The following is a 56,621-nucleotide window of genomic DNA, read 5'->3' as shown; positions in this document are numbered from 1 at the left end:
TTCCAGTTCCAGCTGGGATCGCTGACGCAAATCAACCGTGAGAATAAAACCCTTGAGCTGGCCGAAATCCGCGATGCCGAAGGTGCGCTGTTAGTGCCGCAGCGTGCGCTGGCTTACGATCGCCTGGTCATTGCGCTCGGCAGCACCTCAAACGACTTCGGTACGCCGGGCGTAAAAGATCACTGCATCTTCCTCGATAACCCGCATCAGGCGCGCCGTTTCCACAACGAAATGCTTAACTTGTTCCTGCGTTTCTCGGCCAGCGAAGGCAGCCTGGAAAAAGTGAACATTGCCATCGTCGGCGGCGGCGCTACCGGCGTGGAACTCTCCGCTGAGCTGTATAACGCGGTGAAACAGCTCCACAGCTACGGCTACAAAGGTCTGGACAGCACTTCGCTCAACGTCACGCTGGTGGAAGCCGGTGAACGTATTTTGCCTGCGCTGCCACCGCGTATCTCTGCTGCGGCGCATCAGGAGCTGACCAAGCTTGGCGTGCGCGTGTTGACGCAAACCATGGTCACCAGCGCCACGGAAAACGGCTTGAATACCAAAGGCGGCGAATTTATTGATGCCGATCTGATGGTGTGGGCGGCGGGGATTAAAGCGCCAGATTTCCTGAAGGAGATTGGCGGGCTGGAAACCAACCGCATTAATCAGCTGGTGGTGAAAGAGACGCTGCAAACCACGCTGGATGATGATATCTACGCCATTGGCGACTGTGCATCCTGCGCGCTGCCGGGTGGCGGATTTGTACCGCCGCGCGCGCAGTCAGCGCATCAGATGGCTTCCCGCGCGCTGGAAAACATTCTCGCGCAGCGTAAAGACAAGCCGCTGAAAGCCTACGTTTATAAAGATCATGGTTCTCTGGTATCGCTGTCGCGCTTCAGCACCGTGGGAAGTTTGATGGGTAACCTGATGCGCGGTTCAATGATGGTAGAAGGGCGTATTGCACGTTTTGTCTACATCTCTCTATATCGTATGCACCAGATTGCGCTCCACGGATACTTCAAGACCGGGCTGATGATGTTGGTTGGCAGTCTTAACCGCGTACTGCGTCCGCGCCTCAAGCTGCACTAATGATTTTCGGGCGGTGCAATCCCGCTCCAAGCCACACCCGCTGCCGTAACCTGCTGAAAAACACCCGTTCAGCTTAAGGTTACGGCGCTATTACACCCGCTCTCAGAACTCTCCTAAAAGCTGGCCCTGGTGGGTTTCCGCTGCGTTTCCTCCATTAATCTGATGTTGCAATTACGGTCCATCTGTAAAACTTATTACCAACAAACACGGCGCGGCGCGCACGCCGGTTATGCCTCGGCTACCAGGATTTCGTAGCGGCAGGAATGCGCGGTAACAACCTTCAGGAGGACATTCCTGTGAATAAATCAATGTTAGCGGGTATCGGTATCGGCGTAGCAGCAGCGTTAGGTGTTGCCGCAGTCGCCAGCATGGATGTTTTCGATCGCGGCCCGCAGTTTGCACAAGTTCTGTCGGCGACGCCGATCAAAGAGAGCATCAAACAGCCGCGACAGGAGTGTCGCAACGTGACCTTAACCCATCGCCGAGCGGTACAGGATGAGAATCGTATCGCCGGTTCAGTATTGGGTGCGGTAGCGGGTGGCGTGTTGGGCCACCAGTTTGGCGGCGGACGCGGTCGCGATGTGGCGACGGTAGCTGGCGCGCTGGCCGGAGGTTACGGCGGTAATCAGGTGCAGGGTGCGCTGCAGGATCGTGATACTTACACCACCAACGAGCAACGTTGCAAAACGGTATACGATAAACAGGAAAAAATGCTGGGTTATGACGTGACCTATAAAATAGGCGACCAGCAGGGCAAGATCCGCATGGAGAATGACCCTGGCACCCGCATTCCGCTCGACCGCAACGGTCAGCTGATCCTGAATTCGAATCAGGCCTAATTGGGCAAAGCTACATCACAGCAGCAGTAACGAAAAAAGCGCCGTAAGGCGCTTTTTTTGTATATGAGAACCTCAACTCGCACGGATTCGTAGCGGCGCAATTTATTGCGCCTTATCAATGGCGCACGGAGTCAAAGGCGCGCGATGAATCGCGCCGCTACGATTCCGTGCGGATATCCACTAAACCCGGTTCTTCGCCAGCTCGCTAACAAAACTCTGCACCCACTCCATACGGATTTTCCGGTCCGCCATTTCACGGGTGAATTTCAGACGGGTTGGCCCATCCAGTTTCCACTGCTGCGGATCTTTCTGCAGCAGGCCAATCAGCCAGCCTGGATCGACGTGGTTCTGCGGCGCGAACTCGAAGAAGCCGCCTTTATCGCTGGCTTCAATCTTACGAATCCCCAACTCGCGCGCCACTAAACGCAGCCCGGCGATGTCCAGCAGATTACGCGCCGCATCCGGCAGTTTGCCAAAACGATCGATCATCTCCACCTTCAACTCAGCCAAATCCTGCTCATCCGCAGCGCTGGCTACGCGTTTGTACAGCGACAAACGGGTATTCACATCGGGGATAAAATCATCCGGCAGCAGGGCGGGCATGCGCAGTTCAATCTCAGTTTGATTGCTGGTGAGATCTTCCAGTGACGGCTCGCGACCCGCTTTCAACGCATCAACCGCGTTCTCCAGCAGCTCCATATATAGCGTGAAACCGATGGTTTCCATCTGTCCGCTCTGATCTTCGCCGAGCAGTTCACCGGCACCGCGAATCTCCAGATCGTGCGTTGCCAGCGCGAAACCAGCACCTAAATCTTCCAGTGAAGCGATGGCCTCGAGGCGTTTCTGTGCATCGGTGGTCATCGCTTTCGGATGCGGCGTCAGCAGCCACGCATACGCCTGATGATGCGAACGGCCCACGCGGCCGCGCAGCTGATGCAGCTGCGCCAAACCAAAGTGATCGGCGCGCTCAATGATGATGGTATTCGCGCTGGGCACATCGATACCGGTTTCGATGATGGTGGTACACACCAGCACGTTAAAGCGCTGATGGTGGAAATCGTTCATCACCCGCTCCAGATCGCGCTCGCGCATCTGGCCGTGACCAATGGCGATACGCGCTTCCGGCACCAGTTCTGCCAGCCGCTGCGCCGCTTTCTCGATGTTCTCCACGTCATTGTAGAGATAGTAAACCTGGCCACCGCGCAGCACTTCACGCAGGATCGCCTCGCGCACCACCAGGCTGTCGTACTCGCGCACAAAGGTTTTCACCGCCATACGTCGTGCCGGTGGCGTGGCAATAATCGACAGATCGCGCATGCCGCTCATCGCCATATTCAGCGTACGCGGAATTGGCGTAGCGGTGAGCGTCAGGATATCCACATCGGCGCGCATCGCCTTGATACGCTCTTTGTGACGCACGCCAAAGCGGTGCTCTTCATCGACGATCAGCAGGCCGAGATCGTGCCATTTCAGATCGTTCGACAGCAGCTTGTGCGTACCTATCAGAATATCGACTTTGCCTTCGCGTGCCTGTTCCAGCACCTGACTTTGCTCTTTCGCGGTACGGAAACGCGACAGCATCTCAATGCGCACCGGCCAGTTGGCGAAACGATCGCGGAAGTTGTCGTAATGTTGCTGCGCCAGCAACGTGGTCGGCACCAGCACCGCAACCTGTTTGGCATTTTCGACCGCGAGGAACGCGGCACGCATCGCCACTTCGGTTTTACCAAAGCCTACGTCGCCGCACACCAGGCGATCCATCGCCAGCGGCTGGCACATGTCGCTCAGTACGGCATTGATCGCCTGGCCCTGATCCGGCGTAGTTTCAAACGGGAAGCCTTCACAGAACAGCTGATACTGATCGCGATCGTGCTTAAAGGCGAAGCCGGTCTTGGCGGCGCGCTGGGCGTAGATATCCAGCAGCTCTGCCGCCACGTCGCGTACTTTCTCGGCGGCTTTCTGCCGCGCGCGTGACCAGGCATCACTGCCGAGTTTATGCAGCGGCGCATTCTCATCCGCGCCACCGGCATAGCGACTGATTAAATGCAGCGACGAAACCGGCACGTACAATTTGGCATCGCCGGCATAGGAGAGCATCAAGTATTCCGCCACGATGCCGCCGGCTTCCAGCGTGGTCAGGCCGATATAGCGCCCAACGCCGTGCTCCAGATGCACCACCGGCTGGCCGGGATGCAGCTCGGCGAGGTTGCGGATCAATACGTCTGGATTGATGGTGCGGCGATTATCCTGGCGGCGGCGACTGACGCGCTCGCCGAGCAGATCGCTTTCGCAGATCAACGCCAGCTGGCGCTGGGTATCGATAAAGCCACGCTCGCTGGCGCCGATCATCAGGCTGTACGGCTGTTCGACGGCTTGATCGAAGTGATCGATAGCGTGCGGACGCAGTTTGATGCGCGTCAGCAGCTCTTGCAGGCTTTCACGGCGGCCTTCGCTCTCAACCGAAAAAATCACCTGCCCGCTGAACTGCTCCAGGAACTGACGCAGCAGATCAAGCGGTGCTTTGGCCTGCGCCTGCACGGTTAATTCCGGCAGCGGTTGATAACCGAGGTTGGTGTTTGCGGCTTTCTCCGGCAGCGTCTCGCTGCTCAGCTGCATGCGCGGCCAGGCTTTCAGTTCGCTGAGCAGCGCATCGGGGCGCAGCCACAGCGTGACCGGCTCCAGCAGCGGGCGCATTGGGTCGATGCGGCGATTCTCGAAGCGCGCATTGGCGTCAAGCCAGAAGCGCTCGGCGCTCGCCAGCAAATCGCCGCTGTTGAGCAGCAGCGTGTTGCCCGGCAGATAGCTGAACAGCGTCGGCAGCTCCTGCTCGAAAAATAGCGGCTGCCAGTATTCGATACCGGCGGGCAGCGTGCCTTTGCTCACCTGCTGATAGACGTGTTCCGGCTCGCGGCGCACGTCAAAGGTTTCACGCCAGCGGCTGCGGAACAGCTCGATGGCGGCTTTATCGGTCGGGAACTCATGTGCGGGCAGCAGGTTGATGGCGTTGACCGCTTCCAGCGTGCGCTGGGTATCGACATCAAACAGGCGCAGGCTATCAATTTCGTCATCAAAGAAGTCGATGCGATAGGGCTGATCGCTGCCCATCGGGAAGAGATCGAGCAGCGCGCCGCGCGTGGCGTATTCGCCATGCTCCATCACCTGATCGACATGGCGATAGCCGGCCTGCTCCAGCTGATCGCGCAGCGCATCGCGCGACAGTTTTTGCCCCTGCTGCATCACCAGCGCATGACCGTGCAGGAAGCTGTGCGGACAGACGCGCTGCATCAGCGTGTTGACCGGCATAATCAGCATGCCGCGCGTTAAGTTCGGCAGTTGATACAGCGTGGAGAGACGAGCGGAGATAATGTCCTGATGCGGTGAGAAGCTGTCGTAGGGCAGCGTTTCCCAGTCAGCGAGATTGGTGACCGGCAGATCGGTGAACTGGCGAATCTCCTCCTGCAGACGCAGGGCAGATTGCATATCCGGGGTAATCATCAACACCGGACCGCTGTGGCGTTCGGTGATGCTGGCACACTCAAGCGCTTGTGCAGCGCCGACTAGCTGGCCGAGCTGGCGATGATCGCCGGCTTTGACTGGCAGGGTATAACGACTCTGTTCCGACATGGGATCTCGACATTCTCTCCTTGGATTACAGGGCGTCATCATTCCATAATCCGCCCTGAGGATCATCTGTCGTGGTGCTATTTCTCACACTCTGTCGGTTCTGCTACTTGGTGGATTGCTGTGTATAGTGCATACGGGGTCGATCGACATTGGCCCATGACAGCTCTTTTTCCAGATGATAGCTGTGGTTGCCGTCGTCCCACTTCACGTAATAACCGGTGGGCGAATCGCCCTGTTCGAAAACGTTCACAATCTCCCCTCTGATCTCGCCCGATTTATGTTTAACGATGCTGCCTTTAGGAAATTTCAACATAGTCTGTACTCCCGCGCCTGGCGCTTACTTCGGTACAATCGGTGCTTGATCTGGTGCTACATCATTGAGTTTACGCCAGCCTATGACCAATAAACGTACAAATAACATCATTATTTTGTCGCAATTTTATGCATAAGCCGCCGCTGGGACGGTTTTTGACACAACTTTGCCGCAGACTCAGAGGGTTAGAGGTTTCATAAAGCAGGCACCTCCTTTATCATCCCACTACTTATTTTTAGGCAACTGCCAAGACGGATCTCATGTATCAACCAGTCGCGTTATTCATCGGTTTGCGCTACATGCGTGGACGTGCTTCAGACCGCTTTGGTCGCTTCGTCTCCTGGCTCTCTACCATCGGTATCACGCTCGGCGTGCTGGCGCTGGTCACCGTGTTATCGGTGATGAACGGCTTTGAGCGCGAGCTGGAAGGCAATATCCTCGGCCTGATGCCGCAGGCGCTGGTTACCAGCGAGAAAGGCAGTATCAATCCGCAACATCTTCCGGCGCAGGATCTCAAGCTGCAAGGCGTCACCCGCATGGCGCCGCTCACCACCGCTGATGTGGTGCTGCAGAGCGCACGCAACGTCTCGGTTGGCGTGATGCTGGGCATCAATCCCGATGAACAGGATCCGCTGACACCGTTCCTCGTTAACACCCAACAAAGCGTGCTGCAAGCGGGGCAATATAACGTCATCCTCGGTGAACAGCTGGCTGCACAGCTGGGTGTCAAGCGTGGCGATCAGCTGCGTTTGATGGTGCCGTCGGTCAGCCAGTTCACGCCGGTCGGGCGCTTGCCCAGTCAGCGTATTTTCACCGTGGCAGGGACCTACGCGGCGAATAGCGAAGTTGACGGCTACCAGATTCTGGTCAATCAGCAGGATGCGTCACGCGTGATGCGCTATCCGCTCGGCAACGTTACCGGCTGGCGTCTGTGGTTGGATAAGCCGCTGAGCGTAGATGCGCTCAGCCAGCAAACGTTGCCGCAAGGCCTGACGTGGAAAGACTGGCGCGAGCGCAAAGGCGATCTGTTCCAGGCGGTGCGCATGGAGAAAAATATGATGGGGCTGCTGCTGAGCCTGATCATCGCGGTGGCGGCTTTCAATATCATTACGTCGCTGGGCCTGCTGATCATGGAGAAGCAGGGCGAAGTGGCGATTCTGCAAACGCTGGGCCTCACCCGGCGCCAGATCGTGGCGGTATTTATGGTGCAGGGCGCCAGCGCCGGGATCATTGGCGCGCTGCTTGGCACCGTGCTCGGCGTACTGCTGGCCAGCCAGCTGAATAATTTAATGCCGGTGATCGGTCTGTTCCTGGATGGCGCGGCGCTGCCGGTCGACATCAACGTGTTGCAGGTGATCACCATTGCGCTGGTTTCGATGGCCGTTGCGCTGCTTTCTACCCTTTATCCGTCGTGGCGCGCTGCCGCCGTCCAACCCGCTGAGGCTTTACGTTATGAGTAATACTCCTTTGTTGCAGTGTCGTGACCTGTGTAAACGCTATCAGGAAGGCAGCGTGCAGACCGATGTGCTGCGCAATGTGGCTTTCAGCCTGCAGCCGGGTGAACTGACGGCAATTGTCGGCAGCTCCGGTTCAGGCAAAAGTACCTTATTGCACCTGCTGGGCGGTTTGGATGCGCCGACCTCGGGCGATGTGATTTTTGATGGCAAATCGCTGAATGCGATGTCATCCGCCGCGAAGGCGGAACTGCGCAACCGCGAGCTGGGCTTTATCTATCAGTTCCACCATTTGCTGCCGGATTTTAGCGCGCTGGAGAACGTGGCGATGCCGCTGCTGATTGGCAAAATCGGCAAGGCAGAAGCGGAATCCCGCGCGCGTGAAATGCTGGCGGCGGTGGGGCTGGATAAACGTGCTGCGCACCGGCCTTCTGAGCTGTCGGGCGGTGAACGTCAGCGCGTGGCGATTGCCCGCGCGCTGGTGAATCGTCCGCGTTTGGTGATGGCCGACGAGCCCACCGGTAATCTTGATGCGCGCAACGCGGATGCGATTTTTGAACTGCTGGGCGAGTTGAACGTTAAGCAGGGCACCGCCTTCCTGGTGGTGACGCACGATCTGCAACTGGCGAAACGCCTGAGTCGCCAGATGGAGATGCGCGATGGCGAGCTGAGCGACCAACTGACGCTGGGAGTGATCTGATGGGTTCATCCTTATCCCTGCTGCTCGGGCTGCGTTTTAGCCGCGGTCGGCGGCGTGGTGGCATGGTCTCGCTGATCTCCATCATCTCCACCGTTGGCATTGCGCTGGGCGTGGCGGTGCTGATCATCGGACTGAGCGCCATGAACGGTTTCGAGCGTGAGCTCAACAACCGCATTCTGGCGGTGGTGCCGCACGGTGAAATCGAACCGGTTAATCAGCCGTTCCGCCACTGGCAGCCGATGATCGCGCCAATTGAACAGGTTTCGGGCATTGCCGCTGCGGCGCCCTATATTAACTTTACCGGGCTGATTGAGAGCGGCGCGAAGCTGCAGGCGCTGCAGGTGAAAGGCGTAGATCCGCAGCAGGAGTCACGGCTGAGCGCCTTGCCGAGCTTCGTCGCCGGTAATGCCTGGTCACAGTTCGCGGCCGGTAAGCAACAGATCATACTCGGTGGCGGTATCGCCAAATCGCTTAACGTCAAACAGGGCGATTGGATCACCATCATGATCCCCAATAACGATGGCGATAATAAGCTGCTGCAGCCGAAACGCATTCGTCTGCAGGTCAGCGGCGTGCTGCAGCTCAGCGGTATGCTGGATCACAGCCTGGCGCTGGTGCCGCTGGCCGATGCGCAGAAATATCTGGATATGGGCGACAGCGTCAGCGGCATTGCGCTCAAGATGAATGACCCGTTCCAGGCGCAAAAGCTGGTGCGCGACGCCGGTGAAGTGACGCATTCATACGTCTATATCAAGAGTTGGATTGGTACGTACGGCTACATGTACCGTGACATCCAGATGATTCGCGCCATTATGTATTTAGCCATGGTGCTGGTGATCGGCGTGGCCTGCTTTAACATCGTCTCAACGCTGGTGATGGCGGTGAAAGACAAGAGCAGCGATATCGCCGTGCTGCGCACGTTGGGCGCCAAAGATGGCCTGATTCGCGCCATCTTTATCTGGTATGGCTTGCTGGCGGGTCTGCTCGGCAGCGTCAGCGGCGTGGTGGTCGGCGTGCTGGTGGCGCTCAATCTCACGCCGGTGATGCGGGTGTTTGAGCATCTTACCGGGCATCAGCTGTTGGCGGGCGATATCTACTTTATTGATTTCCTGCCGTCCGAGCTGCACTGGATTGATGTGATTTCGGTATTGGGCACCGCGATTGTGCTGAGCCTGATTGCCAGTTGGTATCCGGCACGGCGCGCCAGCCGTATCGATCCGGCCCGCGTGCTGAGCGGGCAGTAAGATTGACCGCGCAGCCGCTTTAGCGGCTGCGCACATTTTCAGCGTCTGCCGCATGCAGCTGCCATACGCAGCCGCTATTATCGGGCAGATTAGCCTGAAAAATACCCGAAGCGCGGCGTTAAACGCCGCAGATTAAGGAGCTTTTATGCGCATACCGCGCCGCCGCCTACGACTCGCCCGCGACAAAAAAAACCGCCGCAAAGTGCATCAGCGCTTTCGCCAGCGCATCTTCGAGCGCGATCGCAAAGCTGAACTGGCTGCGCATCCGCAACCGCGCGTAGTGGTACTCACTGGTGCGGGTATCTCCGCCGAGTCCGGCATTCGCACCTTCCGTGCCGCCGATGGTTTGTGGGAAGAGCACCGGGTGGAAGATGTGGCTACGCCGGAAGGTTTTCAGCGCGATCCGGCGCTGGTGCAGGCGTTCTACAACGCGCGCCGTCAACAGCTGCAGCAGCCAGAGATTCAGCCTAATGCCGCGCACAAAGCGCTGGCGGAACTGGAGCAGGTGCTGGGCGATAACTTCCTGCTGGTAACACAGAACATCGACAATCTGCATGAACGCGCCGGCAGCCAGCGCGTGCTGCATATGCACGGTGAATTGCTGAAAGTGCGCTGTGTGAACAGTGGACAAGTGCTGGACTGGACAGAAGATTTAACCCCGGACGATCGCTGCACCTGCTGCCAGTTCCCGGCAATGTTGCGTCCGCACATCGTGTGGTTTGGCGAAATGCCGCTGGGGATGGAGGAGATTTACCAGGCGATTGAGCAGGCAAACCTGTTTATTGCCATCGGCACCTCGGGTCATGTTTATCCGGCCGCCGGTTTTGTTCATGAAGCGAAACTGCAGGGCGCGCATACCGTGGAGCTGAACCTGGAGCCGAGCCAGGTGGGCAATGAGTTTGCCGAGCGTCATTACGGTTTAGCCAGTGAAGTAGTTCCGGAGTTTGTGCACACGTTCTTGCGTGGGTTGTATAAATAGTTTGTGCGCGCTTTCCCTCATCCCAACCTTCTCCCGCAAGCGGGAGAAGGAGCTAAAAACAACCCTCTCCCGCTTGCGGACATGGAACTTTTAGAACCCTCTCCCGCTTGCGGACATGGAACTTTTTAGAACCCTCTCCCGCTTGCGGACATGGAACTTTTTAGAACCCTCTCCCGCTTGCGGGAGAGGGCAGGGTGAGAGAAAACGCGCAGAGGACTAACGTCCCGCCTTCAACTTCTGAAACAGCGTCTCATACTGCACGCTGGCATCACCCACATCGTTCTGCCACTCGCCGTTTTTGATCACCGCCTCAGAAGGATAAAGCGAAGGATCATTCGCCACTGCCTGCGGCAGTAGCTTCTTCGCCGCCAGGTTTGGCGTTGGATAACCAATGGTTTCCGCCACCTGCGCTGCCACTTCCGGACGCAACAGGAAGTTAATCAGTTTCAACGCACCTGCGCGGTTTTTCGCGTTAGCCGGAATCGCCAGATTATCCATCCAGAAAATTCCGCCTTCCTGCGGCCAGATAATCTGCAGCGGCGTGCCGGCCTGGCGCGCCACGTACGCCGAGCCGTTCCAGATCATGCCAACGTTCACTTCGCCTTCCATAAACGGATTGCCTGGATTGTCTGAGTTAAACGCCAGCACGTTCGGCATCAGCTTTTTTAACTCTTCATAAGCGGCTTCGATCTGCTTTGGATCGCGGGTGTTGCCCGAATAGCCGAGCTTACGCAGCGCCATCTGGAACACTTCGCGCGCGTCGTCGGTCAGCAGCAGGCTCTGCTTGTACTGCGGCTGCCATAAATCAGCCCAGCGGGTGATGCTTTTGGCATCCACTTCATCGGTGTTGACCCCAATTGCGGTCGCGCCCCAGATATAGGGGATCGAATAGTCATTGTTGGGATCGAACGGTTTGTTCAGCAGGTTAGGATCGAGATTCTTAAAGTTGCTGAGCTGGGATTTATCAATCTTCTGCAACATGCCTTCATTACGCATTTTGGCAACGAAGTAAGTCGAAGGCACCACCAAATCGTAGGCGCCATCTTTCCAGGTCTTCAGCTTGGCATACATGCTCTCATTGGACTCGTAAGTGGAATAAATCACCTTGATGCCGGTCTCTTTAGTGAACTGCTCCAGCAGCCCCGGCGGCACGTATTCCGTCCAGTTATAGAAATAGAGCGTTTTGCCGTCATCCGCCTGCGCGCTCTGCATGCCCAGTGCCAGCGCCCCAGCCGCCAGCCAGTGAGACCACTTTTTCATCGATTATCCTCTATTTAGTTGTATCTCGGAGCAACAGCTGACTGAGCGCCACCAACAGCAGCGACAGCAGCAGCAAAATCGTCGCCAGCGCATTCACTTCGGGTGACACGCCAACTTTGACCATCGAATAAATTTTTAACGGTAAGATTTCAAAACTCGGGCCAGTGACAAATGAGGAAACCACCACGTCGTCCATCGACAGGGTAAAGCTCAGCAACCAGCCCGCCGCGACAGCGGGCAGCGCCAGCGGCAGCAGAATTTTGCGCAAAATGGTGACTTCGCTGGCGCCAAGATCTTTAGCGGCTTCCAGCATGCGCACATCAAAACCTTTCAGGCGCGAATAGACGGTGATCACCACAAACGGCAGGCAAAAGGTGATGTGTGAGAACAGCAGCGACCAGAAACCAAGCGAAATGCCCAACAGCATAAACAGCACCAGCAGCGAAATGGCCATCACGATATCGGGCGACATCATCACCACAAACAGCATGCCGCTGACGAAGGGTTTACCGCGAAAACGATAGCGATAGAGTGCAACCGCGGTCAGCGAGCCGATAATTGTGGCACAACTGGCCGACAGCACGCCCATGATCAGCGAATGCTGCGCCGCCTGAATCAGGCTGTCGTTATTCATCAACAGGCGATACCACTGGGTGCTGAAACCCTGCCAGTTGATGCCAAAGCGCGAGCTGTTGAAGGAATTGACGATCAGAATGATGATCGGGATGTAAAACCAGGCGTAAATCACGGCCATAAAGCCGCCGCGTAACCAGCGCGCCATCATTGCAGCTCCACCTTGCTGTTCAGCATACGCGCCGCGCGCCAGTAGGCCAGCAGCATCAAGCCCATCAGCAGCGTCATCACAATACTGGTGGCCGCGCCAAACGGCCAGTCGCGGATATTCAGGAACTGACTTTTGATCACGTTGCCAATCAACAGGTTTTTCGCGCCGCCCAGCAAATCGGCAACAAAGAATAGGCCCATCGCCGGAATAAACACCAGCAGACAACCCGCAACAATGCCCGGCATGGTGAGCGGTAAAATAATGCGCAGAAAGGTTTTCACTTTATTGGCACCGAGATCGCGCGCCGCTTCGAGGCAGGATTTATCCAGCTTTTCCAGGCTGGAGTAGAGCGGCAGCACCATAAACGGCAGCAAAATGTAGATCAGTCCCAATATCACCGCTTCCGAGGTGTACATAATGCGAAAGGGTTTATCGATCACCCCGAGCCACAGCAAAAACTCATTGAGCCAGCCGCGCGTGCTGAGAAAGATTTTCAGCCCGTAGATGCGGATCAAGGAGTTGGTCCAGAACGGCACAATCAGCAGGAACAGCATCAGCGGACGCAGGCGCGCCGGTAGTTTAGTCAGACACCAGGCAAACGGGTAACCGAGCAGCAGGCAGCAGAGCGTGGCGATGAACGCCATGTTCAGCGAGTGCAGCAGCACATCGGCGTAGAGCGGATCGAGCAGCCGCGCATAGTTATTCAGGGTGAAGGCCATGCTGACAAAATGCGCATCGTCGTGCGTCAGGAAGCTGGTGGCGAAGATCATCAGGTTGGGCAGCAGCACAAACAGCGTCAGCCAACTGACGATAAGCAGCACAATCACTTTCTGTAGACGGTTACGCATCCGTTTCATACGGCAGCACCACCTCCCAGTTCGCTACCCAGCTGACAGCCATTTTCTGGTTCAGCGAGTGGTCAAAATCGGGATCGTCTTCATTAAAGAACTCGCTCACCGTCAGTAGCTTGCCGTTCTCCAGTTCCACGGTGGATTCCAGCGTCATGCCTTTGTAGTTGCGCTCACGGACGTAGCCGATCAGGTTATCGCTGCGGCTGTCATGATCGATCTCTTCCACGCGCAGATCTTCCGGACGCAGCAGCACATGCAGCTTATCGCCGGCGTTAACCTGAAAATCACACTGCAGCTCACATTCACGCCCTTCAACGCGCGCAAGGATAGTGGGCGCCTTTTCGCTATTCAGCACTTCGGCATCGAACACGTTGATCTCGCCAATAAAGCGCGCCACAAACAGGTTAGCCGGCTCTTCATAAATCTCACGCGGCGTGCCGTCCTGCTCGATGCGGCCATCGCGCATCACGACGATGCGATCGGACATGGTCAGCGCTTCTTCCTGATCGTGGGTGACAAACACAAAGGTGATGCCAAGCTTGCGCTGCAACGCTTTCAGCTCGTTTTGCATCTGGCGACGCAGCTTATAATCCAGCGCCGAAAGCGACTCATCCAGCAGCAACACTTTCGGGCGATTAACCACCGCACGCGCAATCGCTACACGCTGTTGCTGCCCGCCGGAGAGCTGATGCGGACGCCGATCGGCAAAGCTCTCCAGCTGCACCATCGCCAGCGCGTCGTTGACACGTGTCGTGATCTCGGCGGCTGGGGTTTTCTGCATGCGCAGGCCAAAGGCGACGTTTTCAAATACCGACATGTGCGGAAACAGCGCATAGCTCTGAAATACCGTATTGATGTGGCGATGTTCGGCTGGCAGATCGGTGATGTCATTACCATCAAGAATGATATGTCCGGAATCGGCATCTTCCAGTCCGGCAATCAGGCGCAAAATGGTGGTTTTACCGCAGCCGGACGGACCCAGCAGCGTGATGAATTCGCCGTGACGGATGGTCAGATCGAAGTCAGAGATGATGGTTTTGCCATCGAAAGCTTTACTGATGCCAGAAAGCGTAACCAGCGCGAGATCGCGTGTTTGCGTCATTTTAGTCACTCAGTCTGATGGTGAATCAGGTTACAGCATAGCCGCTGGTGCCAGCTTGCTGTGATGAAGGGCGCGATGATACCGCAAAAAAGCGTCAATGCCATGTTTTGCCACGGATTTACCTTGAAAACTCTGAAAAATGCCGGAGTATGCGTAACGGGCAAGTCGTACAGGCGACGGTGAGTGAATTTTCAGCGCATTTCACGCTGAGAGAGCTAACCTGAAGGATAATGATTTGACGCAACATGGGGGCTCCAGGCCACCATGATAATGACGCAGGTTCTTAAGAGGGATGACAGATGGATCAATTACTTGAGCGTTTTCTCAGTTATGTCGCAGTAGAAACTCAGTCAAAACCTCAGGCGCGACAGGTGCCAAGCAGTGAAGGGCAGTGGGCGCTGGCGCGTCAATTACAGGAAGAACTTATTGCGCTGGGCTTTGTTGATGTCTCTTTAAGCGACCATTGCTGCGTAATGGGCACCTTACCGGCGAATGTCGACTGGGCCACGCCGGTAATCGGCTTTATTTCGCATATGGACACGTCACCGGATTTTACCGCCAAAAACGTTAATCCGCAGATTATTGAAAACTATCGCGGGGGTGACATTGCGCTGGGCAACGGCGATGAAGTTCTGTCGCCGGTGATGTTCCCAATCCTGCATAAGCTGATTGGGCATACGCTGATTACCACCGACGGTAAAACACTGCTCGGCGCCGATGACAAAGCCGGCATCGCCGAGATCATGACGGCGATGGCGCGTCTGGCGAACAGTGATATTCCGCACGGTGCAATTCGGGTGGCATTTACCCCCGATGAAGAGATTGGCCGTGGCGCGTCGCACTTTGACGTGGAAGGTTTTGCCGCCGATTGGGCCTACACCGTGGATGGCAGCGATCTCGGCGAGTTCGAATTCGAGAACTTTAACGCCGCCACGGCGATGGTCAAGATCACTGGCAATAACGTCCATCCGGGCAGCGCTAAAAATGTGATGGTCAATGCGCTGGATCTGGCGATGCGCTTCCACGCGGAGCTGCCAGCAAAAGAGAAGCCGCAGTATACCGATGGCTACGAAGGCTTTTTCCATCTGCACACCATCAAAGGCACGGTTGAGCATGCCGAACTGATGTATCTGATTCGTGATTTCGACGCGGATAGCTATGCCCAGCGCAAGCAGCTGCTGGAAGAGATTGGCCAGCGTGTGAGCCAGGGGCTGCAAAGCGAGTGTTCAGTGAAGGTGGAGATCAGCGATAGCTATCGCAACATGCGTGAGAAAGTCGAACCGCATCCGCACATTATTGAGCTGGCGCTGCAGGCGATGCGCGATTGTGGCATTGAACCGAACGTTAAACCGATTCGCGGCGGTACCGATGGATCTGCGCTGTCATGGAAAGGGTTGCCATGTCCGAACCTATTCACCGGCGGCTACAACTATCACGGCAAGCACGAGTTCGCCTCACTCAACGTGATGGCGCAGTCAGTAGAGGTGATTGTGCGGCTGGCTGAGTTGGCGGGGCAGAAGAAAGGCTAATTATGCTTACATAGTGCTGGTTGTCCCCCATCCCGACCTTCCCCCGCAAGCGGGGGAAGGAGACGCTGCCGCATGCAACTATCAACTCACATATTGCAGCATCTTCCTCACCCATTTATGGGGGAGGACCGAGGAGGGGGCCAGCCAGCACCTACCAGGTTTGGCACATCCGGCATGAACTAAAACTTACTCGCCGAAGAACCAATACCCGCTATTAACCAGCGCCGCCAGCTGCGCCAGCATTGACGGATCGTCCAGCGCATCGCCAAAATCTTCCAGCGTCAGCACATGATTGTGCGCCAATGCCGCCAGCACCTGCGGATGGTTGCAGCTGATTGATTCACCGTTCACAAACACCGCATCACCGATGGTCAACACGCGCAGGCCGCCAAGACGCGTCAGCGCATCGCCTTGCTGCAATGCATCGTAAATTTCATCCGGCTGATAAGGCGGCTCCGGCGGAGCGACATCTAACTCATGACGCGACTGAGAAATAAACTCGCCAAACCATTGGTTAAACTGCTCCGGCTGGTTGATCACATCCATCATCACTTTGCGGATGCCTTCCAGCTCCGACGGCAAAATTTGCGATGGGCAATCACGTGACGGCACGTCCGGATCGCTGTAGCGATAGCTGCCCAATTCGTTAGCCAGCATGTGATCGGCAAAGCCGCTGATCAGCTCGCGACCGTTCGGTGCACGGAAGCCCACCGAATAGTTGATGGCGTTTTCCAGCGAATAGCCTTCATGCGGGAATCCAGGCGGAATATAGAGAATATCGCCCGGCTCCATCTCCTCATCAATGATGGCGTCAAACGGTTCAACCTGCAGCAGATCTGGATGCGGGCAGTGCTGTTTCAACGGCACTTTTTCACCCACGCGCCAGCGGCGACGGCCGGTGCCCTGAATGATAAACACATCATATTGGTCGAAATGCGGTCCCACGCCGCCGCCCGGCACGGCGAAGGAGATCATCAGATCGTCAACGCGCCAGTCGGGCAGGAAACGGAACGGGCGCATCAGTGCGGCCGAAGGCTCATGCCAATGGTTGACCGCCTGCACCAGCAGCGACCAGTTGCTCTCACCGAGATGATCGTAGCTTTCAAACGGGCCGTGGCTAACTTGCCATTTGCCTTCGTTATGGCTAACCAGACGGCTATCCACCTCATTTTCCATTGCCAGACCGGCCAGCTCGTCAGGAGAAATAGGATCGACGAAGTTTTTAAAACCCCGTTTAAGCACCACCGGGCGTTTCTGCCAGTAGCGTTGAATAAAGTCGGGCCAGTTGATGTCGAGCTGATAGTCCATATGCGGAGTCCGGTTGCTGCAAAGAATGATGGCAAGTATAACAGCCCGCGTCCCTTTCTACTCGCGGTGATGCTCGACTTCCTGGCGCTGGAAAATCACTTCCATCCGCGCGCCGCCAAGCGGGCTGGTGGTGGCGATGACCTGACCGGCGTACTGTTCGAGGATATCGCGCACCACGGCCAAACCTAATCCCTGGCCGGGACGTAGCGTATCGGCGCGCTGACCGCGCACGAAGATCAGATCGCGTTTGCTTTCTGGAATGCCCGGGCCATCATCATCAATAAACAAATGCAGAGTTTTGTCGGTTTGGCGTGCGGTGACTTCAATAAACTCCAGGCAGTATTTGCAGGCGTTATCCAGCACGTTGCCGAGCACTTCCATAAAGTCATTTTTATCGCCGATAAAGGTCAGCTCGGGAGAGATATCCAGGGTGATCGCCACGCCTTTACGCTGATAAACCTTGTTGAGAGCCGAACACAGGCTGTCGAGCAGCGCCGAAACCGAATGCAAATCGCGCTGCAGCGGATTGTGATCGGCCTGCATGCTGGCGCGATGCAGATAATAGCCAATCTGCTGGGAGATACGGCTGATCTGCTCCAGCATCACCGGTTCCGCCTGTTCCACGGTTAACTCTTTGCCGCTGCGTAACGAGCGTAGCGTACTCTGCAGCACCGCCAGCGGGGTTTTCAGGCTGTGCGTCACGTCCGACAGGGTGGTGCGATAGCGCGTATAGCGCTGGCGTTCGTTGGTCAGCAGCAGGTTGAGATTGCGTACCAGGCTGCGCAACTCCTGTGGCGGATTATCATCGAGATTCTCGCGTTGGCCGGTTTCCAGCTCGCGCACATGCGCGGTGAGATCGCCAATTGGCCGTAAACTCCAGTGCGCCGCCAGCCACAACAGCGGGATCACCAGCAGCAGGTTGGCGGCCAGCACATAGCTAAACCACGACCACACCACATCGGAATGCTGCAACTCCTGCGGAATTGAGTCGACAACCACGATGGTCAGCGCCGGCAGGTTGGTGGTGGCATCGTAACGATTGACCGCTACCGAGTGAGTAAAGGTATCGTTGCTGTCACTATCCAGCGCATGCAGCCGCTCTTTTGCCTGTGGATTGTTGCCCATCGCCGCCATGCTGGTGCGATTACTGGTGTCGATTTCGTAAAAATCGGGCTTGAGCAGCCATTCGCGGCGAATCTTTTTGCGGATGTCCGGCACGTCACGCTGCTGCCACAGCAGCTTGCCGTGTTCATCGTAGATAAACACCAGCGTGGGGAAGTTGAGCGTCATGCGCTCCGGCTGGGCGATGGTGAGCTTGTCGTCTTGCCACTGCGCCAGCGTGAAGAACAGATTGCTTTCGCCGCGCATCACGCGGTAGGTATTTTTATCGAAGCTAACTACGTAACCCACGACGGCAACCATGCCGTAGGAGAGCGATAAAAACAGGACGATCGCCGCCGTTGCCAGCAGGAAACGGGCGCGTAACGAGAAGGGGCGAAAGCGTTTTAACCACGTCATAAATCAGAGATCAAAGCGATAACCCTGGCCGCGCACGGTGTTAATCACTTCGGTCGGATAGAGCGAGAGAATTTTTTTACGCAGGCGGCCCATCAACACATCAATGGTGTGACTCTCGCGCAGTTCCGCATCCGGATAGAGCTGCAGCATCAGTGAATCTTTGCTCACCACTTTACCCGCGTTGCGAATCAGCGTTTCAACGATGGTGTACTCGAAAGCGGTAAGTTTTACCGGTTGATCCTGCACCGTTAGCTCACGGCGTGACAGATCGACCTGGAACGGCGGCATGGAAATAATCTGTGACGCGTGGCCGCTGTTACGACGCATTAGCGCCTGCAGACGCGCCGCGACTTCTTCAATATGGAAAGGTTTAGTGACGTAGTCGTCAGCACCGGCTTCCAGCGCTTCGACTTTTGCCTGCCAGCCTTCGCGGGCGGTCAATACCAGAATCGGTTGACGTACGGCATCGGTGCGCCAGCGACGGATCAACGACATGCCATCTTCGTCGGGCAATCCCAGATCGACAAGGGCGATATCGGGAATGTGCTCCTGCAGGAAATAATCTGCTTCTTTGGCATCTTCTGCGGCATCGACCTGATGGCCCATTTCACGCAGCTGCACGGCGAGGTGATGGCGCAACAGCGCGTTATCTTCCACAACCAGAACACGCATAGTATTTCCTTAGCTTCCGACTCAATAATGATGGAGAAAAGTATATGCGAAGCCAGCTAAACAAGAGATCAACGTTTGTTAATAGAGGCGTGCCCAACATTGAACACGCCTGTTGTTGAGATTTACTGCAAATCATCAACCATCTGAATCGCACGGCCAAGGTAGTTGGCTGGCGTCATCTGCTTCAGACGCACTTTTTCCTCTTCCGGCAACGCCAGGCTATCGATGAACGCTTGCATGCCAGCGGCATCAACACGTTTACCGCGCGTCAGCTCTTTCAGCTTCTCGTACGGCTTCTCAATGCCGTAACGGCGCATCACGGTTTGAATTGGCTCAGCCAGCACTTCCCAGTTGTGATCCAGTTCATCCAGCAGACGATCGCGGTTCACTTCCAGCTTAGAGATGCCTTTCAGCGTCGCCTGATAAGCGATCAGCGCATAGCCGATGCCGACACCGAGATTACGCAGCACGGTAGAGTCAGTGAGGTCGCGCTGCCAGCGTGAAACCGGCAATTTGCTGGCCAGATGCTGCATCATCGCGTTAGCCAGACCGAGGTTGCCTTCGGAGTTTTCGAAGTCAATCGGGTTCACTTTATGCGGCATGGTTGAAGAACCAATTTCACCGGCGATGGTTTTCTGTTTGAAGTGATTGAGCGCTACGTAGCCCCAGATATCACGATCAAAGTCGATCAGAATGGTGTTGAAACGTGCGATGCAATCAAACAGCTCGGCGATGTAGTCGTGCGGCTCGATCTGCGTGGTGTACGGGTTCCAGGTGATGCCCAGCGAGGTGACAAACTGCTCGCTCAGCTGGTGCCAGTCCACTTCCGGATAAGCGGAGATGTGGGCATTGTAGTTGCCAACCGCGCCGTTAATTTTGCCGAGGACTTCAATCTTGCTGAGCTGACGCAGCTGGCGCTCCAGACGGTACGCCACGTTTGCCATCTCTTTGCCCATGGTTGACGGCGTTGCCGGCTGGCCGTGGGTACGCGACAGCAGCGGAATGTCACGATACTCGTGCGCCAACCCTTTTACGGCATCGATGAGCTGGTTCCAGAACGGCACGATCACCTCGCGACGTGCGGTTTCCAGCATCAGCGCGTGAGAAAGGTTATTGATATCTTCAGAGGTGCAGGCGAAGTGGATAAACTCAGACACCGCATGCAGCGCCGGAACATCGGCCACTTTCTCTTTGAGGAAATACTCCACGGCTTTTACGTCGTGGTTGGTGGTGCGCTCGATGGTTTTGATACGTGCAGCGTCTTCTTCGCTGAAATTGGCGACAATCGCATCAAGGAAAGCGTTTGCGTCGGCATCAAATGCAGGAACTTCCTTGATCTCTACAGTCGTAGCCAGTTTTTGTAACCAGCGAACCTCAACCTCAACGCGAAATTTCAGCAGACCGAATTCGCTGAAAATGGCGCGCAGTGGGCTGACTTTATCGCCGTAACGACCATCGACAGGTGAAACGGCGGTCAGAGAGGATAATTCCATCAGTGCAACTCCTGAATCGTTTAACAATGATGCCGGGGCGGCGCTTAATACGCCGGGCCCAGGCGGGATAAAATGGTTTTGGCTTCGCTCAGCAGACGCTGGCGCGAAAACATCAGCTGCAGACGGCCACCGCCAACCTGCTGCCATAACACCGCAGAGCGAATGCCGGCCAGCAGGGCGGCGCGCACTTTACTCTGCACTTGTGAATTCTGTAATACCTGCGGCGAACCGGTGACCTGAATGCGTGGGCCTAATGGGCTGATCACATCCACGTAAATCCCGGCCATGGCGCTGGTGATAGTGTCCGATTCCAGCTCGTAATGCGCCAGTTGGCGATCAAGCTGGCTAATGCGTTGTGCCAGCGTATTCATCGCGGTTTTATTACCGTGCAGCTTACGCTCCAGCACCATCATACTCAGGGTATAGCGCGTCAGTTCTGCGCTGGCGCCTTGACGATTACTGCTGTTGAGCACCGCCATCAAGGTCTCTAATCCTGGCTGCAGGTTGGCTTCGTCGTTGCCATACACCGCCAGCGTCGAACCGGGGTTGAGATCGATCAAGCTGCGCAGCGACACATTCAGGGCAGCATTATTGCACTGGCCCTGCTGCGCGAGTTGCTGCACCACATGGGCTGCCTGGCAGACACCCGCCAGCGCCAGCGTAATCTCATAATAGTTCTTAGCCACGCTTAACTCCTGTCATCGCGTCGGGCAGCGCCGACCTTAGGCTTCTGCCAGAGGCAGGCGTTGTTCGATAATGCCGCCGCCGAGGCACACTTCACCGAGATAAAACACGGCGGATTGGCCTGGCGTGACCGCCGCTACCGGCTCGTCAAAACGGACTTCAATACGGTCGTCGCCGTGCGGAATGATTTCGCACGGAATGTCAGTCTGGCGATAGCGGGTTTTCACCGTGCAGCGCAACGGAGCGGTGATTGGTTGGCGATCGACCCAGTGCAGCTGTTGGGCCATCAAGCCCACCGACATCAAACGCGGATGTTCGGCGCCCTGCGCCACCACGAGGCGATTGCGCGCCACATCTTTATCGACCACGTACCAGGGATCGTCATTGCTCTCTTTACGACCGCCAATCCCCAACCCTTTGCGCTGGCCGAGCGTGTGATACATCAAACCCTGATGCTCACCGACGATGTCGCCGTCAACGGTTTCAATTGCACCCGGCTGGGCGGGCAGATAGCGGCCAAGGAAATCGCGGAACTTGCGTTCGCCAATAAAGCAGATGCCGGTGGAATCTTTCTTCTTCGCGGTGATCAGGTCGAGCTGTTCAGCAATACGACGCACTTCCGGCTTATCCAGTTCGCCGACCGGGAACAGGCTTTGCGCAATCTGCTGGTGGCTCAGGGTATAGAGGAAGTAGCTCTGATCTTTATTGCCGTCGAGGCCGCGCAACAGGCGGCTTTGGCCCTCAACATCCTGGCGGCGCACATAGTGGCCGGTGGCAATATAGTCTGCGCCGAGATCGTCCGCCGCAAATTCGAGGAAGGCTTTGAACTTGATCTCTTTGTTGCACAGGATGTCGGGATTCGGCGTGCGTCCCGCTTTGTACTCTTCCAGGAAGTGTTCGAACACGTTATCCCAGTACTCAGCGGCGAAGTTGATTTTGTGCAGTTTGATGCCGAGTTTGTCACACACGGCTTGTGCGTCAGCCAGATCATCGGCGGCGGTGCAATACTCCTCGCCGTCGTCTTCCTCCCAGTTCTTCATGAACAGGCCTTCAACCTGATAGCCCTGCTGTTGCAGTAACCAGGCGGAAACGGAAGAATCGACGCCGCCGGACATTCCGACGATCACTTTTTTCTGGCTGTTGTCAGACATCACGCACTCTTAAATTACGATAAAAACAGGCGGCGCATTCTATCATGCAGAAGCGGGGCGCGCACCCTCATGAAACGGCCACTGGAACGGCGCGACCAGATGCAGCGGATAACGCGCGCCTTGTTGCCACAACCGTACGCTCTCTGCGACTAAAGGCGAACGCAGGCGATTGGCCGTCAGAATCTGCTCTGGCGGCAGCCACCAGCAGCAATCAATGTCGCGATCGTGCGGCGACGTTTCGACTTTTTCGGCCAGATCGAGACCAAACAGGAAACGCACAAAAGGTGTATCGTCCGGCGCAATCCACTGCTGCACGCCGAGAAAATACTCGGGCTGAGCATCAATACCGGTCTCTTCGAACAGTTCGCGCTGCGCGGCTTCCTGAATAGTTTCATTGGCCTCAAGGTGTCCGGCAGGTTGATTCCAGGTAATACGGCCGTGCACCCGCTCTTCAACCACCAGCAAATGTCCCTGAGCCTGCACAATACAGGCGACCGTTACATGAGGTTTAAACATCCTTTCTCCGGAATTGTTAACTAAAAGTTATTAAATGGTGGCGCTGATATCGCGCCATTCGCCCGGCGCCAAATCGCCCAACTGGTGCTCACCCATCGCAAAGCGAATCAGGCGCAACGTGGGAAAACCAATATGTGCCGTCATGCGGCGCACCTGCCGGTTACGTCCCTCAAACAGCGTGATTTGCAGCCAGCTGGTGGGAATCGCTTTGCGCTCGCGAATCGGCGGCTGGCGCGGCCACAGCCACTTGGGCTCAGCCACTAACTCGACGCCTGCCGGCAAGGTTGGACCATCGTTCAGCGTAATGCCGCTACGTAACAGGGATAAATCTGATTCCTGCGGCGCACCTTCCACCTGCACAAAATAGATTTTTCCGGTGCGCTTGCCGGGCTGCGTCAGCGCCGCCTGCAGCGCGCCGTCGTTGGTTAAAATCATCAAACCTTCGCTATCGCGATCGAGGCGGCCCGCGGCATAAACCTCGCTGATTGGTACAAAATCCTTCAGCGTGCGGCGTCCGGCCTCGTCACTAAATTGCGGCAAAACATCGAAAGGTTTGTTAAAGAGTATGACGCGTCTTGGGCCTTTCGGGCGGGTATCGCGGCGCACGGGCTTGCGTGCCGGGGCGCTTGCGCGCTTATCCTGGTGAAATCGTTGAGAAGTTTTTCGCATGGGCTTTGCAGTCGGAAACATTCGGCGCATTATAGCGCGAAACTACGGTGATTGGCGTAGCGGAAATAATCAAGTAGTATTGACCCGCATCTTACAAATCATTAACAAAAAATCGCTCGAAGGAGAGGTTGATGGAAAGCAAAGTAGTTGTTCCGGCGGAAGGTCAAAAAATCACCCTGGATCAGGGAAAACTGAATGTTCCGAATAACCCGATTATTCCTTACATTGAAGGTGACGGTATCGGCGTTGATGTTTCCCCGGTAATGTTGAAAGTGGTTGATGCCGCTGTGAAGAAAGCCTACAACGGCGAGCGAAAAATTTCCTGGATGGAAATTTATACCGGCGAAAAATCTGTAGAACTCTATGGCCAGGATGTCTGGCTGCCGCAAGAAACCCTCGATTTAATCAAAGAATACCGCGTTGCCATCAAAGGCCCGCTGACGACCCCAGTCGGTGGCGGTATTCGCTCCCTGAACGTTGCGCTGCGCCAGGAGCTGGATCTGTACGTCTGTCTGCGTCCGGTTCGCTACTACAAAGGCACGCCAAGCCCGGTTAAGCGTCCAGAAGAGACCGATATGGTGATCTTCCGCGAAAACTCAGAAGATATCTATGCGGGTATCGAGTGGAAAGCGGGCACGCCAGAAGCGGACAAAGTGATCAAGTTCCTGCGTGAAGAGATGGGCGTGAAGAAAATTCGCTTCCCAGAGCAGTGCGGTATCGGCGTTAAGCCATGCTCGGAAGAGGGTACCAAACGTCTGGTGCGCGCAGCGGTTGAGTACACCATCACCAACGATCGTGATTCTCTGACCCTGGTTCACAAAGGCAACATCATGAAGTTCACCGAAGGCTCTTTCAAAGACTGGGGCTACCAGTTAGTGAAAGAAGAGTTCGGCGGCGAACTGATCGATGGCGGCCCGTGGATGAAGTTCAAAAACCCGAACACCGGTAAAGAGATCATCGTTAAAGACGTGATTGCCGATGCCTTCCTGCAGCAGATCCTGCTGCGTCCGGCTGAATACGACGTGATCGCCTGTATGAACCTGAACGGTGACTACATCTCTGATGCCCTGGCGGCACAGGTTGGTGGTATCGGTATCGCACCAGGCGCGAACATCGGTGACGAATGTGCGCTGTTCGAAGCGACGCACGGTACAGCACCGAAGTATGCTGGTCAGGATAAAGTGAACCCAGGTTCAGTGATTCTGTCTGCAGAAATGATGCTGCGTCACCTGGAATGGTTCGAAGCTGCTGACTTAATCGTGAAAGGTGTTGAAGGCGCTATCGCTAACAAGACCGTGACCTACGATTTCGAACGTCTGATGGACGGCGCTAAACTGCTGAAATGTTCAGAGTTTGGTGACGCGATCATCAGCAACATGTAATTTGCCGCTCAGGCAGAAAGCATAACGGGAGCCAATGGCTCCCGTTTTTCATTGGGTTAATATTAAAAATAAAGGCTTTAAGGTTATTTAACATCATGTTTATCATTCGCATCCTTTTTTATATATCGTGGTCTATGTTTTGATTCAATATAAATCCTGCCGATATATTCGCCTAATACTCCGATGCCTATTAGCTGTACACCCCCTAAAAAGAGTATTGAAACTAATATTGAAGGATAACCGGCTACCGCATTCCCCCACACCAACTTATCGATAATCATCCAAATTGCATAAATGAATGATAAGAACGCCACAAAGAAGCCAATATAGCTCCACACTCTTAATGGAAATGTTGAGAAGCTGGTGAAACCCTCAAGTGCCAAATTCCACAGTTTCCATCCGTTAAACTTAGGCTTACCTGCAACACGCTCAGAGCGATTATAAGTGACTATCGCTGCATCGCCTTGAACCCAGCTTAAAATCCCTTTCATGAAGAGATTGTGTTCCTGTAAACGCTTTATATTTTCAACCGTAGCACGGGAAAGTAAACGAAAGTCTCCCACATTTTCCTCTAACTCTGGTGAGCTGATCACATTATGGAGTTTGTAGAACCAGCTGGCGGTTTGGCGTTTAAAAAAGCTGTCACTGCTTCTATCAATGCGTTTAGCCAGAACAATCGGCCATCCTTCCTGCCATTTTTCGATTAGCAAGGGAATGACTTCTATCGGATCCTGCAGGTCTACATCAATCGGGATCACCGCATCGCCGGTTGCATGTTCAAGCCCCGCTAGCAAAGCCGGTTCTTTACCGAAGTTGCGAATAAAGGTAACCGACAAAATTGACTCATCCTTCTCCTTCAACGACTGAATGATGTGTTCTGTTCGATCCGTGCTGCCATCATTAACAAAAACAATCTCAACATTGTAGGAGGAGAGTTTTTCTTTCACAGCTCTATAAAATAGGGGAATGGTATCTTCTTCATTAAATACGGGAACAACGAGGGAAATTTTCATTTGTTCACCCTAAAAACGATAAAGTTTGAATAGATGAAGCCAAATATGAGGTTTATAGCCGAGAAAGTAACAAGCGTAATGAACGGGTTGATATGAGTATGATCGGCCAGCAAGCCAATACCGGCGGCCATAGCCCCCATAAAAGCAACAAACATGACATAACGAAAAGGCGTTATTTGGGTTTTGAACGTCCATTTTGCATTAGCAAAAAATGAAAATGTTACGGCAACGCTGAAAGCAATGAAGTTTGCCAGCCATTGACTAACGTGTTGAGAATATATTAGCGCGAATACCACCCAATGAATCAGCGTGTTGATGATCCCAACTGAAAAAAATCTGGAGAATATTTTTAACATTCTGAAAGTTTGTCCAGGAGGGTTTCGTTGTTACTTAGCGTAGACAACTATGCTACAGATGGAAAATTAATCTGTGGGGGAGAGTCAGCGATTAACACGCCATACATCTGCACGGGGTATTGCCGCGCAACGGGTCAGAAAAAAACGGAAGCCACTGGCTCCCGTTGTTTATCGACAGATTAGTCGACTTGCTGATCATTGGAGGTTGCCTGCTGCGCACGCTCCTGAGAAAGTCGCCAGAAATCGCTGCCGCCGGGATGTTGATACATCCGCAGCGAAAATTGACCGACAATGGCATAGATATATTCGAAAATGGCCGACTGGGAGTTCTCGTAATCCACCCACAGCACTGACGAGGTAAAGCAATAGACCTCCACCGGCAGCCCTTCAGGCGACGGTTTCATCGCGCGCACCACGATATACATATCCTTCTTAATATCGTCCCGCTGCGACAGCCACGCCGTCAGGTATTTACGAAACACGGTCAGATTAGTGATGCCGTTTTCAGCAAACCAGCGTTCGCCCACCGCATTGCTGTCGCGGCCATCCATCAATGCCGAAAGCTGCTCACTGACGCCACGGATCTGGCTCATCTGCTGCACCATGTCATGGTCGAGAAAACGTATCGACATTTGATCAAGATGAAAACTGCGCATAATGCGGCGTGCGCCGGAGGAGAACATCGCCTGCCAGTTGGTGTAGGTTTCGGTGAGGAAATTTTTGGTCGGGATGCGCGACAGCGTATTATCCCAGTTGCGTATGGTGATGGTGTGCAGCGCGATATCGATCACTTCACCGCTGATGCCGTTGTCCGGCATTTCGATCCAGTCACCGAGTTGCAAAACATCGTTCGAAGATACCTGAATATTGGCTACCAGCGACATCAACGTATGCTGGAACACCAACATTAATACCGCAGCCACGGCACCTAAACTGGAGATAATGATCACCGGCGACTTATTCGACATAATCGCTAAAATCATGATCGCCGAAATAATGTGCACCAGAATCTTACCGACCTGAATATAGCCTTTGATTGAATGATTCTTGCGCTTGGCTTTTTTGGAGTAAGAGTTATTAACAATCTCCAGCACTTCGGTAAAGAACAACGATAAATAGACGAAGAACAGAATGCCGCAGATGGTCTTTATCGCTATCAACAGATGCTCGGGCAAATCCGGCATAAACTGCAGCAGATAATAGACGGTAATGACCGGAATAAAGTTGGAGAGTTTCTCCGAAAGTCGCACGTCCTTATCGAGCGGCACCTGATTTTTATGCGTGCTGAAGAACACCTTTCTGACGACTTTAACGATGAAGAATTTGCAGATCAGATGCGCAATCATGCCGGCAAACATCAGTAACAACAGGCTAAATGCGGCAGACAACACCGTATTGCCTTCAATAAAATTTTGGATATTACTTAAATAAGTCATTTCAACCACGTGCCGGACAGTATTGGCGGGAATTCAAACATAAATGCGCGGTCGGCGATATGCGACGCGTGCGCAATATTCAACATCATTGCGGGTTTACAATCCCTTTCACAGAAATTTGAAACTGCTAGCATTTAAACGTTAACAGCCGTGTGTCATAGCGATTAAACCGTTATCTTCAGCGCTTACGATTGAGGAGGTGGTATGCAAGGTGTGATCAAGTTCGTCAAAGGCTGGCTGCTGTTTTCGCTGTTGTGGGGCATTTTCATGTGGTTTGTTTCATGGCAGGCACAAGGCAAAGAGATTGGCATGGTGATCGTGATGAGCTTGTATGCAGGCTTAATTTATCAGGCGCTGATGACCATGGTAGCGCGCTATAAGGCGCGGCGAGCGCAGGTTTGATTATCATCCCACAAAACATGAAGAACGGGGCCAGCGCGGCCCCGTTTTGACGGATTATTTCCGTCCGAGCAGAAAACCGACAATCACACCAATGCTGGCTGCAACAGCCAGACCGGTCGCGGGATTATCGCGTACTGATTTCACCACACAATCCGCTGCATCCTGAACCGCATAGCTGGCCTGAGCCGGATAGCGACGCGCCGCGCCTTTAGCTTGCTGACGGCGTGAACCGGTGAATTCGCCAAATTTTTCCTGGACGGCACCTGCCGCTTCATTCAATTTTGCTTCCGCTTTGTCGCTCATGATAACTCCCTGATAGTGGTGAATGTCTTATTTAGCGTAGTCAGAGAAACTGCAGTCGGCAAATGACGCAGCGGTAAAGGTTGTAACAGCAATTTGCAGTACGCGAAAATTCTGCCCAGACTAAAAAGTGCTCAAGTGTACTTTTCTGCACGCCAAACGCACCCTTTTAAACGGGAGGAATCATGAAACGCGATGTGCTGAATGAAGACGATTATGATGAAGTGTGCCGGGTGATCGGCGATGCCGTAATTGTATTAACCGAGCTAGGGCATGAGACCCGGCGGGAGGAGATCACCACGCTGCTGCAGCGCACTCGCCATCAGCGAGCGCATGATGAGCGGGACGAACAGCGCATGCTGGAGCACGCCATCCGTTTAGTGCGGCCTAATTAGGCATAAAAACGATTACTGTTTTCCCCGATAGGCGGGATACCAGCTGACCAAAAAGTGGCGCAGATGATCAAAACACCATTCTGCATCGTCGGCCTGCTGGCAGTAATAGCGCAAGGTGACCTTCTCGTAGCGTATATGACGCTGATGCAGCGGTGACCAACTCCAATCGAGCACGGCGCGCGCGTAATTGATTAGCGTGCCACTCTGCATGCTGTGCTGTTTTTCCTGGCGGCTGAGGTAGAGCTCAAACGCCTGATCGAGACTTTGTGTCTCTTCACGGCTGGCGCTTGCTAGCGTCGGGCGAAATGCCACATCGATAAAACCACATACCCCGTCTTCACGCTGCTGCCAGTCGCAGGCCAGCGTCATAAACAGACCATCCTGTAAATTCACCTCTTCCAGCAGACGGCGCAAATTTTCTGAATGTTGCCCGGCGGCAATCTCATCAATCCGCGTGGTTTCCAGCGTGAGGTCAAATCCACACGGGTTGACTGAGCCATCTGCATTGGTGCTGGCAGGGAAGGGGAAATCGATATAGCCGTTGTTATCCAGACACTTTTCCATAAAGCCGATCCGTAACGTAAGATAGCCGGAGAATAAACCATCGTGCGTGACAGCGCACGGCTTATGGGCACGTCCAGGTGATCATGGTGTTCTGGTAGGGATTGATCAGGCGGAACTGTTTATCCGACAGGCGTTGCGCGTAGAAACCTTCAGCGGTAATCGCCGAGGGCACATACTGGAAGCGATCGGTAGAGTGCAGCGTGCCGCTTTGGACTTTTACCCCATCGCGGGAGACGGCAAACGCGCTCACCAAATCAAAAATTCGTGCCTGAGTATTGCCCATTGACTGGCCATAAATCGTCGACACGTCGCCCGGACAGTCGACACCTTTGGGTGCCGAACTGCAGCCAGCTAAAACTAAAAGGGTGAGTACAACCGTGATTCGCCACATGAGCACCTGCTTCATTCCCTGGTTTGCCATGGCACGCCAATGCGTACTGATAAGTGGATCATAGCAGGTCTGACGCTGCTTCCCATTTGTCATTTGTATAATCGTTAAGCGGAAGGAATGTAAGGGGGTGACTTTAGTAGCAGATAAACGTTATTCTTGCCAGCGTTGCGCACCAGGTAAGCAAAACAAGGGTAAATGAATGAAAGAAGAAGAAGCGAGTTTAATGATTCTTCAGCATGCGATCGACAAATTAGAAGCCGACAAAAAAAAGCAGATTATGAACTGTGTAGCGGCCATCCAGGAAGTGATGCAGCGTTTTGAAGCTGAAGAGGCTGGGCTGGCATTGATGTTAGTGGCCGCGCAGGTGGCCGCTGAGTGATTCTCACTGCTGGTAATCTGATCACACTGTCCATTTGATAGCATTGCTGCTGCGCGGTTGATACGGCTAGCCGCAGCAGCAATGCCATTAGCGATTAATTTGTGTTAACCTCCGAGCAAGAAAATCCCAACGAAATCATCATGTAACCTCAGCGGAGAATCCAATGAAGGCGATAGTAATGGCCGTTGGCGTGCTGGCTTGTCAGATTGCGCCCGCCTGGAGCGAAACCGAATATCAAATCACCTGTCCCGGCCGTCCCACCATGACGGTATCGCGTGCCGAATATGGCTTAAGCACCTTGATGTGGCCGACGCGCCATTTCCAGATTGCCGCCGGGCAGCAGCGCACCAGCCTGAAAGGGGGAGATAAAGTTGCCATCACCCGTTTTCGTAATGGCGATCAGTTAATCGTCAATAAAAACAACGATGAAACCTTCTTTGTCTATGCCGACAGCAATAAGCTGCTGCCGTGCAGCCGCACGGAAAAGCGCGATGCGCAGATTCTTTCACTGGAACGTTACGACGACAGCGCGCGCCCGAACTCCTGATTCAAATCAATTGCCGCTGGCGCAAATCCAGCGGCGACTGTTCTGCCTCATCAATGGCGGCCAGCCAGCTCTGTAAATTCACCTTCGCCCACGAAAGATGCCCGCGCGTGGTGCTCATCAATACCACATCAGGCCGCAATGAGCGGTAAAGCTCCAGCGACTGCTGCAACTCGCTGGGATTACTCTCTGGCATCAGCACGCTGATCCAGCGATGGTAGTCGCGAGTCAAGGTATCGCCGACAAACAGATAAGTATGGCCGAGCGGAGAGTGATAGAGATAGCTGCTGCTGCCGGGCGTGTGGCCCGGCGTGGGCAATAGGTGAAAATCGCCGAAGTGCGTCTCTTGCTGCGTGAAGGTTTCGTCAGGCTCAATCACTAAGCTAACCGGCCCAAGCGAACGGCTATGGCAGTAGATTGCGCTATTAAAGCGTTGCTGAATGGCTATCGCGCCCGGCGCCGCTTCATGCCAGTGCGTGAAATAGTGGCGGATAACCCCGCCAGCCTCGTCGAGGAATTCGTGGTCGAGCGGATGCTCCACGCGACCAATCAGCAAATTACCGCGCGGATGGCGCAGCATAAAACCGTGCATCATCAAATCGCTTGCCGTCTCTTCGGCGGGGAATTCGGGCGTGGAGATCCACAAGTCGTCGTACAGTGGCTTCATTGTCGGTCTCCTGCGGCAAAACGTTAGCGCAATGTCGGGTGGCCGGTGAAGGCGAACTGTGCTTCTCCATTCTCAATCTGCAACGTGGCGCTGGCACCCAGCGGCAGCGTCACGGTGTCGGCATCGTGACCAAAAGCCAGATCGCTAATTACCGGAATCTGGTACGCATCACGCATGCGCTGCCACACGGTGGCGAAATCAAAACCATTGTCGTAAGCCGACAGCGAGGTACTGGTAAAGCTGCCGGTGATAATCGCTTGCTGACGCGGCAAAATGCCACTCTGCTGCAGCTGAATCAACATACGCTCGATGCGGAACGGGTGCTCGTTGACATCTTCGATCACCAGAATGCCGCCTTCAATTTGCGGCATCCACGGCGTACCAATCAGCGAGCATATCATCGCCAAATTGCCGCCCCATAACGTACCTTGCCAACGGCCCTGATCCGGGCTTTCACTGCGCCAGTTTAGGTTAACTGTAGGTGATGTTAGCGCTTGCCAAAAGTGTGCCTCGGTAAAATCAGATAATGCCTCTGCGCCGAAGTTACCGGCCAGCATCGGCCCACTGAAGGTAACCAGGCCAGTTTGCGCCAGCAGTGCTAGCTGAATGGCGGTGAAATCGCTGTGTCCACATAGCGCCACCGGCTGATTGAGCAATCGACGCTGCAGGCCGATGTAATCGATCTTATCGAGCAACCGTGATGCGCCATAACCGCCGCGTACGGCCAGCACGATATCGGGAAGATGTTCCAGCGTTGCCAACCCATTGATATCATCCAACCGCTCAACATCATCACCAGCAAAACGTTGATAGCGGCGAGTAATCGCTGATTGATTCTGCAGGTGATGGCCTGCGGCCTGTAAACGGCTGACCGCGCGCTGGGCGGCGTCCTGATTGTGGCAATAGCCGGAAGGGGCGATGAGACGTAGCGTGCGGGGAGTAACCATAACTTCCATCCTGCTGTAGAGTAGCCTGCCGATGATGTCGAAATGCGTTATTGAAGTCACGGTAGCATAAGGTTTTTTATCGATTTAGGATAAACGGTAATTTTGCATCGCGCTGCGCCAGGTATGATAGCTTGCGCCAACCCTATTGCGGAACCAAAAATCAGTGAAAATTCGCCTACTTATGCTTTCTGCACTGCTGCTTGCGGGCTGTTCAAGTGAGCCGGAAAAACCGGCTCTGCCCGAGAAGAATACGCCGTTAACCCAGGCTCCGCCGTCGAAAGTGAATGATGCATGGTCAATGTTTACCGAAGATGCCGCCAGTCATTATGGCGTTGATGAGAAGTTAATCAGCGCCATTATTAGTGTCGAATCCGGAGGCAATCCCACCGTAGTGAGCCGCTCCAATGCGGTCGGATTGATGCAAATTAAGGCGTCCACCGCCGGTCGCGAAGTCTATCGCACCCAAGGCCGCCACGGTCAGCCGTCCTCTTCTGAGCTGCGCGATCCGGCGAAGAACATCGATATCGGTGCTGCATATCTGAAAATTCTGCAGGACTCGGCGCTAGCTGGCATTCGCGATCCGCTGACGCTGCGTTATGCCACCATCGTTTCCTACGCCAACGGTGCAGGGGCGTTGTTGCGCACCTTCTCGCGCGACCGCGATCGTGCCATTGCGATGATCAACTCCATGACGCCGGACGAGTTTTACCAGCACGTCCAGAACAAACATCCGGCGGCGCAGGCCCCGCGTTATTTGTGGAAGGTTACCACCGCGTATCGCACCATCGGGTAATGTTGATAAGGTCGCCATTCCTGGCGACCTTATCAACAATCGCACTACCATAGCGACCTGACTAACAACCCCACCTCATCAACCCTCAGCCAATAATCTCGCCGTCGGATAATCGACAATCAACACTTGCACGTAGCCGCCGCGCAACGCGCCGCGAATCGCCTGCGCTTTCTCTTTGCCGCCGGCGAGTGCCACCACTTGCGGACAGCGTTTGACCTGCGCCAGCTCCATACCAATCACCGGATCTTCTGCCGCGCTCAGCACCGGCTGACCATCGGCATCGAAATAGTGCAGACAAATATCACCCACCGCGCCACGTTCGGCCAGCGTGCGCAGCATCTCGCCGTCGTAATAGTTGCCGGAGTTACGTAGCAGGGCGGATGGCTCGAGATCGCCAATGCCGACAATCGCCAGGTCGACCTGATCAAACTTCTCCAGTACCACCGCCACCTCGGGATTAACCGACAAACGCTGGCGATCCTGCACCGAATGCTCAATCGATTGCGATGGCAGCAGCCACGCTGGACAATCCAGCAGCGCCGCCAGATTCTGCGTCAGGATCGTCGCCTGCACGTTGCCATTGGCGCCCACGCCGCCCAGCAGCTGAATCACGCCTTTACAGGGCGCGCTCAGCGGATGCAGGGCATCCACCATGGCGCGAATGGTGCCGCTCCAGGACGAAATGCCAATCAGCTCATCGGCACGCAGACGCGTTTCCAGATAGTGCGCGGCAGCGGAACCGATCGCCTGTTTGATCTGCAAAGCCGATGCCTGATCCGGCACATCCACCACGATCACCTGCGGCAGTTGATACAGCTGCTCAATGGCTTTTTCCAGTTCGGGAAACACGTTGGCGGGCGGTACCACGCTGATCTTCACCACACCTTCTTTTACGCTGCGATTGAGAATGCGCGACACGAAGGATTGCGACAGCTTCAGCAGCTGCGCGATGTCGGATTGCTTCCTGCCTTCCACATAATAGAGCGTGGCGATTTTCACCATCAGCCGCTGTTCATCCTGTTTTGCCATGGTTTTTTCTCTCTCTTAACCTGCCTGGTATTGTTAATCAGCCGCCCATAAATAACAACGCAGAACATTTTGTGATCGTTTTCGCTTTTTGAGGATCGCGCAATGGACGTGCTCAGAAAGGCAGCGCATAGTCATTATGCATATAAAATCGCAATTGAATATATATTCAATCGGAGATAACAAATGAAAGCCTCTGTTCTCAAAGTCTCTCTACTTGCTTCAATCATGATGATATCGGCAGCGTCGCTCGCGGCAGATAAGGGGTTGCTGGCCATTATTACGCCCTCGCACGACAACCCGTTCTTTAAAGCGGAAGCCGACGGCGCGCAGGAAAAAGCCAAAGCGCTGGGCTACACCACGCTGGTGGCATCGCATGATGATGACGTAAACAAGCAGAACCAGCTGATCGAAACCGCCATCGCGCGCAAAGCTAAAGCCATCATCCTTGATAACGCCGGCGCTGATGCCACCGTTGGACCGGTACAGAAAGCGAAAGATGCCGGTATTCCAACCTTCCTCATCGACCGTGAAATCAACAAAACCGGCATCGCCGTGGCACAAATTGTCTCCAACAACTATCAGGGCGCACAGCTCGGTGCGGAGAAGTTCGCCAAGCTGCTGAACGGCAAAGGCGATTATGTGGAGCTGCTGGGGAAAGAGTCTGATACCAATGCGGGCGTGCGTTCGCAGGGTTATCACGATGTGCTGGATGATTATCCCGATCTGAAAATGGTGGCACAGCAGAGTGCCAACTGGAGCCAGACCGAAGCCTTTAGCCGTATGGAAACCATCCTGCAGAAAAACCCAAACATTGTCGGGGTGATCTCCGGTAACGACACCATGGCGCTGGGTGCGGAAGCGGCGTTAAAAGCCGCGGGTAAAACCAATGTCATTATCGTGGGTTTCGACGGCAGTGATTACACCCGTGATTCCATCATCAACAAAGGCAATATCAAAGCCACGGTGCTGCAGCCGGGCTGGGATCAGGCGCAGATGGCGGTTGAACAGGTGGATTATTATCTGAAGAACGGCAAAGCGCAGAAAGAAGAGAAGCAGCTGATGGATTGCGTGCTGATTGATGACAGCAATGCCTCGAAGCTGAAAACCTTCAAGCTGGCGCAATAAGATGGCGGTCGGCATGAAGGGCAAGGTGCTGGTCGCGCTGCTGACGCTGATGTTAGCCGCCTGTACCGTGGTGGATCTGGATGCCAACGGCAATCCCATCATGCCGAAAGATCCTAACGCTAAGCCGGGTTACCGCGATCAGACACCGCAGCAGATCGCCGAATCGAGCTGGGCCAGCCGCGTGCAGCAGCCTGCAGAGAAGCAGGCGCTGAGCTGGGCAGATATGGAAACCAAAAGTCATACCGTCAAAGCGGGCGGCAGCGAAAGCGTGTTTGTGCGCGCATCGGGCACGGTGACGGCGTTTGATACCCGCAACGACCGTGAGCGCAGCCTCACCATGACCATCAACGGCAAGCCGGTGAAGGTGCTGATCGGCCCGGTACTGCGCGGCAATGCCATTCGCGATGCCGCCGGCTTCCGTTTTGAAGAGTTCACCAATCAGGTGCAATACGCGCAACTGACCAAAGCGCTCAATCGCCATGCGGTGAAGCAGCTGCCTGCAGTGGATGCCAGTTGGGTGGGTAAGCCAGTACAGGCGCTACTCGCGGTCAGCATGGGCGCCGGTACGGTGGACGATGTGGTGGCGATTCAGCTGCAGCAGGGGAATCCATGATGAGCGACGAGATTATTCTGCAGGCCAATCAGATGTCGATGCTGTTTCCCGGCACGTTAGCCTTGGATCGCGTGGATTGCCGCGTATGGCGCGGTAAAGTCAACGTCATCATCGGCGAGAACGGGGCGGGTAAATCGACGCTCATGAAGATTCTCGCCGGCGTGCAGCAGCCGACCAGTGGCGAGATGTTCCTTAACGGACAAAAAGTGGCGTTCAGCAGCACGCGTGACGCCGTGCGCCACGGCATCGGCATGGTGCATCAGGAACTTAACCTGTTCGAAAACCTTAGCGTGGCAGAGAACATTTTTCTCGGTCGCGAAATTCAGCACGGCATACGTCCGATCAACGAAGCCGAGCAGAAGCGCCGCACCGCCGCGCTGATGCAGCGTCTCGACCAACCCATTTCACCGGATGAGAAGGTCGGCAACCTCAAAGTCGGCCAGCAGCAGCTGGTGGAGATCGCCAAAGCGCTGGCGGAAGATGCCGACATTTTGATCCTGGATGAACCCACCTCGGCACTGAGCAAAACCGAAGTGGAGATCCTGTTTCGGGTGATTCGTGAACTGACGCGCCAGGGCGTTTCCATCATCTACATCTCGCATCGGCTGGAGGAGCTGATGGCGATTGGCGATGTCATCACCATTCTGCGCGACGGCCGTTTTCAGGCTGAAGCCCAGGTGAGCGATATCGACGTGCCGTGGATCGTGCATGAAATGCTCGGCAGCGATCCGGTTAACACCTTCCTGCCACCGAACCGGCAGTTTGGCGCGCCGGTGCTGGAAGCCGAACACATCACCTGCGTCAGCCCGAACGGCAACACGCTGGTCGATGACGTCAGTTTTCAGGTGCGTTCCGGCGAAATTGTCGGCATTTACGGCTTAATGGGCGCCGGTCGTACCGAGCTGTTTGAGTGCTTGCTCGGCACCCAGCGCAGCTATCTGGGCAAACTGTGGCTTGACAGTAAACCGCTGCCTACGCGGCTTCCCACCGCGGAACGCATTCGCATGGGCATGAGTTTGGTACCGGAAGATCGCAAACGCTCAGGCATTTTTCCTATTTCGTCGGTGGCGAGCAACCTGACCATCGCCAGCCTGTGGCGGCGCTTATCCCATCGTACGGTGATCTCTGAGCAGGCCGAACGCGAGGTGGTGGCCAGCACGGTGGGCAATCTGGCCATCAAAATCTCCTCGCCGGATGTCGCCATCAGCGCGTTAAGCGGCGGCAATCAGCAAAAGGTGGTGATTGGCCGTTCGCTGCTGACTAACCCGCGTTTGCTGCTGCTGGATGAGCCGAGTCGCGGTATCGACGTCGGCGCCAAAGCGGAAGTGTTCCGCATGATGGTGAAGCTGTCGGAGCAGGGGATTGCGGTGGTGTTCTCAACCTCTGACCTGAAAGAAATTATGGCCGTTGCCGACCGCATCATGGTGATGTCCGGCGGCAAATTGACTGCTGACCTGCCGCGCGCTGAAGCGGAAGAGGCGGCGCTGGTTAAAGCAAGCGCACAAGGGTTCTGATATGAAAAACAACGGCGCGCTCGCGCTCTCAACGCCGGGCAAAGCGTTCAACTCACGCGAAAGCCTGATTCTGCTGCTGTTAAAACTGCGTACCTTTATTGCGCTGTTCCTGATTGTCGGTTTCTTTGCCATTACCGTGCCGGATTTCCTCGCGGTCGGCAGCATGGTGATCATGGTGAAACACATCGCCATTAACGCCTTCCTCGCGCTCGGCATCACCTTTGTCATTATCACTGCGGGCATCGATCTCTCCATCGGCGCTACGCTCGGCCTGTGCGGCATGATTGCCGGCTGGCTAATCACCAAAGGCATTGTGCTGCCGATGTTCGGCATCGCCATCTTCCCCAGCGTGTGGGTGATCGTGCCGATTGTATTGCTGATTGGCGGAGTGATAGGCGCGGCGAATGGCTGGATCATCACCCGCTATAACGTGGCGCCGTTCATCTGCACGCTCGGCACCATGTATATCCTGCGCGGTACCGCGATGCTCACGTCGGGGGGCGAAACCTTTCCCGGCTTGCAGGGCAATGAAATGCTCGGTAACACCGGATTTGACAAGATCGGCGCCGGCTATTTTCTCGGCTTGCCGTGGGCCATCTGGATGATGGTGCTGCTGGCGCTGGTGATCGCGTACGCTGCGCGGCGCCTGCCGTTTGGCCGTCAGGTTTATGCCATTGGCGATAACGAACGCGCGGCGGAACTCTCGGGCGTGAAGGTGAAGTCGGTAAAAATCTGGGTCTACGCCATCTCCGGTTTCTGCGCGGCAATTGCCGGCATCGTGGTCTCTTCACAGTTGGTGGCCAGCCATCCGGCGAACGGTACCTCATTCGAAATGAACGCCATCGCTGCGGTGGTGCTGGGCGGCACGTCGCTGGCCGGTGGACGCGGCACCATCCTCGGTACGCTAATTGGCGCTTTCGTCATCGGTTTCCTCGCCGACGGATTAATCATGATGGGGGTGAGCGAGTTCTGGCAGATGGTGATCAAAGGCATTGTGATCATTGTGGCGGTGATCATCGATCAGATGCAGAGCCGCATGCAGCAGAAAGCGGCGGTGGTGGCGCAGAAAGCGCTGATTGAGGAGGGCGCTAGCCCGGCAAAAAGTTAATCGGTTGGGTGCAGGCACCGATTGTCTGCACCTTTTTTTATTCATCGAGAATAAATATTCATCAATGCTTTAAAATTCAGAGGTGTCTATGAATCCTTTCAAATATTCGGTAGCGGATCTGGCCGCCAAAGCGCGCGCTGTGCGCCGTCGCATCATCCAGCTTAACGCTGGGAGCCCGGCTGGTGGGCACACCGGTGCCGATCTCTCCCAGGTAGAGATTCTCACCGCGCTCTATTTCCGCATTCTTAACTGCGCGCCGGATCGCACCAACGATCCGCAACGCGACATCTATATCCAGTCGAAAGGCCATGCCGTCGGCGGTTATTACTGCGTGCTGGCGGAAGCGGGCTATTTCCCTACCGAATGGCTGCCGACGTATCAGCATGCTGATTCACATCTGCCGGGCCATCCGGTACGACAGAAAACGCCGGGGGTTGAACTGAACACCGGCGCGCTGGGGCACGGATTACCGGTCGCCGTCGGCATTGCGCTGGCGGCGAAAAAAGATAACAGCGACCGCCGCATTTTTGTCGTCACCGGCGACGGTGAACTGGCGGAAGGCAGTAACTGGGAAGCCGCGCTGGTGGCGGCGCATTACGGCCTCGATAACCTGGTCATTATCAACGATAAGAACAAGCTGCAGCTGGCAGGCCACACGCGCGACATCATGAACACCGATCCGCTGCCGGAAAAATGGCGTGCCTTTGGTCTGGAGGTGAGCGAATGCAATGGCAATGACATGGCTGCCGTGGTTGAGGCCATTGAAACGCTGCCACGTAACGGCGGCAAACCGCAGGTCATTGTGGCGCACACCGAAAAAGGCTTCGGCATCTCCTTTATTCAGGGCAAGCCCGAGTGGCATCACCGTGTGCCGAAAGGCGAAGAGATTGAGTTGGCACTGGAGGAGTTGAAAGATGAGTAATGCAAAACACCTGGCGACGGTAATGGTCGAGGCATTTATCGATGCGGTGAATCGCGGCGTTGATTTAGTGCCGGTGGTGGCCGACTCCACCTCAACCGCCAAAATTGCGCCGTTCATCAACGCGTTTCCCGATCGCCTGATTAACGTCGGCATCGCGGAACAAACGTTAGTGGGGACCGCTGCCGGACTGGCGATTGGCGGCAAAGTCGCCGTCACCTGTAATGCCGCGCCGTTCCTGGTTTCCCGTGCTAATGAGCAGGTAAAAGTCGACGTCTGCTACAACAACACCAATGTTAAATTGTTTGGCCTGAATGCCGGTGCCAGCTATGGGCCGCTGGCCAGCACCCATCACAGCATCGACGACATTGCGGTGATGCGCGGCTTCGGCAACATCGAAATCTATGCGCCATCCTGCCCGCTGGAGTGTCGCCAGATCATTGAGTACGCGCTGGCGCATGTGGGCCCAGTGTATATCCGCCTCGACGGCAAAGATCTGCCGCAGCTGCACGACGAAGACTACCAATTCCGTCCCGGCCAGATTGATGTTTTGCGTGAAGGTGATGACATCGTGCTGGTGGCGATGGGCTCCACCGTTCACGAGGTGGTTCACGCCGCTGAGCAACTGCATGAACAAGGCATTACGGCGGGTGTGATCGCCATTCCATCGATTCGACCTTGTGATACCCAACGGCTTCGCGAGCTGTTAAATCACTACCCAGCGGTAATTAGCGTGGAAGAGCATAACGTCAACGGCGGGGTTGGCAGCCTGGTGGCAGAAGTGTTGGCTGAAGGTGGCTGCGGCATTCCCCTGCTGCGATTGGGTATTCCGGATGGCGAATACGCGATTGCCGGCGATCGTGCCTCAACCCGGGCACGCCATGGCATCGATGCGGCCAGCGTGGTGAAGAGTGCGGTACGTATCTGTGCAGGAGCGTAAAGATGGCAGGTTCGTTGATACTGGCGATTGATGAAGGTACCACTAACGCCAAAGCGATTGCGGTGGATGGCGCAGGAACGGTGGTGGCGCGCAGCAGCCAGCCGCTAACGCTGGCCCATCCGCAGCCGGGACTGGCGGAACAAGATCCGCTGGCGATTTGGCAGGCGGTAAAACGAGCGGTAGAAGAGTGTCTGGCGCAGTGCGCGGGCGCGGCAGTGGCGTCGGTGGCGATCAGTAATCAGCGCGAGTCGGTGTTGATCTGGCAGCGGCACAACGGCCAGCCGTTGACGCCGTTAGTCAGCTGGCAGGATCGCCGATCGGAAGCCTTTTGCCGCGACTTACGCGTGGCCGGCAAAGCGCCCCGTATCACCGGCCTCACCGGATTGGCGGTGGATCCGATGTTTCCAGCCGGCAAACTCACCGGCATGCTGGCCGCGTTGCCGAACGGCCTGGCGCGGGCGCGGGCCGGTGAACTCTGTATCGGTACCGTGGACAGTTGGTTGAGCTGGCAACTGAGTGAGGGTGAAAGTTTCGTCACCGATCATGCTAATGCGGCGCGTACTCAACTTTATAACCTGCACAGCGGCGACTGGGACGATGAGCTGCTGGCGTTATTCCACATTCCACGCGCAGCGCTACCGCAGATTGTGCCCTCGGCCAGCGCCCATGGCGTGGTAACACGTCAGGATATGCCCGGGTTAACGCCGGGCACACCGATTCTGGCGCGCATCGGTGATTCGCATGCCGCGCTGCAAGCGCAGCGTAACGGCAACGAAGAGGTGGTAAAAGCCACTTATGGCACCGGGTCATCGCTGATGATGTCGATGGCGACGCCGCTGCTGACCGAAAATGGCCTCAGCACCACGGTGGCCTGGCACGACGGCACGCTGCGCTACGCTTTTGAAGGCAACATCACCCATACCGGATCGGGGGCGGCGTGGCTTGGCCGCATGTTGGGCATCCAGGACCCGCGTGAACTCACGGCTCTGGCACAGCGTAGTGAGCACAATCAGGGCATCTATTTTGTGCCCGCGCTTTCCGGGCTGGGCGCACCCTGGTGGGATCTGAAAGCGCGCGGCATGGTGTGCGGGCTGACCGATGCAGCCACGCCGGAAGTGCTGGCGCGCGTGGCGCTGGAATCGATCACCTTTCAGATCGCGGACGTGTTTTTCGCGATGGAACAAGCCAGCGGCGTGCGGCTGCCAGCGTTGTGCGTTGATGGCAGCGCCACGGAAAACAGCTGGTTGATGCAGTTGCAGGCGGATGTATTGCAGCGGCCACTGAAGCGCGTGCCGACGCCGGAGGTTTCCGCACTGGGCGCTGCGCTACTGGCGGGCCGCACGTTAGGCTGGTGGCAGCAGGGCAGTGAGATGCAGGCGCTGCAGGGGGGCAGCGTCATTATGCCGCGTGAAGAGCAGGCGAAAAGCATGCAGGAGAATTATCAGGGCTGGCTCGAAGCGGTGGCGCGTTGTCGTTATCAGCCGCATTGACCGGTGCGGTTTTCGTCAGGTGCGCATTGATGCGCACCTGCAACATCGCTCGCCATACATGGCGGCCCTACGGATAAACTGTGCACAATCATGCGTACCGGGATTACTGGAACCGATTCGCCTTATCACGCGCCAGGCGCTCCAGCGCAAAAATTACCTGCTGTAGCTGGCGTTCCTGAATCGGTTCGATGGCGGTAAAGCGGAAGCTCAGGCGCGGCGTCACGCGGGTATCGTTCTTGCTGGTCACCACGGTACGTTCACCGATGTGTAGCAGCTGCGCCGTCACTTCAAAATGGCCATATTCTGCGAGATCAACGCGGAGTTTTTTAAAGGTATCGCCACGGTTGAGACCTTCTGGCAGCGCTTCATCCAGCAGTACGCCGACGCCGCCTAAGGAGAGATCCTGCAGGCGGAAACGCGCAGTACGGCCATCAGGCCACTGGCTGTGGCAGTAAAACACCGGCTCCAGCGGCGCATTCACGCGGAAAAATTCACGGCGCTGAATTTGCCATACCAATTCGGGTAGCGATGCGGCAAAAGCAGGCAGACCTTCAAATTCGATACGTTGTAAACCGGTTAAGCCAAATTCCACTTTGGCGCCGTGTGTTTCGGCGGCAATATTGATTTCGCCACCTTGCAGCGCTAAATCGTTATCCAGCGCATTGCTGCCGAGGTCAAAGATCACCTGATCTTCATCGGCTGACAGCATGCGGCTGATAAACTGACCGCGCGAAAAATTCACCATCAACGGGGTTTGAAAACGCAACAGGTCTTTCATCACGCCCAAAACAGCTAACGTGCCTCGCTTGAGGTATTGTTCTTTATCGGCTTCTCCCACGTCCTGCTCCATTATCCGATTGTTATTTTCACGACTGCCAATGCTGTTCGACTGTTATCGGCGTATTCACGCTGAGCTTTAGCCTGCTAACGATGATTTACTGTGGCAAGTTGCGATGCAGATCAAAAAATCCCGGCTATACTTGTTGCGGTGAACACATTGATTAATAACGTAAGGAGCAGTACATGGGTATTCTTTCATGGATTATTTTTGGTCTGATTGCCGGTATTATCGCCAAGTGGATTATGCCGGGTAAAGATGGCGGCGGCTTTATCATCACCGTAGTGCTGGGTGTGGTGGGTGCGGTTGTCGGTGGCTGGATCAGTACCCTGTTTGGTTTCGGTAGAGTTGACGGTTTCAACTTCGGCAGCTTCGTGGTGGCGGTAGTGGGTGCCATTGTGGTGCTGTGGATTTACCGTAAAGTTCGAAGTTAACCGCACAGAGATTTGATAAAATCCGCCATCCCAATCAGGATGGCGGATTTTTTTATACCTGCTTAAAAGTCGTAGCCTACCGTTGCCATCACGGTGCGCTCGGCGCCGCGATAGCAGTAACCGGTGCCATAACAGGCCGCCAGATACTTTTTATCCGTCAGGTTGTTGGCATTGACCTGCAGCCATGCCCCTTTCAACTGTGAATTCCACGCGCCAAGATCCGCACGTACCGACGCATCGAACAGCGTCACCGATGGCAAACGCGTGGTGTTTTCGTTATCCGCCCACTGTTTACCGATATAGCGCACGCCAGCCCCGGCACTCAAACCGTAATCAAACTGATAGTGACCCCACAACGATGCCATGCTGTTTGGCGTCACGTAAGGTGTATGGCCATCGTTGCCGTCTACGGAGTCTTTGAAGCGTAGATGATTGAGCGTGTAACCCGCGATGGTGCTGAAACGCGAGGTAAGCTGATTACGTGCTTCCAGCTCAATACCCTGTGAATGCACTTTGCCCGATGGCGTGTAAGTACCGTCCTGCACGTTACGGTTGGCGACATCATCCTGGGTTAAATCGTATAGGGCGATGGTGTACATATCGCGCGTGCCGACCGGCTGATATTTCACGCCCGCTTCGTACTGCTCGGAGGTGGTCGGTTTCAGCTGATTGCCATCAGGATCGGTCAATGAAGCGGGGGTAATCGCCTGGCTCCAGCTGACGTAAGGCGATACGCCATTGTCGAAGGCGTACAGCAGCGCAGCACGGCCGCTGATGTGATCGTCCTGACGACGGCTGTTGCCATTTTCTGACACGATGCGGTCGTAGCGGCCCGAGAGATCCAGATGCCAGCGATCGAGCTGCAACTCATCCTGCAGATACAGGCCGGTCTGATAATAGCGACGCGTTTGCGCTGTCCAGGCAAAATCTGGCATCGCGCCGACGGCTTCACCGGTCCACGGGTTCAGCGCACTCGCTGCGCCGCTAGAATCGCTGATGTCGTTTTTATAACGATGGTATTCGGCACCCAGCGTCACGCGATGTTGGAGCGCGCCGGTGGCAAAATCGGCCTGCAGCTGGTTATCGTTGGCCCAGGCGTTGAGTGATGAACGCTCGCCGGAGAAGTAGCGATTCAGCAAGTCTGGATTGGTGGCATTCCAGCCAATCTGATACACCTGATCGAGCTCGGTATTAGAGTGACTGTAGCTGCCGGTAGAGTGCACTGACCACACATCGTTGAAGCGGTGTGAAAAATCATAGCTGTAGATCTGTTCGTGGCGCTTGAACTGATCGAGCGCGCTGTCGCCTTCGTAGAAGCTATCGCTTAACTTACGACCATTATGACTGTAAAGCGTGCCTTCTGCGGGTACCGAACCGTGATAGCCGCCAGACGGATCTTTCTGCAGATAGGCGCGCAGCACTAAATTGGTGTCTTCACTTGGCTGCCACATCAGCTGCGGTGAAATCGCATACTTCTCTTCACGGGTGTGATCGTATTGGGTATCGCTGTTGCGTGTGATGCCGGTTAAACGGAATGCCCACTGGTCATTGATGGCGTTGGTGTAATCAAACGCGGCGCTGTTGGTGGCATTCGTGCCAGTAGACAGGCGGAAATGGCCCTCTTCAGCAAACTGCGGACGCTTACTGACCATATTCACCAATCCGCCCGGCACGGTTTGGCCATACAACGCAGAAGAGGGGCCTTTAATCACATCTATGCGATCGAGGAACCAGTTATCTACCTGCAGAATGTTGAAGCTGCCGCCGTCACTCATCACGCGCAGTCCATCAAGGAAGGTGTTATCGACATCACCGCCGTGGAAGCCGCGCAGGGCGATGGTGTCATAACGCGTGGCGGCACCGCCAAAGTTGGTAAACACGCCCGGTGTATAACCCAGTGCCTGATTGAGATCCTGCGCACCCTGATCTTGCATTTGCTGACGCGTTACCACCGAGATGGATTGTGGGGTGGTAATCAGCGGTTGATCGGTTTTACTGGCACCGCTGCTGCGCGTGGCGAGATAACCTTGCGTCGGTGAAGTGGCGCTCTCCTGCGGCTGAGCGGTAACGACAATCGACTCTTCCGCAAAGCTCGCAGCGGGCAGAGCCAGCGCAAGCGCACACAGCACGCGGCCACGTTTAAGGGTAAACAGCGAGGTCATGAGGGTTCCTGTTGTTATTAATGGGAATGGCTATCGATATCAGATTGAGAATTATTATCTTTTAATGCGGGTGTTTCAAGGTGTGAATTTGTTGTAAGAGGGTTGTGAGGAAAATGCACAGATTACGCATACAAGCCGTAGCGGCGCGATTTATCGCGCATAGTAATGGCGGAATTATGCCCATCCAGAGGATGCGCAATAAATTACGCCGCGACGGAATGTGCGGTTGCCGGGCCTGTTCGCCCGGCATGAGGGATAGGATTACTTCGCGGAAGTCAACACAGGCATATCAGGAATATCACCGGCGCTGTTACAGGTTTTGTCTTTCGGGCAGTATTTGTCGAGCAGTTTCAGCGTCACGCCATTGGTCCAGCCGAAACCGTCCTGCAGCGGATATTCACCGCCACCGCCGCCGCCCAGCTGCGCGCCTTCCACCACATATTTCTCAACCAGTTTGTGCTCCTTGTCATAGGTTGCCTGCACGTTTTGCAGGAAGCGCTGACCAATCTGCTGCGCCAACTTCGGCTGGTTGTAATGCTCCAGACCTTCTACCGCCACCCACTGCAGCGGGGCCCAGCCGTTTGGCGCATCCCATTGCTGGCCGTTGTTTACGGTGGTGGTAACCAATCCGCCGGGTTTCAGCAACTGTTTCTCCACCGCTTTAGCGGTGCGATCTGCTTGTTTATCGCTCGCTACCTGCATATAGAGCGGGAACAGCGTGGCTGCCGTAAGCTGAGGATGTACCTGCTTTTTCTGGAAGTCGTAATCGGCGTACCAGCCTTGTTTGTCGTTCCACAGATAACGATTGATCGCTGCCTGACGTTTTTCGGCATCCGCAGCAAACGCTTTGGCCTTGTCATCCTGCTTGTCCAGTTTGGACGCTTTCGACAATGTCTGTTCGAGGTGGAACAGCAGGCTGTTGAGATCGACCGGCGCTAACTGCGTGGTGCGGATCGAGGCCAGATTATGGGCATCAGTAAACCAGCGCGAACTGAAATCCCAGCCTGACGCCGCGCCCGCACGCAGATCGCGATACACCAGCTGTTTATTGCGCTCCGGCGCTTTGTTCGCCGTGTTGACATCATCCAGCCAGGATTCGGTACGTGGTGCGTCGCGATCGTCCCAGTAGCGGTTGAGCAGCGTGCCGTCGCTCAGTTTAATCACCCGTTTGCTGGCCTGACCGGCGGCGACTTTATCGCTGTCCGCCATCCAGTAGTCGTACTCTTTCTGCAGCTGCGGCAGGTATTGACGATAGACATCGTCGCCTTTGTGCGTCGCCAGCAGGTCAATCATCAAGCTGAAGAACGGCGGCTGCGAGCGGCTGAGATAGTAGCTGCGGTTGCCGTTAGGAATATGGCCATATTTATCGAGTTCGGTGGCGAAGTTATCCACCATATCCTGTACGCGATCCCAGTGACCGCTCTCCGCCAGGCCCAGCATGGTGAAGTAGCTGTCCCAATAATAGACTTCGCGGAAACGACCGCCGGGCACCACATAAGGTTTTGGCAGCGGCAGCAGTGAATCATATTGGCTGGCGCTCTGCGCAGTGCGCGTCAGCACCGGCCACAAACCGTTGATGTGCTCTCGCAGGCTTTGTCCGGATGGCGGTACATATTTGTCCTGCTCTTTCGGCAACGTAAAGTTGCTGTCGACAAAGTGCTTGAGATCGAAGTTGCGCTGGCTTTTCTGCATCTGCCAGTCGGCGAGAATCGAAGAGGGATTCGATTTTGGCACCGCATCGGCGAAGGTTTTCTGGTCCGGATAAAATTTCGCCTGCTGCACCGCATTGAACAACGGTCCCAGGCGCACATCCGGTGGCTGCGGTTGATTGCTGAGCATGCGGCTTTGGTCATCGGCGTGCGCGGCGCTGGCACCGGCCAGCAGTGCGGCGCTGAGTAAAAAGGTCAGACGCGCGGGCGTGAATACGGCATTTTTTATCATCGGTTTTTCTCCTTGTCCGAAAAGGTGGTGTGCTAACGCATTGACCACCCGAACAACTTTAGTCGCTATCGCGTCGCTTAGCCTTGTGTCGCAGTGGAAATGTGAAGCGCCCGGAATTAATCACCTGAGAAATTGCATTAAGGCTAAGGTTTTTGCTTGCCCTGTACGGCTATTTGCCTGAGGCTGAAAGAAAAAAAGGAGAGCTGTATGGAGATTATCTGGTATCACCCATCGCTGGCACCGCACGGTTGGCTGGACGGTTTACGTCAGCGTTTACCTGAGGCGCGCGTTCGTCACTGGCAGCCGGGCGACACGGCCCCGGCCGATTACGCCATCGTGCGTTCTCCGCCGGTTGAGATGCTGGCAGGCCGTCAGTTAAAAGGTGTATTTGCCATGGGCGCGGGCGTCGACGAAATTCTTAAGCAAATTCGTGAAAATCCACAGATGCTGGCTGACGAGGTGCCGCTGTTCCGTCTGGAAGACACCGGTATGGCGCGCCAGATGCAGGAGTATGCCAACTGGTGCGTGCTGGGCTGGTTCCGCCGCTTCGCTGACTATCGCCAACTGCAGCAGCAATCGCAGTGGCAGGAGCTTGATGGGCGGGATCGACACAACTTCACCGTTGGTGTTTTAGGCGCGGGCGTATTAGGCCGCAGCGTGCTGGAAAGCCTGCGTCAGTGGGGTTTTCCGTTGCGTAGCTGGAGCCGCTCCGCCAAACAGATTGACGGCGTGCAGAGTTTCCACGGGCGCGATCAGCTGAATGCCTTCCTCGATGGCACTCAGGTGCTGATCGATCTGCTGCCCACCACACCGGAGACCACGAACTTAATCGATAGCCACTTGTTGCGCGTGTTACCGCACGGTGCCTGCTTCCTTAACCTGGCGCGCGGTGCGCATGTGGTGGAAGCCGATTTGCTCGCCGCGCTGAATAGCGGTCAGCTGGCGGCTGCCGCGCTGGATGTGTTCCAGACCGAGCCGCTGCCGCAGGATCATCCATTGTGGTCTCATCCGCATGTCACAATCACGCCACATACTGCGGCTATCACGTTGCCGGGTGAAGCGATGGATTACATTGCGGATGCCATACTTGCTCTACAGCAGGGCGATAAGCCAGGCGGTTTGGTCGATTGCCAGCGCGGTTATTAATTCACATTTGGTTAGGAGATGAAGATGTATCCCGTTGATTTACATATGCACACTGTCGCCAGCACCCACGCATACAGCACGCTGCATGATTATGTGGCGCAGGCGAAACAGAATGGCTTAAAGCTGTTTGCCATTACCGATCACGGTCCGGATATGGCCGATGCGCCGCACTATTGGCACTTCGTCAACATGCGCATCTGGCCGCGCGTGATTGACGGCGTCGGCGTACTGCGCGGTATTGAAGCCAACATCAAAAATCAGCATGGTGAGATTGATTGCAGCGGCCCGATGCTGGATGCGCTCGATCTGATCGTCGCCGGCTTCCACGAGCCAGTGTATGCACCGCGCGATAAAGCGCATCACACCGAAGCGATGATTGCCGCCATGGCTGGAGGTTTAGTGCATATCATCTCTCATCCCGGCAACCCAAAATTCCCGGTAGATATCCGCGCGATTGCCGAAGCTGCGGCGCACTACGATGTGGCGCTGGAGATCAATAACTCCTCCTTTACGCATTCACGGCCGGGCAGCGAACCGAACTGCCGCGCTATTGCTGAAGCCGTGCGCGATGCCGGTGGTCGCCTGGCATTTGGTTCCGATTCGCATACCGCGTTTACGCTGGGGCATTTCGAACACTGCATTCGCATCACCAGCGAAGTGGATTTTCCGCAAGATCGCGTGTTAAATGTCACGCCGCGTCGCCTGCTCGATTTCCTCGAACAGCGCACCGGCAAACATATTGCTGAATTTGCTGATTTTTAACTTTTTGCCTCAAGGAATTCTGTTGCATGAATGAGTTTTCCATTCTCTGCCGCGTCATCGGCTCGCTGTTTAATCGCCAGCCGCAGGATCCGCTGCTGGTACCGCTGTTCACGCTGCTGCGCGAAGACAAACTGCAACAGCAGTGGCCGCTGGAGCAGGAGGAACTGTTGACGCGTCTGCAGCAGAATAGCGATCCCCAGGCGCTGGCCGCCGATTACAACGCACTGTTTGTTGGCAGCGAGTGCAGCGTTCCGCCGTACGCTTCGCAGTGGCCAAATGGCCCACAGGAAGCCGAGGTGCGCGCCTTTCTCAGCGCCCGCGGCATGCCACTAAGCGAAGCCCCGGCCGATCACTTCGGCGTGCTGCTGCTCGCGGCATCGTGGCTGGAAGATCAGTCGGCGGAGGATGAATCCGCCGCACAGCTGGCACTGTTCGATGAGTATCTGCTGCCGTGGTGCGGCGCGTTCCTCGGTAAAGTGGAAGCGCACGCTACCACAGCGTTTTATCGCACGCTGGCCGCACTGAGCCGTGAAGCCATGCAGGCGATGTATGAAGAGCTGAACGAAGAGCAGGGCGACGAGGCGTAATCGTTACCAGCTGGCTGCGCTACTGCCGAGTTTGACACCCGGCGTAGCGCAGATCATTGGCGTGCCGGGCAGATAAGCCGCGGCACGCAATCTCTGCGCAATGCCCCACTGATTGAACTCCACGCTGCTCAGCACATCATCGCGTTGCGCCTCAATACCGTTTTGCCCATTTTCTGGCGCGGCACCGAACTGTTGCAATAGCTGCGCCGTACGTGCCAGTGACAAACGCGCCTGCCAGCCGACGCCATGGCTTAACCGTTGACGCAGACCTTCCAGCACCGCTGAAGCCATCAGGTAGCCGGTGGCGTGATCGAGCGCCTGCACCGGCAGCGGTGTCGGTTTGTTGCTGCCGCTCCAGCGCATGCCTTGCTCGGCGATGCCGCAGCCCATCTGCACCAGGCTGTCGAATCCGCGCCGGTTGCGCCACGGCCCGCTCCAGCCCCACGCATTAAGGCTCACATCCACTAAGCCGGGTGCCAGTTTGCGGCGGGTATCGGCATCCAGTCCCAGTTTCTCCAGCGCATCGGCACGATAACCGTGTACCAGCACATCGCTGTGTTGCAACAGCTGGCGCAGCTGTTCGCGCCCGGCCCGGGATTTGATATCAAGACGCGCACAGCGTTTGCCGCAGGTGATCTCCTCTTCCAGCGTCGGCTCGTGCCAGTCGGGCGGATCGATGCGCAGCACATTGGCGCCAAGGCTGGCGAGAAAGCGCGTGGCGACCGGACCGGCGATGATGCGGGTGAGATCCAACACGCGTACGCCGAGCAGCGGGCGTGCGGGCGATAACGTCCAGCCTGGCATCGGCGCCTCGCCGCAGGCCTGCTGTGCAATCAGCGGCTCATGTTGCACCGCGCTGCCTTGCGGATGCTGCTGCCATTGTGCTTCGCTGCGCATCTGCGCGGCGCAACCGCCGGCCTCAATCACCGCCTGCTCGAGCGCGGCGGCGGGCCAGCGTGCGACCGCGTCGGCCAGTGAGGCGCGATGGGCATGCTGGCAAAGAACCTGCTCCATCGCGGCACGATGATGAGCGGCATTAGTGTGCAGGCGGATCCAGCCGTCGGCGCTGGCGTAATCGCCGGCGAATTCGTCCCACAGCGCAGCGGGAGGCCGATTAAGCGGAATCAGGCTGTGTTGAAACCAGCGTGAGGCAAGACGGACGTTGACGCTGACCGGCGCGGATTGGCCGATTAAGTCGCTCAGCGCCTGACTGGCCAGCCCGATGCTGGTGGCCGCCAGTTCACTGACGGCAAAGGCAGACGCGAAGGTTTCGGGTTGGAGGAAGGTGAGCGAGGGAAGCGCATCCGCGCCTCGTAATCCCTGCCACATTTGCTGCCACAGTGCGGCAGCACGTTGAGAATCCATGTTGAGTCTCCGGATAACGCGCGAGACTCAAGCATAGCAGAGGCAATTTAACGGCGACGCAAGCGTAAACGGGGGAAACGCGCGTGCATGCGCAGGTTACGCAGATTGATCACGGCAATCGCGGTCCCCAATACCACCAGCGAAGCGCCGAGAACCTTAAAGCTGTTCATGCTATCGCCGAGCACCAGTACGCCCATCAACACCGCCAGCACCGGCGTCAGCAACGAGTAGGGCATGATCAGATTCACGTTGTACTTCTTCAGCAACGCGTACCACAGCGTATAGGCCACAATCGACGAGGCCAGCGCGCTGTAGAGAATACCAAACCAGCCGCGCCAGCCCGCGTGGCTCAGCGCGTAAAACTGGTGTGATTCGGTGAGCCAGGAGGCTGCGCCGACAATCGGCACCGCAAGGAAGGAGATCCAGCCGGTAAGCGTCAGCGGTTTAATCGGCGGCGATTTTTTCACAATCATATTGCTAATGGCCCAGCCGAAGGCGCTGCACAGCAGAATGCACAGCACCCACCAGGCTGGAATGGTGGGGCTACCCGACAGCACCGCCACGCCGCTTAACGAAATCGCGATACCGATCAGCTGTATCATGCGCAGCTTCTCTTTCAGAATCACCATCGCCAACAGCATGGCAATCGGCGTGCCGAGCTGCACCACAATGGCACCGGTGCCGGCATCGGTGTAACGCATGCCGACAAACAGCAGCGAGAAGTGCATAAAGCCAAAGGTGAACGCCAGCGTCAGCAGCCACGGCAGCTGCGCGCGCGTAATGCGACAGAAGGGCACCAGCACAATCGCCACCACCACAAAGCGCATCCAGGTAAGAAACAGCGGGGGAAGTTCCAGCAATCCCCACTTTACCGCTACGTTATTGAACGCCCAGATGGAAACCACCATCAGAACCATAAAAAAATGCCGCGCTGCCACAATGTCTTCCTTCACCGTCAATCAGGATTAATACCGGCTAATGATGGCATGAAGGCGATGACTTCGGGCGTGTCTGAGGAAAAAAAATTCGTTGAAGCATTAGCTTATGCAGGAAAAAAATAAGACATGTTGCTGATTTACTGTCAAAGTGGATGTCCGAAAAGCGACCATAATGAGGAACGTATTCGGCATGACACAGACCCGCGCATTACCCCTTGCCCTGATTCAACTCGACGTTCCGCCGCCACCGGTTGTGGCACAAATTGGTGAACAACCGAAGTGGTTTATCGATGCGCTGCAGCTGCAGCCCGATGACTATGTGATTGTGCGTCCGCATCTGGGCGATGATTTACCGGCGTTTGACCGCGTCAGCGGCGCGATTCTCAGCGGTTCCTGGGCGATGGTGACCGATCACGCCGACTGGAGTGAACGCACCGCCGCCTGGATTCGCGGCGTGCTGGATGCAGAACTGCCGCTGCTCGGCGTGTGCTACGGCCATCAGCTGATGGCTTACGCGCTGGGTGGCAAAGTGGGCGATAATCCGCAAGGCTGGGAGCGTGGACTGAAACCGCTGACGTGCAGTGCGCAGGCGAAAACCGATCCCTGGCTGGGGCCGTTACCGGGCGAGTTCCAGGCGTGGTTGTCCCATCGTCAATCGGTATTAACGCCGCCGCCGCATGCGCAAGTGCTGGCGAGTTCGGCGCAGGATGGCTGTCAAATTTTGCGTTATTCACCGCAGGCGCTGTCGGTACAGTTCCATCCGGAATTTACCCGCGACATTATGACGGCTTGTTTACCGGCGGGCGTCAGCGATGAGGGTACGCCATTGGTGGGGGAAGATTGGTCGCGTGAACTGTTGCGGAGCTTCTGGCAGCAAACGCGGCCGCAGCCGCGCGTGCAGGCTCAGGGCGCGTAATGACGGGTGCAGCGATAGACCCACGCGGGTGGCATGTTTTTCAGCACCCGCTGGCGTTCCCAGGTGAAGTAACGCGATAAATTGGGTTGGGTAAACGAGGTGTATTGAAACTGAACAAATACGCCGCGTGGACCCAGCGTATCATGCACGGCGCTGAGAATCGCATCGCGCGTGGCGGGCGGTAAGGACAGCAGCGGCAGGCCAGAAAAAATCACATCATATTCCCCAGCGAGATACTCAGCCGAACAGGCACGCACTTGCATGCGCGGGTCCGGTAAGCCGCGCAGACTTTTCACCAGTTCCGGGCTGATTTCAAACACATCCAGCTGTGCTTCCGGCGCCATGCGAGCCAGTAGATGACGCGTCAGGACGCCGTCACCGGCACCGAGTTCGGCGATGCGCATACTGCTATCCCAATTCACCGCATCGCACATGGTGCGGCACAGCGCGGCGGAAGAGGGCGTGATGCTGCCCATTTTGCGCGGGTTGCGGATAAATTGCTGAACAAAGTTCGCTTTGGCGCGCATTAACGTCAGGGCTGAAGCCAACATCTGTTTCTCCTGGTTAGTATCCTGCTTCATATTGACCACATATTTGGCCCATGTTCCGCTTTTTGCTGCATCTGCGGGAAAACTCGGAATTATCTGTAGCAGCGACCGCACGCCAAATTTCCCACGATGCGGTCACAGTTTCCCGCTCTACGATCTGACAGGCTGGCACCGATCGCCCAATGTTAATAACAGGTTTCATAGTTGTTAATCGCCACTCTGTCCCGCAAGGAGAAACACCATGCGTTACGCTGCTCCGGGAGAACAAGGTTCTCTCATTACTCTGCAATCGCGTTATGGCAACTTTATCAACGGCGAATTTGTTGCGCCGGTGAATGGAAATTACTTCCTCAACACCTCCCCAATTAATGCTTCCACCATTGGCGAATTTCCGCGCTCGGATCGCGCTGATATCGATAACGCCGTTGCCGCCGCGCAGGCCGCCGCCGATGCGTGGGGCAAAACCTCGCCGCAGGCACGATCGTTAGTGCTGCTAAAAATTGCTGACCGGCTGGAAGAGAATCTGGAATACATCGCAGTCAATGAGACCTGGGATAACGGCAAGCCGGTGCGCGAAACGCTGGCCGCCGATCTGCCGCTGGCGGTCGATCACTTTCGCTATTTCGCTGGCTGCGTGCGTGCGCAGGAAGGGACAGCGGCTGAAATCGATGAGTTCACCGCCGCCTACCACTTCCACGAACCGCTGGGCGTGGTAGGGCAAATCATTCCATGGAATTTCCCGCTGCTGATGGCGGCATGGAAACTGGCGCCGGCACTGGGCGCAGGCAACTGCGTGGTGTTGAAACCGGCTGAGCAAACGCCGCTGTCAATTACGCTGTTTATGGAGGTGATTAAAGATCTGCTGCCGCCGGGCGTGATTAACGTAGTGCACGGCTACGGTAAAGAGGCCGGCGAAGCGCTGGCGTCGCATCCGGGTATCGCCAAAATCGCCTTTACCGGATCAACCGCCACCGGGGGGCATATTCTCGAACTGGCCGCGAAAAGTCTCATCCCGTCCACCGTCGAGCTAGGCGGAAAATCGCCGAACATTTTCTTCGAAGACATCATGGACGCGGAGGAGAGTTTCATTGAGAAAGCCGCAGAAGGCGTGGTGCTCGGCTTCCTCAATCAGGGTGAAGTCTGTACCTGTCCGTCACGCGCGCTGGTGCAGGAGTCGATCTTCGAGCCGTTTATGGCAGCGGTGATGAAGCGTATCAAAACCATCAAACGTGGCGATCCGCTGGATACCGAAACCATGATTGGTGCGCAGGCCTCGCAGCAGCAGTTCGATAAAATCCTCTCTTATCTGGAAATAGCGCAGCAAGAGGGCGCGCAGGTGCTGCACGGCGGCGGCGTGGAGAAGATCGGTGAGGAGTTTGCCAGCGGCTACTATATCCAGCCGACGTTGCTGAAAGGTGACAACAGCATGCGCGTGTTCCAGGAGGAGATCTTTGGACCGGTGGTCGGCGTGCTGACCTTTAAAGATGAAGCCGAAGCGCTCGCCATCGCCAATGACTCGATTTATGGTCTCGGCGCGGGCGTGTGGACGCGTGATATCAACCGTGCCTATCGCATGGGTCGCGCGATTAAAGCCGGTCGCGTGTGGACCAACTGTTATCACCTCTATCCGGCACATGCGGCGTTTGGCGGCTATAAAAAATCGGGTATCGGCCGCGAAACCCACAAAATGATGCTCGACCATTACCAGCAAACCAAAAACCTGCTGGTGAGCTACAGCACCCAACCGCTCGGTTTCTTCTGATCCACCAAGGGCAGCAGAGTCATCTGCTGCCCGTTCATCTCTCCGTCATCTTGCCTCTGCAGGATAGTCATGTCGCAAGAAATTTCCGATTACGTAACATCTTTAAGCCAGGTCTTGTGTTCTTTAAAGGGCGTGATTTGCCAGAATGGCCCACCTATTTTAAGGAGATCCCATGAACACGTTGTACAACTACCTGGAACAGCACGATGAGATGCTGGACGGTGTCGAACAAAATATTATTACGGTAAATCTGCCTGGGCGTCAGGCGGTGTATGTGATTGGTCAGAATGATGCTGACCTGCTGCTGGAAGTGAAAGCGCGCGAAATCGCCACGGCGCAGCGCATAGAGACATTGCGTCAGCTGGAGAGTCAATTCCGTTTTTAACTTTTTTGCTTTGCCTCATTCGATGATCAATTTGTCAGAAATATCGCAATAAAAAAGCCGCTATCACATGATAACGGCTTTTTTGTGCTGCGATGCGTAAATTACTTCACGCAGGCCGCGCAGTTGTTGTGAATCTGCTGGAAGAAGTCGTTTCCTTTGTCATCCACCAGAATGAACGCCGGGAAGTTTTCCACTTCGATTTTCCAAATCGCTTCCATGCCAAGCTCGGCATACTCCACGCATTCCAGACTCTTAATGCTCTGCTGTGCCAGTACCGCTGCCGGGCCGCCGATGCTTCCCAGATAGAAGCCGCCGTGTTTTTGACACGCATCGGTAACCTGCTTGCTGCGGTTGCCCTTCGCCAGCATCACCATGCTGCCGCCGTTGGCCTGCAGCAGATCAACGTAGGAGTCCATACGACCAGCAGTCGTTGGGCCAAGTGAGCCAGAAGCATAACCTTCTGGCGTCTTGGCCGGACCCGCGTAATACACCGGATGATCTTTGATGTACTGCGGCAAACCTTCGCCGTTATCAATACGCTCTTTCAGCTTGGCATGTGCAATGTCGCGCGCCACGATGATGGTGCCATTCAATGACAGGCGCGTGGAGACCGGATACGCCGACAGCAGCGCCAGAATCTCGCTCATCGGCTGGTTCAGATCGACATGTACCACTTCACCTTCGCCCTGCTGACGCAGCTCTTCCGGAATATAGCGGCCCGGATTATCTTCCATCTTCTCAATCCAGATGCCTTCGCGGTTGA

The 56,621-nt window shown here is 55.7% G+C and carries 57 protein-coding genes (2 of these 57 running past the window's edge); 27 read left to right on the top strand and 30 right to left on the bottom strand.

Annotation, left to right across the window (positions count from 1 at the left end; all coding sequences use genetic code 11):
• Both WFL93_RS01645 and WFL93_RS01640 read left to right on the top strand, forming a co-directional pair.
• Positions 1-1,077, top strand: the 3' portion of a protein-coding gene (locus WFL93_RS01645) for an NAD(P)/FAD-dependent oxidoreductase (protein WP_336777128.1). Its footprint begins 228 nt before the window's first position; only the last 1,077 of its 1,305 coding nucleotides appear in the window; the start codon falls outside the window, past its left edge; it ends in the stop codon at positions 1,075-1,077.
• 296 nt (positions 1,078-1,373) lie between these two features.
• Entirely contained in the window at positions 1,374-1,916 is a 543-nt protein-coding gene (locus WFL93_RS01640) for a glycine zipper 2TM domain-containing protein (protein WP_007885735.1), read from the top strand.
• Positions 1,917-2,096: 180 nt separating this feature from the next.
• On the opposite strand, the gene mfd is transcribed toward WFL93_RS01640, so the two are convergent.
• Positions 2,097-5,540: a transcription-repair coupling factor gene (gene mfd, locus WFL93_RS01635; protein WP_336777127.1), complete on the bottom strand. Its 3,444-nt coding sequence runs from the start codon at positions 5,538-5,540 to the stop codon at positions 2,097-2,099.
• Positions 5,541-5,643: 103 nt separating this feature from the next.
• The gene (locus tag WFL93_RS01630) at positions 5,644-5,853 is read right to left on the bottom strand and encodes a hypothetical protein (RefSeq protein WP_007885732.1); all 210 of its coding nucleotides are present in this window, start codon (positions 5,851-5,853) and stop codon (positions 5,644-5,646) included.
• A 260-nt stretch (positions 5,854-6,113) separates the two neighbouring features.
• On the opposite strand from WFL93_RS01630, the gene lolC reads away from it, so the two are divergent.
• The 4 genes from lolC to cobB all read left to right on the top strand — a co-directional run bounded on the left by lolC (position 6,114) and on the right by cobB (position 10,230).
• Positions 6,114-7,313, top strand: a complete 1,200-nt coding sequence (gene lolC / locus WFL93_RS01625; RefSeq protein ID WP_336777126.1) for a lipoprotein-releasing ABC transporter permease subunit LolC — start codon at positions 6,114-6,116, stop codon at positions 7,311-7,313.
• Positions 7,306-8,007, top strand: coding sequence for a lipoprotein-releasing ABC transporter ATP-binding protein LolD (gene lolD / locus WFL93_RS01620; RefSeq protein ID WP_007885730.1), 702 nt, complete (start codon positions 7,306-7,308; stop codon positions 8,005-8,007). The genes lolC and lolD overlap by 8 nt, the downstream gene beginning before the upstream one ends.
• A complete protein-coding gene (gene lolE / locus WFL93_RS01615; protein ID WP_049851115.1) occupies positions 8,007-9,251 on the top strand; it encodes a lipoprotein-releasing ABC transporter permease subunit LolE in 1,245 nt (414 codons plus the stop codon). Before lolD ends, lolE begins: the two co-directional genes overlap by 1 nt.
• A gap of 145 nt (positions 9,252-9,396) precedes the next feature.
• Positions 9,397-10,230, top strand: a complete 834-nt coding sequence (cobB, locus tag WFL93_RS01610; RefSeq protein ID WP_007885726.1) for a Sir2 family NAD+-dependent deacetylase — start codon at positions 9,397-9,399, stop codon at positions 10,228-10,230.
• 216 nt (positions 10,231-10,446) lie between these two features.
• On the opposite strand, the gene potD is transcribed toward cobB, so the two are convergent.
• Genes potD through potA form a run of 4 tightly spaced genes read right to left on the bottom strand, consistent with a single transcriptional unit; the run spans position 10,447 to position 14,227 of the window.
• On the bottom strand, positions 10,447-11,490 hold the full coding sequence (potD, locus tag WFL93_RS01605; RefSeq protein WP_007885725.1) for a spermidine/putrescine ABC transporter substrate-binding protein PotD: 1,044 nt from the start codon (positions 11,488-11,490) through the stop codon (positions 10,447-10,449).
• 10 nt (positions 11,491-11,500) lie between these two features.
• Positions 11,501-12,274 (bottom strand): spermidine/putrescine ABC transporter permease PotC, encoded by a 774-nt coding sequence (gene potC / locus WFL93_RS01600; protein WP_336777125.1) that lies wholly within the window; start codon positions 12,272-12,274, stop codon positions 11,501-11,503.
• Complete coding sequence (gene potB / locus WFL93_RS01595; protein WP_336777124.1) at positions 12,271-13,131, bottom strand: spermidine/putrescine ABC transporter permease PotB; 861 nt, start codon at positions 13,129-13,131, stop codon at positions 12,271-12,273. The genes potC and potB overlap by 4 nt, the downstream gene beginning before the upstream one ends.
• Positions 13,115-14,227 (bottom strand): spermidine/putrescine ABC transporter ATP-binding protein PotA, encoded by a 1,113-nt coding sequence (potA, locus tag WFL93_RS01590; protein ID WP_336777123.1) that lies wholly within the window; start codon positions 14,225-14,227, stop codon positions 13,115-13,117. Before potA ends, potB begins: the two co-directional genes overlap by 17 nt.
• 299 nt (positions 14,228-14,526) lie before the next feature.
• On the opposite strand from potA, the gene pepT reads away from it, so the two are divergent.
• A complete protein-coding gene (pepT, locus tag WFL93_RS01585; protein ID WP_336777122.1) occupies positions 14,527-15,756 on the top strand; it encodes a peptidase T in 1,230 nt (409 codons plus the stop codon).
• A 186-nt stretch (positions 15,757-15,942) separates the two neighbouring features.
• Here the strand turns inward: pepT and WFL93_RS01580 are convergent, their stop codons facing one another.
• The 8 genes from WFL93_RS01580 to rluE all read right to left on the bottom strand — a co-directional run bounded on the left by WFL93_RS01580 (position 15,943) and on the right by rluE (position 23,767).
• Positions 15,943-17,064, bottom strand: a complete 1,122-nt coding sequence (locus WFL93_RS01580; RefSeq protein ID WP_007885716.1) for a ribosomal protein uL16 3-hydroxylase — start codon at positions 17,062-17,064, stop codon at positions 15,943-15,945.
• Between the two features lie 57 nt (positions 17,065-17,121).
• Positions 17,122-18,582, bottom strand: coding sequence for a two-component system sensor histidine kinase PhoQ (gene phoQ, locus WFL93_RS01575; RefSeq protein ID WP_007885714.1), 1,461 nt, complete (start codon positions 18,580-18,582; stop codon positions 17,122-17,124).
• Positions 18,583-18,585: 3 nt separating this feature from the next.
• Positions 18,586-19,254: a two-component system response regulator PhoP gene (gene phoP / locus WFL93_RS01570; RefSeq protein WP_336777121.1), complete on the bottom strand. Its 669-nt coding sequence runs from the start codon at positions 19,252-19,254 to the stop codon at positions 18,586-18,588.
• 122 nt (positions 19,255-19,376) lie between these two features.
• Positions 19,377-20,747 carry an adenylosuccinate lyase gene (purB, locus tag WFL93_RS01565; protein WP_007885712.1) on the bottom strand — a complete coding sequence of 457 codons (1,371 nt, stop codon included), beginning with the start codon at positions 20,745-20,747 and terminating at the stop codon, positions 19,377-19,379.
• Between the two features lie 44 nt (positions 20,748-20,791).
• Complete coding sequence (hflD, locus tag WFL93_RS01560) at positions 20,792-21,433, bottom strand: high frequency lysogenization protein HflD (protein ID WP_007885711.1); 642 nt, start codon at positions 21,431-21,433, stop codon at positions 20,792-20,794.
• Between the two features lie 36 nt (positions 21,434-21,469).
• Positions 21,470-22,582 (bottom strand): tRNA 2-thiouridine(34) synthase MnmA, encoded by a 1,113-nt coding sequence (gene mnmA, locus WFL93_RS01555; protein ID WP_049851121.1) that lies wholly within the window; start codon positions 22,580-22,582, stop codon positions 21,470-21,472.
• A gap of 42 nt (positions 22,583-22,624) precedes the next feature.
• Complete coding sequence (locus tag WFL93_RS01550; RefSeq protein ID WP_049851122.1) at positions 22,625-23,098, bottom strand: NUDIX domain-containing protein; 474 nt, start codon at positions 23,096-23,098, stop codon at positions 22,625-22,627.
• 30 nt (positions 23,099-23,128) lie between these two features.
• Entirely contained in the window at positions 23,129-23,767 is a 639-nt protein-coding gene (rluE, locus tag WFL93_RS01545; protein WP_442955875.1) for a 23S rRNA pseudouridine(2457) synthase RluE, read from the bottom strand.
• A gap of 131 nt (positions 23,768-23,898) precedes the next feature.
• On the opposite strand from rluE, the gene icd reads away from it, so the two are divergent.
• Entirely contained in the window at positions 23,899-25,149 is a 1,251-nt protein-coding gene (gene icd / locus WFL93_RS01540) for an NADP-dependent isocitrate dehydrogenase (protein WP_007891496.1), read from the top strand.
• An 83-nt stretch (positions 25,150-25,232) separates the two neighbouring features.
• Here the strand turns inward: icd and WFL93_RS01535 are convergent, their stop codons facing one another.
• The 3 genes from WFL93_RS01535 to WFL93_RS01525 all read right to left on the bottom strand — a co-directional run bounded on the left by WFL93_RS01535 (position 25,233) and on the right by WFL93_RS01525 (position 27,954).
• A complete protein-coding gene (locus WFL93_RS01535; RefSeq protein WP_007891502.1) occupies positions 25,233-26,162 on the bottom strand; it encodes a glycosyltransferase family 2 protein in 930 nt (309 codons plus the stop codon).
• Positions 26,159-26,518 carry a GtrA family protein gene (locus tag WFL93_RS01530; RefSeq protein WP_336777119.1) on the bottom strand — a complete coding sequence of 120 codons (360 nt, stop codon included), beginning with the start codon at positions 26,516-26,518 and terminating at the stop codon, positions 26,159-26,161. Before WFL93_RS01530 ends, WFL93_RS01535 begins: the two co-directional genes overlap by 4 nt.
• A gap of 179 nt (positions 26,519-26,697) precedes the next feature.
• The gene (locus WFL93_RS01525) at positions 26,698-27,954 is read right to left on the bottom strand and encodes a mechanosensitive ion channel family protein (protein WP_049851124.1); all 1,257 of its coding nucleotides are present in this window, start codon (positions 27,952-27,954) and stop codon (positions 26,698-26,700) included.
• A gap of 204 nt (positions 27,955-28,158) precedes the next feature.
• Here WFL93_RS01525 and WFL93_RS01520 point away from each other — a divergent pair, with 204 nt between their 5' ends.
• A complete protein-coding gene (locus WFL93_RS01520) occupies positions 28,159-28,356 on the top strand; it encodes a DUF6404 family protein (RefSeq protein ID WP_007891509.1) in 198 nt (65 codons plus the stop codon).
• A 54-nt stretch (positions 28,357-28,410) separates the two neighbouring features.
• Here the strand turns inward: WFL93_RS01520 and WFL93_RS01515 are convergent, their stop codons facing one another.
• Positions 28,411-28,659 carry a CsbD family protein gene (locus WFL93_RS01515; protein WP_007891510.1) on the bottom strand — a complete coding sequence of 83 codons (249 nt, stop codon included), beginning with the start codon at positions 28,657-28,659 and terminating at the stop codon, positions 28,411-28,413.
• A 182-nt stretch (positions 28,660-28,841) separates the two neighbouring features.
• Here WFL93_RS01515 and WFL93_RS01510 point away from each other — a divergent pair, with 182 nt between their 5' ends.
• On the top strand, positions 28,842-29,051 hold the full coding sequence (locus WFL93_RS01510) for a DUF2767 family protein (RefSeq protein ID WP_007891512.1): 210 nt from the start codon (positions 28,842-28,844) through the stop codon (positions 29,049-29,051).
• Positions 29,052-29,063: 12 nt separating this feature from the next.
• Here WFL93_RS01510 and WFL93_RS01505 read toward each other — a convergent pair whose 3' ends face one another.
• Entirely contained in the window at positions 29,064-29,615 is a 552-nt protein-coding gene (locus WFL93_RS01505) for a hypothetical protein (RefSeq protein WP_336777118.1), read from the bottom strand.
• Between the two features lie 61 nt (positions 29,616-29,676).
• Positions 29,677-30,006 (bottom strand): hypothetical protein, encoded by a 330-nt coding sequence (locus WFL93_RS01500; RefSeq protein ID WP_049851222.1) that lies wholly within the window; start codon positions 30,004-30,006, stop codon positions 29,677-29,679.
• 199 nt (positions 30,007-30,205) lie between these two features.
• On the opposite strand from WFL93_RS01500, the gene WFL93_RS01495 reads away from it, so the two are divergent.
• Together WFL93_RS01495 and WFL93_RS01490 are read left to right on the top strand one after the other, a co-directional pair.
• Entirely contained in the window at positions 30,206-30,385 is a 180-nt protein-coding gene (locus WFL93_RS01495) for a hypothetical protein (protein ID WP_007891517.1), read from the top strand.
• Between the two features lie 163 nt (positions 30,386-30,548).
• Positions 30,549-30,932, top strand: coding sequence for a hypothetical protein (locus WFL93_RS01490; RefSeq protein WP_180823436.1), 384 nt, complete (start codon positions 30,549-30,551; stop codon positions 30,930-30,932).
• Position 30,933: 1 nt separating this feature from the next.
• On the opposite strand, the gene WFL93_RS01485 is transcribed toward WFL93_RS01490, so the two are convergent.
• Together WFL93_RS01485 and ldcA are read right to left on the bottom strand one after the other, a co-directional pair.
• The gene (locus WFL93_RS01485) at positions 30,934-31,596 is read right to left on the bottom strand and encodes an MBL fold metallo-hydrolase (RefSeq protein ID WP_007891525.1); all 663 of its coding nucleotides are present in this window, start codon (positions 31,594-31,596) and stop codon (positions 30,934-30,936) included.
• 23 nt (positions 31,597-31,619) lie between these two features.
• A complete protein-coding gene (gene ldcA, locus WFL93_RS01480; RefSeq protein WP_180823438.1) occupies positions 31,620-32,543 on the bottom strand; it encodes a muramoyltetrapeptide carboxypeptidase in 924 nt (307 codons plus the stop codon).
• A gap of 163 nt (positions 32,544-32,706) precedes the next feature.
• Here ldcA and emtA point away from each other — a divergent pair, with 163 nt between their 5' ends.
• Complete coding sequence (emtA, locus tag WFL93_RS01475; protein ID WP_072093393.1) at positions 32,707-33,336, top strand: membrane-bound lytic murein transglycosylase EmtA; 630 nt, start codon at positions 32,707-32,709, stop codon at positions 33,334-33,336.
• Between the two features lie 78 nt (positions 33,337-33,414).
• On the opposite strand, the gene WFL93_RS01470 is transcribed toward emtA, so the two are convergent.
• On the bottom strand, positions 33,415-34,365 hold the full coding sequence (locus WFL93_RS01470) for a sugar-binding transcriptional regulator (protein WP_007891536.1): 951 nt from the start codon (positions 34,363-34,365) through the stop codon (positions 33,415-33,417).
• A gap of 183 nt (positions 34,366-34,548) precedes the next feature.
• On the opposite strand from WFL93_RS01470, the gene WFL93_RS01465 reads away from it, so the two are divergent.
• The 7 genes from WFL93_RS01465 (at position 34,549) to WFL93_RS01435 (ending at position 42,074) form a co-directional block, all read left to right on the top strand.
• Entirely contained in the window at positions 34,549-35,490 is a 942-nt protein-coding gene (locus WFL93_RS01465) for a D-ribose ABC transporter substrate-binding protein (RefSeq protein ID WP_007891538.1), read from the top strand.
• A 13-nt stretch (positions 35,491-35,503) separates the two neighbouring features.
• Entirely contained in the window at positions 35,504-36,103 is a 600-nt protein-coding gene (locus tag WFL93_RS01460) for a DUF2291 family protein (RefSeq protein ID WP_336777393.1), read from the top strand.
• Positions 36,103-37,617 carry a sugar ABC transporter ATP-binding protein gene (locus WFL93_RS01455; protein WP_336777392.1) on the top strand — a complete coding sequence of 505 codons (1,515 nt, stop codon included), beginning with the start codon at positions 36,103-36,105 and terminating at the stop codon, positions 37,615-37,617. The genes WFL93_RS01460 and WFL93_RS01455 overlap by 1 nt, the downstream gene beginning before the upstream one ends.
• 1 nt (position 37,618) lies before the next feature.
• Positions 37,619-38,725, top strand: a complete 1,107-nt coding sequence (locus WFL93_RS01450) for an ABC transporter permease (protein ID WP_336777117.1) — start codon at positions 37,619-37,621, stop codon at positions 38,723-38,725.
• Positions 38,726-38,813: 88 nt separating this feature from the next.
• Positions 38,814-39,647 carry a transketolase gene (locus tag WFL93_RS01445; RefSeq protein WP_007891543.1) on the top strand — a complete coding sequence of 278 codons (834 nt, stop codon included), beginning with the start codon at positions 38,814-38,816 and terminating at the stop codon, positions 39,645-39,647.
• Positions 39,640-40,584 (top strand): transketolase family protein, encoded by a 945-nt coding sequence (locus WFL93_RS01440; protein WP_007891544.1) that lies wholly within the window; start codon positions 39,640-39,642, stop codon positions 40,582-40,584. Before WFL93_RS01445 ends, WFL93_RS01440 begins: the two co-directional genes overlap by 8 nt.
• 2 nt (positions 40,585-40,586) lie before the next feature.
• Positions 40,587-42,074: an FGGY family carbohydrate kinase gene (locus tag WFL93_RS01435; protein ID WP_336777116.1), complete on the top strand. Its 1,488-nt coding sequence runs from the start codon at positions 40,587-40,589 to the stop codon at positions 42,072-42,074.
• A gap of 103 nt (positions 42,075-42,177) precedes the next feature.
• Here the strand turns inward: WFL93_RS01435 and WFL93_RS01430 are convergent, their stop codons facing one another.
• Complete coding sequence (locus WFL93_RS01430) at positions 42,178-42,912, bottom strand: flagellar brake protein (protein WP_007891548.1); 735 nt, start codon at positions 42,910-42,912, stop codon at positions 42,178-42,180.
• Between the two features lie 185 nt (positions 42,913-43,097).
• Between WFL93_RS01430 and WFL93_RS01425 the strand changes: the two genes are divergently transcribed.
• Positions 43,098-43,346 (top strand): GlsB/YeaQ/YmgE family stress response membrane protein, encoded by a 249-nt coding sequence (locus tag WFL93_RS01425; RefSeq protein ID WP_049851133.1) that lies wholly within the window; start codon positions 43,098-43,100, stop codon positions 43,344-43,346.
• A 62-nt stretch (positions 43,347-43,408) separates the two neighbouring features.
• Here the strand turns inward: WFL93_RS01425 and WFL93_RS01420 are convergent, their stop codons facing one another.
• Together WFL93_RS01420 and treA are read right to left on the bottom strand one after the other, a co-directional pair.
• Positions 43,409-45,508: a TonB-dependent siderophore receptor gene (locus tag WFL93_RS01420; protein WP_336777115.1), complete on the bottom strand. Its 2,100-nt coding sequence runs from the start codon at positions 45,506-45,508 to the stop codon at positions 43,409-43,411.
• A 261-nt stretch (positions 45,509-45,769) separates the two neighbouring features.
• Positions 45,770-47,449 (bottom strand): alpha,alpha-trehalase TreA, encoded by a 1,680-nt coding sequence (gene treA, locus WFL93_RS01415; protein WP_336777114.1) that lies wholly within the window; start codon positions 47,447-47,449, stop codon positions 45,770-45,772.
• A gap of 207 nt (positions 47,450-47,656) precedes the next feature.
• Between treA and ghrA the strand changes: the two genes are divergently transcribed.
• Genes ghrA through WFL93_RS01400 form a run of 3 tightly spaced genes read left to right on the top strand, consistent with a single transcriptional unit; the run spans position 47,657 to position 49,944 of the window.
• Positions 47,657-48,595, top strand: coding sequence for a glyoxylate/hydroxypyruvate reductase GhrA (gene ghrA / locus WFL93_RS01410; RefSeq protein ID WP_336777113.1), 939 nt, complete (start codon positions 47,657-47,659; stop codon positions 48,593-48,595).
• A 24-nt stretch (positions 48,596-48,619) separates the two neighbouring features.
• A complete protein-coding gene (locus WFL93_RS01405; RefSeq protein WP_049851135.1) occupies positions 48,620-49,357 on the top strand; it encodes a phosphatase in 738 nt (245 codons plus the stop codon).
• 26 nt (positions 49,358-49,383) lie between these two features.
• On the top strand, positions 49,384-49,944 hold the full coding sequence (locus WFL93_RS01400; RefSeq protein WP_336777112.1) for a TorD/DmsD family molecular chaperone: 561 nt from the start codon (positions 49,384-49,386) through the stop codon (positions 49,942-49,944).
• Between the two features lie 3 nt (positions 49,945-49,947).
• Here the strand turns inward: WFL93_RS01400 and WFL93_RS01395 are convergent, their stop codons facing one another.
• A complete protein-coding gene (locus tag WFL93_RS01395; protein WP_336777111.1) occupies positions 49,948-51,309 on the bottom strand; it encodes a CoA transferase in 1,362 nt (453 codons plus the stop codon).
• 47 nt (positions 51,310-51,356) lie between these two features.
• The gene (locus WFL93_RS01390) at positions 51,357-52,247 is read right to left on the bottom strand and encodes a DMT family transporter (protein WP_336777110.1); all 891 of its coding nucleotides are present in this window, start codon (positions 52,245-52,247) and stop codon (positions 51,357-51,359) included.
• 190 nt (positions 52,248-52,437) lie between these two features.
• On the opposite strand from WFL93_RS01390, the gene WFL93_RS01385 reads away from it, so the two are divergent.
• Positions 52,438-53,163, top strand: coding sequence for a glutamine amidotransferase (locus WFL93_RS01385; RefSeq protein ID WP_336777109.1), 726 nt, complete (start codon positions 52,438-52,440; stop codon positions 53,161-53,163).
• On the opposite strand, the gene WFL93_RS01380 is transcribed toward WFL93_RS01385, so the two are convergent.
• Positions 53,151-53,714 carry a class I SAM-dependent methyltransferase gene (locus WFL93_RS01380; protein ID WP_336777108.1) on the bottom strand — a complete coding sequence of 188 codons (564 nt, stop codon included), beginning with the start codon at positions 53,712-53,714 and terminating at the stop codon, positions 53,151-53,153. The two genes, WFL93_RS01385 and WFL93_RS01380, sit on opposite strands and share 13 nt — an antisense overlap.
• Positions 53,715-53,952: 238 nt before the next feature.
• On the opposite strand from WFL93_RS01380, the gene exaC reads away from it, so the two are divergent.
• Complete coding sequence (gene exaC, locus WFL93_RS01375) at positions 53,953-55,473, top strand: acetaldehyde dehydrogenase ExaC (protein ID WP_007891579.1); 1,521 nt, start codon at positions 53,953-53,955, stop codon at positions 55,471-55,473.
• A gap of 172 nt (positions 55,474-55,645) precedes the next feature.
• On the top strand, positions 55,646-55,858 hold the full coding sequence (locus tag WFL93_RS01370; protein WP_007891580.1) for a hypothetical protein: 213 nt from the start codon (positions 55,646-55,648) through the stop codon (positions 55,856-55,858).
• A 101-nt stretch (positions 55,859-55,959) separates the two neighbouring features.
• Here WFL93_RS01370 and fumA read toward each other — a convergent pair whose 3' ends face one another.
• Positions 55,960-56,621, bottom strand: partial view of a class I fumarate hydratase FumA gene (gene fumA, locus WFL93_RS01365; protein ID WP_007891584.1) — the end only. It continues 982 nt past the right edge of the window; the window shows 662 of its 1,644 coding nt (coding positions 983-1,644); its start codon lies off the right edge, out of view; its stop codon occupies positions 55,960-55,962.

It is taken from the genome of Pantoea sp. USHLN256 (genome assembly GCF_037149875.1).
Classification (GTDB): Bacteria; Pseudomonadota; Gammaproteobacteria; order Enterobacterales; family Enterobacteriaceae; genus Pantoea; species Pantoea nemavictus.
Note: the sequence above shows the minus strand (reverse complement) of the source record. Positions and strands in the feature narration are given on the sequence as shown.

Coding starts and splice junctions, on each gene's coding strand:
- mfd (WP_336777127.1), bottom strand. CDS start 5,540: ATGTCGGAACAGAGTCGTTATACCCTGCCAGTCAAAGCCGGCGATCAT.
- WFL93_RS01630 (WP_007885732.1), bottom strand. CDS start 5,853: ATGTTGAAATTTCCTAAAGGCAGCATCGTTAAACATAAATCGGGCGAG.
- lolC (WP_336777126.1), top strand. CDS start 6,114: ATGTATCAACCAGTCGCGTTATTCATCGGTTTGCGCTACATGCGTGGA.
- lolD (WP_007885730.1), top strand. CDS start 7,306: ATGAGTAATACTCCTTTGTTGCAGTGTCGTGACCTGTGTAAACGCTAT.
- lolE (WP_049851115.1), top strand. CDS start 8,007: ATGGGTTCATCCTTATCCCTGCTGCTCGGGCTGCGTTTTAGCCGCGGT.
- cobB (WP_007885726.1), top strand. CDS start 9,397: ATGCGCATACCGCGCCGCCGCCTACGACTCGCCCGCGACAAAAAAAAC.
- potD (WP_007885725.1), bottom strand. CDS start 11,490: ATGAAAAAGTGGTCTCACTGGCTGGCGGCTGGGGCGCTGGCACTGGGC.
- potC (WP_336777125.1), bottom strand. CDS start 12,274: ATGATGGCGCGCTGGTTACGCGGCGGCTTTATGGCCGTGATTTACGCC.
- potB (WP_336777124.1), bottom strand. CDS start 13,131: ATGAAACGGATGCGTAACCGTCTACAGAAAGTGATTGTGCTGCTTATC.
- potA (WP_336777123.1), bottom strand. CDS start 14,227: ATGACGCAAACACGCGATCTCGCGCTGGTTACGCTTTCTGGCATCAGT.
- pepT (WP_336777122.1), top strand. CDS start 14,527: ATGGATCAATTACTTGAGCGTTTTCTCAGTTATGTCGCAGTAGAAACT.
- WFL93_RS01580 (WP_007885716.1), bottom strand. CDS start 17,064: ATGGACTATCAGCTCGACATCAACTGGCCCGACTTTATTCAACGCTAC.
- phoQ (WP_007885714.1), bottom strand. CDS start 18,582: ATGACGTGGTTAAAACGCTTTCGCCCCTTCTCGTTACGCGCCCGTTTC.
- phoP (WP_336777121.1), bottom strand. CDS start 19,254: ATGCGTGTTCTGGTTGTGGAAGATAACGCGCTGTTGCGCCATCACCTC.
- purB (WP_007885712.1), bottom strand. CDS start 20,747: ATGGAATTATCCTCTCTGACCGCCGTTTCACCTGTCGATGGTCGTTAC.
- mnmA (WP_049851121.1), bottom strand. CDS start 22,582: ATGTCTGACAACAGCCAGAAAAAAGTGATCGTCGGAATGTCCGGCGGC.
- WFL93_RS01550 (WP_049851122.1), bottom strand. CDS start 23,098: ATGTTTAAACCTCATGTAACGGTCGCCTGTATTGTGCAGGCTCAGGGA.
- rluE (WP_442955875.1), bottom strand. CDS start 23,767: ATGCGAAAAACTTCTCAACGATTTCACCAGGATAAGCGCGCAAGCGCC.
- icd (WP_007891496.1), top strand. CDS start 23,899: ATGGAAAGCAAAGTAGTTGTTCCGGCGGAAGGTCAAAAAATCACCCTG.
- WFL93_RS01535 (WP_007891502.1), bottom strand. CDS start 26,162: ATGAAAATTTCCCTCGTTGTTCCCGTATTTAATGAAGAAGATACCATT.
- WFL93_RS01530 (WP_336777119.1), bottom strand. CDS start 26,518: ATGTTAAAAATATTCTCCAGATTTTTTTCAGTTGGGATCATCAACACG.
- WFL93_RS01525 (WP_049851124.1), bottom strand. CDS start 27,954: ATGACTTATTTAAGTAATATCCAAAATTTTATTGAAGGCAATACGGTG.
- WFL93_RS01520 (WP_007891509.1), top strand. CDS start 28,159: ATGCAAGGTGTGATCAAGTTCGTCAAAGGCTGGCTGCTGTTTTCGCTG.
- WFL93_RS01515 (WP_007891510.1), bottom strand. CDS start 28,659: ATGAGCGACAAAGCGGAAGCAAAATTGAATGAAGCGGCAGGTGCCGTC.
- WFL93_RS01510 (WP_007891512.1), top strand. CDS start 28,842: ATGAAACGCGATGTGCTGAATGAAGACGATTATGATGAAGTGTGCCGG.
- WFL93_RS01505 (WP_336777118.1), bottom strand. CDS start 29,615: ATGGAAAAGTGTCTGGATAACAACGGCTATATCGATTTCCCCTTCCCT.
- WFL93_RS01500 (WP_049851222.1), bottom strand. CDS start 30,006: ATGTGGCGAATCACGGTTGTACTCACCCTTTTAGTTTTAGCTGGCTGC.
- WFL93_RS01495 (WP_007891517.1), top strand. CDS start 30,206: ATGAAAGAAGAAGAAGCGAGTTTAATGATTCTTCAGCATGCGATCGAC.
- WFL93_RS01490 (WP_180823436.1), top strand. CDS start 30,549: ATGAAGGCGATAGTAATGGCCGTTGGCGTGCTGGCTTGTCAGATTGCG.
- WFL93_RS01485 (WP_007891525.1), bottom strand. CDS start 31,596: ATGAAGCCACTGTACGACGACTTGTGGATCTCCACGCCCGAATTCCCC.
- ldcA (WP_180823438.1), bottom strand. CDS start 32,543: ATGGTTACTCCCCGCACGCTACGTCTCATCGCCCCTTCCGGCTATTGC.
- WFL93_RS01470 (WP_007891536.1), bottom strand. CDS start 34,365: ATGGCAAAACAGGATGAACAGCGGCTGATGGTGAAAATCGCCACGCTC.
- WFL93_RS01465 (WP_007891538.1), top strand. CDS start 34,549: ATGAAAGCCTCTGTTCTCAAAGTCTCTCTACTTGCTTCAATCATGATG.
- WFL93_RS01460 (WP_336777393.1), top strand. CDS start 35,504: ATGAAGGGCAAGGTGCTGGTCGCGCTGCTGACGCTGATGTTAGCCGCC.
- WFL93_RS01455 (WP_336777392.1), top strand. CDS start 36,103: ATGAGCGACGAGATTATTCTGCAGGCCAATCAGATGTCGATGCTGTTT.
- WFL93_RS01450 (WP_336777117.1), top strand. CDS start 37,619: ATGAAAAACAACGGCGCGCTCGCGCTCTCAACGCCGGGCAAAGCGTTC.
- WFL93_RS01445 (WP_007891543.1), top strand. CDS start 38,814: ATGAATCCTTTCAAATATTCGGTAGCGGATCTGGCCGCCAAAGCGCGC.
- WFL93_RS01440 (WP_007891544.1), top strand. CDS start 39,640: ATGAGTAATGCAAAACACCTGGCGACGGTAATGGTCGAGGCATTTATC.
- WFL93_RS01435 (WP_336777116.1), top strand. CDS start 40,587: ATGGCAGGTTCGTTGATACTGGCGATTGATGAAGGTACCACTAACGCC.
- WFL93_RS01425 (WP_049851133.1), top strand. CDS start 43,098: ATGGGTATTCTTTCATGGATTATTTTTGGTCTGATTGCCGGTATTATC.
- WFL93_RS01420 (WP_336777115.1), bottom strand. CDS start 45,508: ATGACCTCGCTGTTTACCCTTAAACGTGGCCGCGTGCTGTGTGCGCTT.
- treA (WP_336777114.1), bottom strand. CDS start 47,449: ATGATAAAAAATGCCGTATTCACGCCCGCGCGTCTGACCTTTTTACTC.
- ghrA (WP_336777113.1), top strand. CDS start 47,657: ATGGAGATTATCTGGTATCACCCATCGCTGGCACCGCACGGTTGGCTG.
- WFL93_RS01405 (WP_049851135.1), top strand. CDS start 48,620: ATGTATCCCGTTGATTTACATATGCACACTGTCGCCAGCACCCACGCA.
- WFL93_RS01400 (WP_336777112.1), top strand. CDS start 49,384: ATGAATGAGTTTTCCATTCTCTGCCGCGTCATCGGCTCGCTGTTTAAT.
- WFL93_RS01395 (WP_336777111.1), bottom strand. CDS start 51,309: ATGGATTCTCAACGTGCTGCCGCACTGTGGCAGCAAATGTGGCAGGGA.
- WFL93_RS01385 (WP_336777109.1), top strand. CDS start 52,438: ATGACACAGACCCGCGCATTACCCCTTGCCCTGATTCAACTCGACGTT.
- WFL93_RS01380 (WP_336777108.1), bottom strand. CDS start 53,714: ATGTTGGCTTCAGCCCTGACGTTAATGCGCGCCAAAGCGAACTTTGTT.
- exaC (WP_007891579.1), top strand. CDS start 53,953: ATGCGTTACGCTGCTCCGGGAGAACAAGGTTCTCTCATTACTCTGCAA.
- WFL93_RS01370 (WP_007891580.1), top strand. CDS start 55,646: ATGAACACGTTGTACAACTACCTGGAACAGCACGATGAGATGCTGGAC.